This window comes from Nostoc sp. LEGE 06077 (assembly GCF_015207705.1).
Lineage (GTDB): Bacteria > Cyanobacteriota > Cyanobacteriia > Cyanobacteriales > Nostocaceae > Nostoc_B.
Genome location: NZ_JADEWI010000055.1, coordinates 1 through 42,892, shown reverse-complemented (window position 1 = coordinate 42,892; position 42,892 = coordinate 1). Strand labels below are relative to the sequence as shown.

The 42,892-nt window shown below is 39.4% G+C and carries 34 protein-coding genes, 1 pseudogene and 1 CRISPR repeat array; of the genes and pseudogenes, 19 read left to right on the top strand and 16 right to left on the bottom strand.

Annotated features, from left to right (window positions below):
* Window positions 1–125: 125 nt before the first annotated feature.
* Window positions 126–610: a CRISPR direct-repeat array (repeat unit 37 nt; unit sequence GTTTAAACTTCACCTAATCCCTATTAGGGATTGAAAC).
* A 407-nt stretch (window positions 611–1,017) separates the two neighbouring features.
* The 8 genes from IQ244_RS25525 (at window position 1,018) to IQ244_RS25490 (ending at window position 6,731) form a co-directional block, all read left to right on the top strand.
* A complete protein-coding gene (locus IQ244_RS25525; protein WP_193899181.1) occupies window positions 1,018–1,287 on the top strand; it encodes a hypothetical protein in 270 nt (89 codons plus the stop codon).
* Between the two features lie 775 nt (window positions 1,288–2,062).
* Window positions 2,063–2,308 (top strand): hypothetical protein, encoded by a 246-nt coding sequence (locus tag IQ244_RS25520; RefSeq protein ID WP_193899179.1) that lies wholly within the window; start codon window positions 2,063–2,065, stop codon window positions 2,306–2,308.
* 110 nt (window positions 2,309–2,418) lie between these two features.
* Window positions 2,419–2,676, top strand: coding sequence for a hypothetical protein (locus IQ244_RS25515; protein WP_193899177.1), 258 nt, complete (start codon window positions 2,419–2,421; stop codon window positions 2,674–2,676).
* A gap of 110 nt (window positions 2,677–2,786) precedes the next feature.
* Window positions 2,787–3,044 (top strand): hypothetical protein, encoded by a 258-nt coding sequence (locus IQ244_RS25510; RefSeq protein ID WP_193899175.1) that lies wholly within the window; start codon window positions 2,787–2,789, stop codon window positions 3,042–3,044.
* A 234-nt stretch (window positions 3,045–3,278) separates the two neighbouring features.
* Window positions 3,279–3,533 carry a hypothetical protein gene (locus IQ244_RS25505; protein ID WP_193899173.1) on the top strand — a complete coding sequence of 85 codons (255 nt, stop codon included), beginning with the start codon at window positions 3,279–3,281 and terminating at the stop codon, window positions 3,531–3,533.
* A gap of 297 nt (window positions 3,534–3,830) precedes the next feature.
* Complete coding sequence (locus tag IQ244_RS25500; RefSeq protein ID WP_193899171.1) at window positions 3,831–4,076, top strand: hypothetical protein; 246 nt, start codon at window positions 3,831–3,833, stop codon at window positions 4,074–4,076.
* A 76-nt stretch (window positions 4,077–4,152) separates the two neighbouring features.
* Window positions 4,153–5,331: an aminoglycoside phosphotransferase family protein gene (locus tag IQ244_RS25495; protein WP_193899169.1), complete on the top strand. Its 1,179-nt coding sequence runs from the start codon at window positions 4,153–4,155 to the stop codon at window positions 5,329–5,331.
* A 299-nt stretch (window positions 5,332–5,630) separates the two neighbouring features.
* On the top strand, window positions 5,631–6,731 hold the full coding sequence (locus IQ244_RS25490; RefSeq protein ID WP_193899167.1) for a T3SS effector HopA1 family protein: 1,101 nt from the start codon (window positions 5,631–5,633) through the stop codon (window positions 6,729–6,731).
* Window positions 6,732–6,818: 87 nt separating this feature from the next.
* Here IQ244_RS25490 and IQ244_RS25485 read toward each other — a convergent pair whose 3' ends face one another.
* From IQ244_RS25485 to IQ244_RS25455, 7 genes are all read right to left on the bottom strand, one after another.
* Window positions 6,819–7,595 carry a peptidylprolyl isomerase gene (locus tag IQ244_RS25485; protein WP_193899165.1) on the bottom strand — a complete coding sequence of 259 codons (777 nt, stop codon included), beginning with the start codon at window positions 7,593–7,595 and terminating at the stop codon, window positions 6,819–6,821.
* Window positions 7,596–8,031: 436 nt separating this feature from the next.
* Window positions 8,032–9,582: an HlyD family efflux transporter periplasmic adaptor subunit gene (locus IQ244_RS25480; protein WP_193899163.1), complete on the bottom strand. Its 1,551-nt coding sequence runs from the start codon at window positions 9,580–9,582 to the stop codon at window positions 8,032–8,034.
* A gap of 59 nt (window positions 9,583–9,641) precedes the next feature.
* Window positions 9,642–12,716, bottom strand: coding sequence for a peptidase domain-containing ABC transporter (locus IQ244_RS25475; RefSeq protein ID WP_193899161.1), 3,075 nt, complete (start codon window positions 12,714–12,716; stop codon window positions 9,642–9,644).
* A gap of 131 nt (window positions 12,717–12,847) precedes the next feature.
* Window positions 12,848–13,447, bottom strand: a complete 600-nt coding sequence (locus IQ244_RS25470) for a helix-turn-helix domain-containing protein (RefSeq protein WP_193899159.1) — start codon at window positions 13,445–13,447, stop codon at window positions 12,848–12,850.
* Between the two features lie 835 nt (window positions 13,448–14,282).
* Window positions 14,283–15,017 (bottom strand): peptidylprolyl isomerase, encoded by a 735-nt coding sequence (locus IQ244_RS25465; protein WP_193899157.1) that lies wholly within the window; start codon window positions 15,015–15,017, stop codon window positions 14,283–14,285.
* 1,010 nt (window positions 15,018–16,027) lie between these two features.
* Window positions 16,028–16,483: a HetP family heterocyst commitment protein gene (locus tag IQ244_RS25460; protein ID WP_193899155.1), complete on the bottom strand. Its 456-nt coding sequence runs from the start codon at window positions 16,481–16,483 to the stop codon at window positions 16,028–16,030.
* Between the two features lie 1,068 nt (window positions 16,484–17,551).
* Window positions 17,552–20,659, bottom strand: coding sequence for a cysteine peptidase family C39 domain-containing protein (locus IQ244_RS25455; RefSeq protein WP_193899153.1), 3,108 nt, complete (start codon window positions 20,657–20,659; stop codon window positions 17,552–17,554).
* A gap of 585 nt (window positions 20,660–21,244) precedes the next feature.
* On the opposite strand from IQ244_RS25455, the gene IQ244_RS25450 reads away from it, so the two are divergent.
* The 3 genes from IQ244_RS25450 to IQ244_RS25440 all read left to right on the top strand — a co-directional run bounded on the left by IQ244_RS25450 (window position 21,245) and on the right by IQ244_RS25440 (window position 25,510).
* Complete coding sequence (locus IQ244_RS25450; RefSeq protein WP_193899151.1) at window positions 21,245–21,901, top strand: class I SAM-dependent methyltransferase family protein; 657 nt, start codon at window positions 21,245–21,247, stop codon at window positions 21,899–21,901.
* A gap of 72 nt (window positions 21,902–21,973) precedes the next feature.
* Window positions 21,974–23,062, top strand: a complete 1,089-nt coding sequence (locus IQ244_RS25445; protein WP_193899149.1) for an aliphatic sulfonate ABC transporter substrate-binding protein — start codon at window positions 21,974–21,976, stop codon at window positions 23,060–23,062.
* Window positions 23,063–24,112: 1,050 nt separating this feature from the next.
* Window positions 24,113–25,510, top strand: coding sequence for an AAA-like domain-containing protein (locus IQ244_RS25440; protein WP_193899147.1), 1,398 nt, complete (start codon window positions 24,113–24,115; stop codon window positions 25,508–25,510).
* Between the two features lie 67 nt (window positions 25,511–25,577).
* Here the strand turns inward: IQ244_RS25440 and IQ244_RS25435 are convergent, their stop codons facing one another.
* Window positions 25,578–26,273 carry an SAM-dependent methyltransferase gene (locus IQ244_RS25435; RefSeq protein ID WP_193899145.1) on the bottom strand — a complete coding sequence of 232 codons (696 nt, stop codon included), beginning with the start codon at window positions 26,271–26,273 and terminating at the stop codon, window positions 25,578–25,580.
* A 183-nt stretch (window positions 26,274–26,456) separates the two neighbouring features.
* A complete protein-coding gene (locus IQ244_RS25430; RefSeq protein ID WP_193899143.1) occupies window positions 26,457–27,557 on the bottom strand; it encodes an iron-containing redox enzyme family protein in 1,101 nt (366 codons plus the stop codon).
* Between the two features lie 401 nt (window positions 27,558–27,958).
* On the opposite strand from IQ244_RS25430, the gene IQ244_RS25425 reads away from it, so the two are divergent.
* Window positions 27,959–28,624, top strand: coding sequence for a DUF4142 domain-containing protein (locus tag IQ244_RS25425; protein ID WP_193899141.1), 666 nt, complete (start codon window positions 27,959–27,961; stop codon window positions 28,622–28,624).
* 5 nt (window positions 28,625–28,629) lie between these two features.
* On the opposite strand, the gene IQ244_RS25420 is transcribed toward IQ244_RS25425, so the two are convergent.
* Both IQ244_RS25420 and IQ244_RS25415 read right to left on the bottom strand, forming a co-directional pair.
* A complete protein-coding gene (locus IQ244_RS25420) occupies window positions 28,630–30,468 on the bottom strand; it encodes a peptidoglycan D,D-transpeptidase FtsI family protein (protein ID WP_193899139.1) in 1,839 nt (612 codons plus the stop codon).
* A 30-nt stretch (window positions 30,469–30,498) separates the two neighbouring features.
* Window positions 30,499–31,116 (bottom strand): hypothetical protein, encoded by a 618-nt coding sequence (locus tag IQ244_RS25415; RefSeq protein ID WP_193899137.1) that lies wholly within the window; start codon window positions 31,114–31,116, stop codon window positions 30,499–30,501.
* A 574-nt stretch (window positions 31,117–31,690) separates the two neighbouring features.
* Between IQ244_RS25415 and IQ244_RS25410 the strand changes: the two genes are divergently transcribed.
* The 4 genes from IQ244_RS25410 (at window position 31,691) to IQ244_RS25395 (ending at window position 35,557) form a co-directional block, all read left to right on the top strand.
* Window positions 31,691–31,909: a hypothetical protein gene (locus IQ244_RS25410; protein ID WP_193899135.1), complete on the top strand. Its 219-nt coding sequence runs from the start codon at window positions 31,691–31,693 to the stop codon at window positions 31,907–31,909.
* A 432-nt stretch (window positions 31,910–32,341) separates the two neighbouring features.
* Window positions 32,342–32,674, top strand: coding sequence for a hypothetical protein (locus IQ244_RS25405; RefSeq protein WP_193899134.1), 333 nt, complete (start codon window positions 32,342–32,344; stop codon window positions 32,672–32,674).
* Window positions 32,675–32,888: 214 nt separating this feature from the next.
* A complete protein-coding gene (locus IQ244_RS25400) occupies window positions 32,889–33,338 on the top strand; it encodes a hypothetical protein (RefSeq protein ID WP_193899132.1) in 450 nt (149 codons plus the stop codon).
* Window positions 33,339–33,370: 32 nt separating this feature from the next.
* Complete coding sequence (locus tag IQ244_RS25395; protein ID WP_193899130.1) at window positions 33,371–35,557, top strand: pentapeptide repeat-containing protein; 2,187 nt, start codon at window positions 33,371–33,373, stop codon at window positions 35,555–35,557.
* 23 nt (window positions 35,558–35,580) lie between these two features.
* On the opposite strand, the gene IQ244_RS32720 is transcribed toward IQ244_RS25395, so the two are convergent.
* Window positions 35,581–35,991, bottom strand: a complete 411-nt coding sequence (locus IQ244_RS32720) for a hypothetical protein (protein WP_228059145.1) — start codon at window positions 35,989–35,991, stop codon at window positions 35,581–35,583.
* Between the two features lie 77 nt (window positions 35,992–36,068).
* Complete coding sequence (locus IQ244_RS25390; RefSeq protein WP_228059144.1) at window positions 36,069–37,700, bottom strand: S8 family serine peptidase; 1,632 nt, start codon at window positions 37,698–37,700, stop codon at window positions 36,069–36,071.
* 360 nt (window positions 37,701–38,060) lie between these two features.
* On the opposite strand from IQ244_RS25390, the gene glgB reads away from it, so the two are divergent.
* Together glgB and IQ244_RS25380 are read left to right on the top strand one after the other, a co-directional pair.
* Window positions 38,061–40,355, top strand: a complete 2,295-nt coding sequence (gene glgB, locus IQ244_RS25385; RefSeq protein ID WP_193899128.1) for a 1,4-alpha-glucan branching enzyme — start codon at window positions 38,061–38,063, stop codon at window positions 40,353–40,355.
* A 119-nt stretch (window positions 40,356–40,474) separates the two neighbouring features.
* On the top strand, window positions 40,475–41,221 hold the full coding sequence (locus IQ244_RS25380; protein ID WP_193899126.1) for a Uma2 family endonuclease: 747 nt from the start codon (window positions 40,475–40,477) through the stop codon (window positions 41,219–41,221).
* A gap of 97 nt (window positions 41,222–41,318) precedes the next feature.
* Here the strand turns inward: IQ244_RS25380 and IQ244_RS33275 are convergent, their stop codons facing one another.
* Window positions 41,319–41,519, bottom strand: a complete 201-nt coding sequence (locus tag IQ244_RS33275; protein WP_322746104.1) for a type II toxin-antitoxin system VapC family toxin — start codon at window positions 41,517–41,519, stop codon at window positions 41,319–41,321.
* 188 nt (window positions 41,520–41,707) lie between these two features.
* Window positions 41,708–41,935: a type II toxin-antitoxin system Phd/YefM family antitoxin gene (locus tag IQ244_RS25370; protein ID WP_193899124.1), complete on the bottom strand. Its 228-nt coding sequence runs from the start codon at window positions 41,933–41,935 to the stop codon at window positions 41,708–41,710.
* 333 nt (window positions 41,936–42,268) lie between these two features.
* Here IQ244_RS25370 and IQ244_RS25365 point away from each other — a divergent pair, with 333 nt between their 5' ends.
* Entirely contained in the window at window positions 42,269–42,712 is a 444-nt protein-coding gene (locus tag IQ244_RS25365) for an REP-associated tyrosine transposase (RefSeq protein WP_228059143.1), read from the top strand.
* Window positions 42,713–42,725: 13 nt separating this feature from the next.
* Here the strand turns inward: IQ244_RS25365 and IQ244_RS25360 are convergent.
* Window positions 42,726–42,892: pseudogene (locus IQ244_RS25360) on the bottom strand (IS701 family transposase); the annotation flags it as partial.

Below are 42,892 nucleotides of genomic sequence, written 5' to 3'. Positions count from 1 at the left end.
TGTTGGGTGAGCGTCTCGACGTAAATGTTTCAGGATTTGTAATTCCACATCCATTGCCCTGCTTACCTTCCAGAGTTTTTTCTTTTAATCCTTTTATTTAGAATACTCGGAAAGTGACAGAAGAGGGTTAAACTTCACCTAATCCCTATTAGGGATTGAAACAATCTGTCCTCTCCCCAGAGTGTACGCCTGTGGGAGTTTAAACTTCACCTAATCCCTATTAGGGATTGAAACAGCGTTGCGGCAGTGGTCGTTGTTACAAAGTAATGTTTAAACTTCACCTAATCCCTATTAGGGATTGAAACGTAATTTCAAAAGTTTCCGTACCATTGAGCAGTAGCTCGGAGTTTAAACTTCACCTAATCCCTATTAGGGATTGAAACATCATTAGAGATAAAGCACAAATATTCGTCCCTGCTGATTGGTTTAAACTTCACCTAATCCCTATTAGGGATTGAAACGACCGATGAAGGTGCAATCACCACACGTGAGGAGCGCAAAAGTTTAAACTTCACCTAATCCCTATTAGGGATTGAAACATTAATCCTGATGGTAGCCTTGGCTATGTTTCTCGTTTAAACTTCACCTAATCCCTATTAGGGATTGAAACTACACGCTAAGTACCAGAGAAAGACAATAGACCTGTTGTAAAAGTAATTTTGTATGCTTTTATTTATGCCTTTGCACTATCCTGTGGTAATGCCTAGCGGCGAATGCGTAAGTCCTGAGATATTTATGTAAGAAGTCTATTACTTCATCACCAGAATAACTGGATAATAATTCATACCTTATAAACACCATCTAAACGTTATTAGACTCTGGACTTAAAAACTTTAATTACGATAAAAATTTTGTTTTTATAGACGAAACTCCTTGAATTGTGTCTAAAAAATCAGGTGAAAAATCTTGATTTTAAAAAATGCACATACAAAATATAAGAGAGAGATAATATCTGTGCAGCTTTATTCTATTTAAAGCTGTATTAACTCACTTCACTATATTTGCAGAGGTAAATCAATGGCAAGAATCACAATCTCAGACCTTTATCTTAATAGTGACGATCAGTATATTACTGAACTAACTGCTTCGGAAGCTAGAACTATAGAAGCAGGTGCAAGTACAATAACAATCGACACTAGTGATTTGTTAAAGCTGCAACAAAATATCAATGACATTCTTCAGGGTGTGTCGACTCAACTAAAGCAACAACAACAACAACAACAACAACAACCTAATAATCGTTATGGGAGACGACAACCATACGACGATTATTACGCTTATTATTAATTCTGGGCAATATGCTGTTGCTCAGAAAGTTATTAGCCAGAATAAAAGAGTCAGGAGAAACTAATTATTCTATCTCTTGACTCATTCCATTTCTGTGTATTTTATGTTGCTGCTCAGAAATATCAATCCATTAGCAAGCCGTTTTTTTGGCTAGATTATTTTATTAATAGTCGTACGTTCTAAATGTAAGTATTATAAGAACGTACGATTTTTTATACCAATAATTAGTAAGTTAATCTAGAAAATGCTCATTTTTATGATGTGTGTAGGTAGCTAATAGCATTGCACAAAAATTCTAATATCCATACATTTATCCTAAGAGAATGTTTGAAAAGTCTAAATTAATACCAGCCCTAGCGAATAGCAATCGCGATAACACAGACAAAACTTGTCTCCGCAGGTTAAAAACCTGAATTTTCTGTTAGTCCGCGCAGGCTAACTTCGCCTGTATAGTAGCGAATTCTGTTCGCTTAAAACTTTTCAAACTGTTATTCAAGTAAATAGTATTACGCATATCAGAATCCCTCTAAACCTGCAAAATGTGGACTTTGTTAACCTTTATTCTTGATATTACTACCATTCTCAACATAACTAATCAGGTAAAATCTATAATTTCAAAAAGACGTAAGACATTTATTTGAGTCTTTCTAAAGGTGTTTATAGCGTTGACTTTTATAGTTTCGGTAAATAAAAATTGCATTAACGGTTAAGCGAAATACAGCTTAATCGCCCAAAAAAAACACTCAATGATAAACAATTCAATTAGGAGTAGATCATGGCAAATATCACTCTTTCAGAATTAAATGCTGCTGGTTCTCAATTTTTCCAAGGTTCTGAAAGCTTCTTAAATGACCTGAGCGATGTTGATGCGATCGCTGGTGGTTCTGGCTATGGCTATGGCTACGACGGCTTTGGATTAAATAAGTTGATTGAAGGATTTGTTGATGTTTATGCTATCCAACATGTTTATGGTATAGCTAAATCCTTCAGCCACGGCGGCTACGGTGTCTCAGGCTATTAATAGCTCTGTAATTTAGGACTAAGCTATCTTTCGCTTAATTATGATGCGAAAGATAGCTTAAAATCCCGGCACAAATTATCAATTGTCAGCAATTTTTTGAGGATAAAATCATGGCAAATATCACTCTTTCAGAATTAAATGCTGCTGGTTCTCAATTGTTCCACGATTCTGAAAGCTTCTTAAATGACCTAAGCGATGTTGATGCGATCGCTGCACATGGTGCTGATAGTAACTCGAATAGTTATATTAGCGACTTTTACGGATTCAATAAGTTGATTGAAGGATTTGTTGATGTTTATGCTATCCAACATGTCTATGGCATAGCTAAGTCCTTTAGCCACGGCGGCTACAGTAACTCCGCTTATTAATAGCGTTGTAATTTACTACTAAGCTATCTTTCGCTTAATTATGATGTGAAAGATAGCTTAAAATCCCGGCACAAATTATCAATTGTCAGCAATTTTTTGAGGATAAAATCATGGCAAATATCACTCTTTCAGAATTAAATGCTGCTGGTTCTCAATTGTTCCACGATTCTGAAAGCTTCTTAAATGACCTGAGTGATGTTGATGCGATCGCTGCACATGGTGCTGATAGTAACTCGAATAGTTATATTAGCGACTTTTACGGATTCAATAAGTTGATTGAAGGATTTGTTGATGTTTATGCTATTCAACATATTTATGGTATAGCTAAATCCTTCAGCAACGGCGGCTACGGTGTCTCCGCCGCCTAGTAATAGCTTTGTAATTTACTACTGATTCTCTGTAAATATGCAATGAATCAGCCTGTATTCAACACTATTAGGCATTCATGTAGAAGATACAGGCTGTATTTCTCTAGCTTTAAGCTGAGATAGATGCAATGTTTTAGAGAGTTTGTATGAGTCAGCACCTTAATAATGAAGCAATATCCAGCTTTATTAACTGCAAATTAACCTGATTACAACCAAGTCTTAGAGGACAAAATTATGGCTAATATCACTCTTTCTGAACTAAATGTTGCTGGCTCTCAACTATTCCAAGATTCTGAAAGCTTCCTCAATGATCTGAGTGATGTTGATCTGAATGCTGCACATGGTGGTAATAATGCTAATTATTATGACTACGACGGCTCTGATTCATACATCAGCGTATTTAATAAGCTGATTGAAGGATTCGTTGATGTCTATGCTATCCAGCATATTTTTAGCATAGCTAAGTCCTTCAGTAAGTCTAATTACTAATAAATTTGAAGTTTACTACTAAGCTAGATGGCTCTTTTGGATTCATCATCTTCAGTAATTATCAAATCCAAGAGAGCCAGCTATATCGGAATTTGATTTTTGAAAAACCTATTTACACATCTACCACATAGCATTTTGGATTGAGCGTCACCAACCACTTCTAGTTTATGTCAATCCATCTATCTATCTGACTCTACCTAAATATTTTGTAGTTAACCTTTGAGCATGATTGCAATAATAGATACTTTAATCAAGCTCATGATCACAACAGTTTCATGATTTTCTGGGAATGATGAAATGGCAAAAATTATCGTTGCTAATCTAAGTTATGGTAACTTAGAAAGCTACCTGACCGAAGTCGATGAGCGAGATTCTCTGTATATATATGGTGGTGAATCAGAATTACAGCAAATTTTTAGCTTTGCTTATCAACTCTTGAATTTTGTGTTATCAGCTTATGCAATTTACAGTATTTCATCAATAGCCAAATCCTTCAAAATTACTAAGCCTAAATATACCCATTCTGTATTTAGCTTATTTTAATTTCAGTGTCACATTTTTGATGCTGATTCTATAGGAATCATAGTTTATTTTTGAAAAACGCTCCACATCTAAAAATATGGCATTTTTATTAAGCTCTCAAAATGTTCTCGAATACTTGCTTACCATTGGACTTTCTACTCCAGTAGAACAGTCATTAAGTAAGATTGAACTAAAGCCAGCAAAAAACTTCAACTTGTTAGTTAGTTTACCTGATGGTCGGCAACTTCTAGTTAAACAAGAGCGCCTCAATCGAGAAGGAAAAACTGCTGGGGAGTTTTTTGAAGAATGGAGAGTGCATCAGTTTTTCCAAAAATTCCCCGATATCAGTCACATTCGCTGGTGTTGTTCAGAAGCAGTGCATTTTGATGCTGACAATTCGATCATTGTGTTCAATTATCTCAAGAATTACCGGGATTTAGCTGATTTCTATATCAAAGAAAATGTCTTTCCCACAAAGATTGCGATCGCAGTTGGAATGACCTTGGCTTCAATCCATCACGCAACTATGGAAAATCCAGACTATGCAGAATTCTTTCAAACATCCGCGCAGATATCTCACCTCAAAAATCCTAACCTGACACTAGGACTAGATAGAATCACTCCAGAAATTTTTGGTCTGGTTCCCAGTGAGGGATTGAAGTTTTTTACTCTTTATCAACGTTACGATAGTTTGGGACAGGCGATCGCAAACTTACACCGTTCTTACACCCGCTATTGTCTGACTCATCATGACTTAAAGCTGAACAATATTCTTTTATCTTTAAATTGGCAAGAGGCGGTTTTCAATAACTCTTTCTCAAGTGAAAGGATGATTCGCTTGATTGACTGGGAACGTGGTGCTTGGGGAGATCCGGCACATGATTTAGGAATGCTCATCGCCAGCTATTTGCAATTCTGGTTGTATAGCATGACTACCAGTAAATCGATGGCTATTGAAGAGTCATTGCGTCTTGCTACTACACCTTTAGAACTACTTCAACCTTCAATTGCGGCGTTGATGTCTACTTATTTAGCTCATTTTCCCCAGATTTTAGAGACTTGTCCAGATTTCTTAGAACGAGTTGTACAGTTTTGCGGTTTAGCTTTGATAACAGCTATTCAAGCCGGACTCCAGCATGAAAAAACTTTTGGGAATGTGGGAATTTGTATGCTGCAAGTCGCTAAAAGTTTGCTATGTAATCCCAAAGCATCAATGAAAACAATTTTTGGCGTAGAAGCTTTAGAACTTTTACCGCAAAGTTTCTCTCGTAATTAAAAGTTACTAGTTTTCTTTATACCCAGTTATTTCAGAGGTTGTATTGTTTCTTTATGTCATTTGACATACCAAAAAAATGCAAAATTTACAATTTTGCATTTTGCATTTTTTATTTTTCTACCCTTATACACATCACCTTCTCTGCATCTGTCTTCGCTTCATTCGACACTCTTAAGTAAGTGGGTGGGAAAAACCAAACTATGTTACAGAAGGCTAACTAAGCTAGAAACTTTTTTTCTCTTGCCTTATCCCCACTACAAATATTTAGGCCATTCTAATTAATTTACAGGTAAACTGTTATGCAAATGTTAGATTCTCTCGCAACTCAACTATCAGAGATTCCTGAGTCATTGCAGACATCACTACAAGATATTATTTCTAACATTGAAATTGAGTCAGCTTATTGTATTAAGCATCCAGACTACAAACCATTGCAATTGCCAGAATCAGTAATTACCCGCTTTCAGCAACTACCTGCGGCGCTGCAAAAGAAATTCTTAAGTCTGCAATTGCGAGGTTTTCTCTATGGGATTTATTACAATGGTTCTCTGAAAAGCTCTCTCGCAACCAATGGAGAGACTAACAATATAGCTTTAAATCAAAATCTCGAAAATAATACTTTGTTGGGTGTAGATGTGGCTTTTTACGATCGCCTACACGAAAGTAATCGAGGTGAAGGCTATTGGAATTACAATTGGCTAGTAGTCCAAGAAAATCTAGATGACACTTTAACAGTACAGAAGGATGGTTTGACGCTGTATATTCAGCGCAATCGTCATTTACTACCGCAAAACCAATTTCCCTCTGTGGGTAAGTATGTTGCAATTAAAATGCCGAAAAATTTGGTTCAGAATGGCTTTTATATGGCGGTGGCGAACGCTGGAACAGCGACAAATCGGGAAAGATTGGTACGTGTTTATTTTAATTTAACTCCCGAAGGTGCTGTTGCGGTTATGGATACCTTGACTAGTCAGCTTAACTTGCTCGAAATTCCTTTTTCATTTAAAGCACTATATAATCCTTCCGAATACGAACGTTATGATTCGGCAGTATTTTACTTTGATAAAAACGATTATACGACGGTTCACTCAGTCTTAGAAAAGGTTTATGCCGAATGTCAATCTTATTTTCAGCCAGAAATACCTTTATTTACTAAGTTTATCGCACCTGGGTTAGCGATCGCCGAAGAACCCAACCGCAGATTTGCTGAACAAGAAAGTTTTGGGACGCATCGTTGTCAAATTCTCGCCAATGGCTTGCTTGATGCTTGGGAGCAAGGAAATCATACACCAGCCAATCGAATAACAGCAATTCTTCAACAATTTTATCTAACGAAAGTGGATTTACAACGTCCTTACCTCAATGCTGATTCTCAAGATATCTATATGCCTTTATCTTGAGACTAATTTAAATAGCAATCATACATTCTTCGAGAGAAAAAATAGCCCCGACTTATTCAAAAAGTTGGGGCTATAAAAGCTTTATTATTAAGCAGGTTTAGGTAAATCTTGGGATGATAAAGAATTATGGGGCAACTTTGCTACTATTTCTAAAGTAGCAATTTGTTGTTGTAACCAATTCTGGAAAAATTCTCCCATGATTTGCAGACGTAATTGCTCATTTAATTGCGGTTTAATGATTTCCTCGACCGAAATTATATGTACTCCTTTGGGTGTGACAATTGGTTTCAGAATTTGTGGTGGAGTAGCAGCAAAAACAGCCGCAGCAATCTCTGGTCTAAAATCTGCTCGGCGGCGGATTCCTTGATAACCACTAGCGCGGCGAAGTTCGGGATTCTCGATGTATTGGCGGGCAACTTCTTGAAAACTAATTTCGCCTTCTTGTAGAGTGTAAAATATCTCTAAAGCCAAGTCTTCATCATCTAAGATTACTTCATAAGTTGCTGCGCCATAATATTCAAATTGCCGAGCATAAAAGTAAGGTTCGACTTTCTCCCCAAATAAATGATTGGCTAATTTTGTAGATAAGATGTTAGTTTTCGCAATTTCTTCAAAATCATCGAGAGAAAGATGATGTTTTTCTAGCCAAGCCCAAGTGTCTTCTGCTCTCAAGAGTTTGTTGGCAAACCTCATACTATCTGCGGCTTGCTGTAGTTCTTCGACTTCGATGGTAATACCGACTTTTTCGACTGTCTCGATAATAATTTTTTGAGTGGCGATCGCATCTAGTATACTAGGTACTTTGCAAGACAGTTTTATGTATTCAATAATGTCTTCTACAGCAACATTTAATAGCTTTGCCATAATTACTTCCTCCACTCATTATGATTTTTTTCTTGAAGGTTAAATTGAAGTTAAGCGCATATCTATATATGTTTACTTGAGAGAGTTTTTCTTATCTCTATCTAGTGGAAGTTTCGCTTACTAATTAATATTTTCTGTTAGACATAAAAATTCAGATTTCCGACTTTTTGAAGAAGTCGGGGATTTAAGCATCATACATAAAATGAAAAGTAAAATTAGGGCAGACTATCAAAGCCTACCCTATGAAAAATCAAGATACATGATTTTATTTTCAAACTAAGTAAAAATAATAAATAAGAATTCAGGAGTCAGAATCCAGGAGTCAGAATGTTAAAAGACTTAATCACATTCTTCTCAAGAACAATAGATTAATCATACTGAATTACTATTAAATTCTGAATTCTGACTTCTGTGTGCTGAATTCTTACAGTCATAATTACAGTTCTAGTCCGCCTTGTTGCAATTTCTTAAATGGATCTAAGATAAAGTCGATGACGCGACGCTGACGAATAATTACTTCTGCGTTTGCTGTTTGACCAGGTGTTAAGACAATGCGTTTATCGCCTGCTTGGATATAGGTTTTATCTAAAACAATATCCAATTCATAGGTTTCGATAGTGGCTTTACCTTCGCTATCAGTTTGGACTTTTGAGCTAGGTGAAATCCAATGAACACGCCCTTGTACAACTCCATAATCTTGGAAGGGATAAGCATCAAACTTGACTTTGACAGGCATACCGACTTTCAAGAAGCCACTTTGTTGACTGGGCATTTGAGCTTTGATAATCAACTCACTATTTTTAGGTGCTATTTGAGCGACGATTTGTCCAGCTTCAACTACGGGGCCTGGTTTTGTGACTGGTAATTCAAAGATTGTGCCATCAATTGGCGATCGCACTACACGCTGTTCTAGTTGCAGTTTGAATGAAGTAATCTGACTCTTGGTTTGGGCTATTTCCGATTGCAGGCTAGTAATCTGGTTCTGCATATCTTTGAGTTGTTCCTGACTTTTTAGCAGCGCCAGTCTCCCGGCTTGCACTACGCCTTGATAGCTACTTTGCTGTTCTTCTAAACGGAGTTTGGCTTGCTGAATATCTGCCCAAGCCTGACTCATGATGGATTGATAACGGCTCACTTCCTCCTTTAAACTTAATTTTGATTGTGTGAGTTCGGCGCTTGCTTGTTCTTGCAAGCGTTGACTTTCTTCCGCAGTCTTTTCTAATTCCACTACTTTAACTTGAGCGATCGCACCTTCGTTTAAAAGTTGACGATAGCGATCAACTTCCGCTAAGTCTCGATTGAAACGACTACGAGCTAATTTTTGGTCAATATGTGTGGAATTAATTTTCTGTCTAGCCTGCTCAACTAAAGCCAATTTTTCTAGTCTTTGCAGGTTATAACTGCTGATTTTGGCATCGAGATTTTGCTGTGCTTGATTAACTTGGGCAACTTTTTCTAATGCTTGGGCTTGGTTTTGCTGTTCTTGAATGTTAATCGCCAGCATTAATTGATTTTTCAACAGTTCTAACTGAGATTGCCGACTGATTAATCCTTCTAGTTTTGTCTGTGTTTGTTGCAAGTCTGTTTGCAATACATCAGAGTCTAGCTGCATCAAAACCTGTCCGGCTTTCACAGTCGCGCCTTCTTGGACATTGACGGCTTTGACTGCACCCGTAACCGGAACGCCCAGTTTTTGCGTTGCGCCTTTGGGTTCTAAACGCCCTCTAGCGGAGCCTGTCTCGTCCACTTTGGTCAGCATTGTCCAAGGAATAACAATGGCAGCAAAAGCAACTAGTAAGTACAGCATTGAACGTGTCCAGAGCTTGGGTAAGGCATCTAGAAGTTCTTCTGTACCGTAATACCAATCGTTGATTTGGGCTGCCTGTATTGGTTCATCGACAACTACATCAGAGTCATCAAACTGGCGAAGTTCATCCTGCTTTTGTTGAGTAAGTACGAATGCAGAATTGGGATAAGAATTTGGCATAGGTAATTCAACAGTTTACTGTTGAGCGTTAACTGTTCATGTGCAAATTTCCCAGATGCTCAATTTGTTTGCGCCAGTTGTTGCTGGTTGAGATAAAAATAATGACCTTTTCTGGCAATTAATTCGTCGTGGGTGCCGCTTTCGACGAGTAACCCCCGATCCAATACCAGAATTAAGTCTGCGTGACGCACGGTGGACAGGCGATGAGCAATGATTAAACTTGTGCGTCCTTTAAGGATGGTTGTCAGGTTATTTTGAATGATGCGTTCAGATTCAGCGTCGAGGTGACTGGTGGCTTCATCTAATAATAATAAACGCGGATTGCCCAATAATGCACGAGCGATCGCTAAACGTTGGCGCTGTCCGCCAGATAACATCCCTCCACCTTCACCAATTTGAGTTTCGTAACCCATTGGTAACTGTTTAATGAAGTCATCGGCTCCTGCTAAACGTGCCGCGTCGATAATTTCTTCTAAGGTGGCTTCAGGGTGAGCAATGCTGATATTTTCGCGGATTGTGCCGCCGAATAAGAAGGTGTCTTGATCAACAACCCCAATTTGCGAACGAAGCGATCGCAAGGAAATACTAGTTACATCGTGAGCGTCAATTAAAACTTTGCCATCTGTCGGCGGATATAGCCCCAAAATCAGCTTAGATAAGGTAGTTTTGCCCGAACCACTCCGCCCAACTACAGCCACGGTTTGCTGAGGCTTGATTTCAAAACTGAGATTTTCTAAGACATTAATATCACTGTCTGGATGATAGCGAAAGGTGACATTCTCAAACCGAATATGTCCACTTAGCCTTGGCAAAATCTGCCGGGGTTGATTTTGTAAGTCTTCTTCTGGTTCTGCTTCTAAAACATCATTAATCCGTTCAGTTGCAATCATCACTTCCTGCACTTGGTTCCACAGCACAACTAGCCTTTGGAAGGGGCGGATAATATTGCCCAACAGCATATTAAAAGCTACTAGTTGTCCGATTGTCAGTTGATTTTGAATTACCAACCATGCCCCAAACCACAGTAACCCTGTACTTACAACTGTTTCAATGGTCGCACTAAAAATTTGCAGTTGATTCCCTACTATCTGCCCGCTAAATGTCTTTTTAATCAAGTTATTCAGCAGTTCTTCCCAATGCCAACGGACTGTTTGCTCAATCGCCATCGAGCGAATAGAACGAATCCCCGTCAGGGATTGAATGAGATAACTGTTTTCGTTGGCTGTGGCATTAAACACCTCACGACTAATGCGGCGTAAAAAGGGTGTAGCCACCAGCGCCAACAGCATAAACGGTGGGACAATACATAGGCTGAGTAAGGCCATTGATGGGCTATACCAAAACATCAACCCGACATAAATAAACACCGTCAGCAAATCCAAGATGATGGATAGTGCTTCCCCAGTCAGGAAGCGCTGAATTTTTTGATTTTCTTGGACGCGAGAAACAATATCACCAACGTAACGCGATTCAAAAAATGCCAGAGGTAAACGGAAGGTATGTTTGATAAAACCTACCAATAGTGACAAGCTGATGCGATTGGCTGTGTGATCTAAAAGATATTGCCGCAGTCCGTTAATGGCAACGCGGAATAATCCAAAAATCAACAACCCTAAACCCATAGCATTTAATGTGAGGGTGCTGCCTTGAACAATTACTCTATCTAAAAGTAGCTGAGTAAATAAAGGTGTAACTAATCCAAATAGTTGAATAAACACCGAAGCCGTGAAAACCTCTAGCAGCACTTGCCAGTGAGGTTTGACTAAATCAAAAAACTGCCAAAATTGGATATTTTCTTCTTCAGTTTCTTTGAGTAAGGTTGTGGGTTGTAGTAACAAGGCGTAACCAGTCCAACCAGCTTTGAATTCACCTACGGTAAGACTGCGTTGTCCAACAGCCGGATCACCAATAATTACACGTTTTTTGGTAATTTCATAGACAACTACGTAATGTTTACCTTCCCAGTGGGCGATCGCCGGTAGAGTTTGCTGTGCCAATTTATCTAAACTAGCTTTCACTGGACGAGTCGCAAAACCAACACTCTCGGCAGCTGCTGTCAAACCCCGCAAAGAAGCCCCACCACGACTAACATTAGCTAACTCTCGCAGCCGATTGATACTCAAGCGCTTACCCCAATAGCGACTGATCATCACTAAGCAGGCTGCACCACAATCTGCGGCACTTTGTTGTTCAAAAAAGGGATATCGCTTTGTCAGCCGTCCCCACACATGAGTTGCCCTCACCGTCGGGTTAGGAAAATAAGCTTGACGTGGTTTCTTGCGCTTCGGCGGCACTAGGGATTGAGAAATTCCTTCCCCTCTGCCCTCTGCCCCCTGCCGCCTGCCTTCTTCTTCCCTCTTGCCTCCTGCCTCCTGCTGCCTGCCTTCTTCCCCACTCCCAACTCCCGCCAAATCTGCCAACTGCGGCCAATGCGCCACCGCCATTTGCCAATCAGCATTATGTAGACTGTAGACAATTGTTGGTTGTGTCGCTTGCCAACTGCCTTCCTGGGGATATATGTAGATGTTGCCTGATGTTAATATGCGTCCGTCGGCGTGAAGTAATTTACCGCGACGCAATAGCCAAAGCTTAGTATCTTGAAATAATTTAGCTGGGGGTGCGCCACTGTCTAAGCTGTGCCGTCGAAATAGCGATAAAGCTTTAAGCATCTGTTCTACAGAACCATTCAGCGTGATGGGCGCACTTTGACAACATAACAATAGTAAATTCCAAAGTTCTGCACGTTTTTGTAGGCGATCGCCCACGCTAGGATATAGCTGCACAATCTCCTGCAACAATGCTTGCGGCAAATAGCACAGTTTTAGACTGACAGAAGCCCTCGCTACGTAAGAACGAAACTCTTCTTGGGGAAACAAAGTTAATTCGCCAAATGATCCCCCAGTTGTCAGGGTGGTAATTAAGTTATTCGCACTATCCAGCAGTCTGACTTTACCTGTGAGAATAATATAAATTCCCGGAATTGCCGTTGTCGCTTGCCAAAATTGTTTAGCTACAGGCGGTTCGACAATTTCCACTCTTGCCAAGCATTTTTCTATATCTTGACTTGACAGCGCTTCACCCAAAGCTTGGGTAATTTGTTGTGTTAACTGTTCTTGAGAAAATTCTAATGGCATTTTTTACCTTCATCAATTGAGAATTCGGTATTGAGGGTTAAATGATCCCCCCACCTGCGGCGACCCCCTTAAACAGGGGGTAAGAAAGATTAAAAGCCCCCCTTTTTAAGGGGGGTTGGGGGGATCTTCCACTATTGATTTGTCTGCATTAAATTAAACGACCAAGGGAAAGTCGGTTCGCTGTGAGTTTTTAAGTCACCAATTGTAATATTGTTATCTTTTGTCTCTTCTGTTGCTTCTTGTTTGGAACTTTTGGGTTTAGTCGAAAGTCCCATTTGTTTGAGTAAGCGATTAACATGGCGATCGCTAATTGAAATCCCTAATTCATTTGCTAAATGTTTGCTTAACCATTGGGCTGTCCAGTAAGTAAAGGCATAGCCATAATCACGCGGACTATGACTTACCAATTCTTTCAATCTATCGATATATTGAGCATTCACAATTTTCGGTCTGCCGATTGGGCGTTCATTCCATTTATGTGCAAAACCAGCTTCTGCAATACCAATCCAGTAACGTGCCATTTCTTGAGAACAACCAACAATTTCACAAATTTGAGTTTGAGATTTACCCATATCTGCCAGTAACATAATTTCAATTCTTCTGAGATATTCTGGCTGTAAATTACTTTGCAAGTTTTTTAACAAAGCTTTTCTTTGAAAAGGAGTCAAAAACTTACTATCTTGCGGATCATAATTTTCCAAACCTTGGTATTGGCTAGAATAGTTTGACATAATTACTACCAGTTATTGTTGACAGTCAAGTATTCAATATGAAGTCAGACTATTTAAGTCATAGCGAGATAATTTGATTGGTGAACCTTTGTTTTTCTAACTTCTGACTTCTGATTTCTGGGTTCTGCTGAATTTGTCCGACGCTGAATGTTTACCCCCAGATAGTTGTAAATAATCGGGGGGAATTTGCATATTGCATCTGTCTTGGTAATCTGTATTCTGTGTTAATAGCTAATACTACAATCATCAAATTATGATGATTCTCTTACCAACTATTCTACGTAAAGAGAAAAATGATGTTAAAAACAGCGCTCACGTTTTGGGAGCGCAGATCATTGAGCAGTAGTAGTTGATAAACCTGACAAAATATTTAGCCAGCATAGCTGTTATTTTCCTTGATGAACAGCAGTTTCTGGTAAACACCTAAAAACAATAAACTATGAACTAGTAAAACTGAATAGTTTGGTGTAACGCTGGTATTCGTTTCACAAAATTGCTTGATGAGTATAGGAAAGTAACCTAGACAGAGAAGTTTTGCTGAAAAGCCGTATTTCCTCACTTTGTTAAGTTAGCCTAACTGTTATTCTTTTAAGAATTTTTCTAAATATAGTCAATAGGTTTTATGAAAAAAACGTGAACTTAACAAAAAAAATATATTTTCTTTATCAAAAATTTAATAATTAGATCTAGGTAAAATAAAATGATCAATATTTAGGACAGAAAGTACACTAAAAAAGATGGGAGTGTTTAATATATCCAAGTAATAAATATAGCAATCTTCAATCATATTAGTAGGAATTTTTACCTTAAATCTAACTATCTTAGGTTCACTGAATCATCTGGGATTGAGGATACATTGCAGTTCCGTATCCAACCAATGCTGAAACATTTTATGAATAATCTCTTGATATCTTTCTGGTGTTAATTCAGCCGAAATAAATTCTTCTATGAAAAAAAGATGATAACCTTGCTCTGTTTTGTAAGGAAATGTCACCTGTTGAGGTGATGCGTTAAATACGACGGAGGCTATATCTGGTTGAAGTGCAAAACGATAAACTATACCTTCATATCCACACTTACATCGACGATGAATATCAATATTGTGAATGTGTGCGGCATGATAAAAAGTAATTTCACCGTCTTCAATTTGATAGTATATTTCTTGTGCTAAAGTTTCTGAGTTAGTTATGATTTGGTACAAAATAACTTGATCAAATTCCGAGTGATTTTGCTGAAAAAACTGCTCTACTTCATCAGCAAATAATACTTGTGCTAGTTTGTGGGATAATAAGCGATCGCAGATTCCCATTTCCCAATCAGAGGGTGTAACTAATTGATCAGCTAACCACTCTAGTGTGTCTGCGGCTCTTTCTAAATGTCTTTCTCGCCGTTGATTTTCTGCTTCCGCTGCAATTTCTTCCGGGGTGATAGTAATACCTCTTGCCTCCGCAGCTTGCCAAATGACTTTGTTAACTAAAATTTTTTGATATACTTCCTGCAACTGCATTTCTTTTTTGAGGAATTTAACGATTTCCTCCGGTTCAATAAAAACTTTGGCAAACTCACTCATTTGGTATTAATAGGTTCTCGTTTTTACAGCTAAATTAGCTTTGTTGGGAGTAAAAATAAATATATTTTACCTTATCAGGATTTATTAATACATAAAAAACTGGAAGCTATTTGGGCTTTTAGCTTCCAGCAGTTGCTGTATCCATTAGATGTTTTATACAGCAGAGATAATCCTGTTTGGTAGAACTAGGATTTAGAGCATCAAAACAAAAGCGTAGTAGCTATATGCTCTATCAGCTACAACAACTGTCAACTGTTAGTTTGTCTATTTTCCTTACTACTAAAGTATGGAAGGCTCTACGAAATTTCTCCCACCATTGAGAAACTTAATAGAGGGCATGGAAAGTTAAAATTGGGGGAATCCACCTCTTCTAACTTTTCTTGGCTCAGGCTTCCTCGAAAACAGAACTACCAATAGCAACAGTGAGATTGTCTGTCTTGGTTTAAGAGTTATGTACTCTTTGGGATACTGACTGTTTCAGCAAAAACAATCAGTTAAATGTATTTCATAGTCAGATATTCAATGATTTTATCATTGTTGATGAATGTATTGGTTCATCGCCTCTATGTATAATTTAAATGATTTTGATAGTTAAAATTTGCCACTTTGGCACATTTTGTGATTAATTTTTTTCTCTACCTTGACTGTTTATACCAGTTCTCAAGTTTCAGCTATACAACCTAGAATTATCTATATATAGCGGTAGCCAGATAGGTTAAGGCATCTTAAAAAGCCAAAACTAATTCACTGTAGGCAGTTCACTTTTGACTTTTGCTATACCAGCACAAAAACCACCTTTAGAGATTTACTAAAAGACGGGTAATTTAATAAAAATCAGAATTTAATGTGATTATTTTACATAAATTTAAATAAAAAATAACATCAAGTTATTTGCTGTTTGTAGCAGTGCTAGTTTCGTTTTGTCTGCCAAGTTTAATAAGTGACAGGACAGATAACCTATCATGTCTGAGAGTTGCGATCGCATGATAGGCTATCTGACACTCAGCCCTTTAATTAGCTTCACCAATTTTTAAGGAAAAATCTTGAGTGTTGTCGCTATTTGATTCACATTTGAGGGGTTGATATTCGGAAATTTCTTGGGCTAACAATTGCTCCATATTGCCACCATGAATTCCCGCTTTTTGCTTACCAACTACCTCTAGATATGTTAAGTCTTTAATCTTACCTAAACAGTTAGTCGCTACAGACTTATCCGCAGATGATGAAGTAATTTTTATGGTTTCCCGCTCTTGGTGCTGCGCTCTACTTGTTGAAGAATTTTCTTTGAGCAATCTGTTATAAGTGCGATAAGGAATGTAATGCAATGGATTGTAACCAGCTACACGCAGCATTAACACACAAGCCCAAGAATACTTACCTGCCAGAATCGCCTCAACTATTTGGTCAAATTGTTGAGGGTTGATACCTTTATTAAAGTTACTGATGCTAGTCATGTTGTGATTCATAGTGTTAATTTTACTAGAAAATTAGGTGTTACAAGTAGTCAATGCTTAATCAATAGCTGTTGCAGTTGCCAACTTTAACAACTACCCTCTAAATTTATTTTTAGTTTTAGCTATAAACCTGTGGGGAATGACCAAGTATTGCTGTAAAAGCTGTATCATTCTTTGTTTGGAGGTTAGAACTGCATGTGTTCTGATGATGATTTCCATGAGCTTGACCTTTGAGTAGAAAGTTGACTGTATTTAATCCAGTAGTTGGTTACTTTTCAACCTTTCATCATGTCATTTCAATGACTATAAAAGTCTGGCTTGGCTCGTGGTAGATGCAGTTTTCCCCTCTGTTCACGTTTTAAATACTTAGTTTAATCAACTGCCCTGATAATTCTATCGTATAATCTTTTGCCTTAATTTTTCTGGCAAAAATTAGTAAAATAGCTATCACTTTCACTGAGAACATCAAAGTTGTTGAGCAAAAAAATAATAGCTACTTTAGTATTTATACTACGTTTTTTTCTAAATGTCATCTTCTAAATTAAAACTTTAACAGTTAAATTTACTTAGTTTTTTTGATGTCTCCATTTGGATTATAGAACTTTTAGTATTCTCACGGATTCGCTGTTTACTGAGGGGTTTAACCCCTCACTTATTGTTCGTTTGGAACTTTTATTTAGTTCAAATTCATATAGAAATTTACCATTAACTTGTCTAATAAACAATCACTAAATATAGTAATTGCAATAGCATTAATAACAACAAAGTAATTTTATGGACTTTGCGTAGTTAAAAATATTTTAAAAAAAATATAAATTTCATCCGGATAAATACAATATGAATATCGTGTCGAATTTTAATGTTAGATGCACGGAAGCATAACTAAATAATCCATACAGACTATAAATCAATACAGTTGAGATCATCTGATTTTTCTTATCCTGTTCCCTGTTTCTGTGCCTCCACAGAGGATGGGATATCAATTATGGGTAATACATAGATAGAACCCCAACTTCTTTGAGAAGCCAGGATTCTGAGTCTAGTAGCTTGGGTATAGGTAACAAAAGAAGACGAGCAAAATTACAGTTGTAATTGCCGTCTAGCTAGGGAGTAATAAAGACCCTTTGTTTCCATCAGTTTTTGATGAGTGCCTTGTTCAACTAAAATACCTTGGTCAAGAACGAGGATGTGGTCAGCGTGACGCACACTAGAGAAACGATGGGAGATGATAAAAGTGGTGTGATACTGACTCAAACGAGCTAATCTTTGGTACAAACAACGCTCAGATTCAGGGTCTAGAGCGCTAGTAGCTTCGTCTAAAATGAAAATTTTCGGGTTGGTAATCAATGCACGGGCGATCGCAATTTTTTGCCTCTGACCACCAGAAAGTCGTAAACCCCTTTCACCAACTGGGGTGTTGTATCCTAAAGGCAATTCGCGGATGAAACTGTGGGCTTCGGCTAATTTGGCAGCTGTGATCGCCTGCTCATGGTTAAAATCTTGATTATAAAGGGTGATATTTTCTAAAATCGTTCCTGAAAACAGAAAATTATCCTGGGCGACAAACCCGATTTGACTGCGTAACGATGACGGAGATACCGCCGCAATATCTAATCCATCAATGAAAATCCGCCCACTGTTAGGACGATATAAACCAGCCAACAAATTAACTAAAGTGCTTTTACCACAACCACTCTGACCAATAATCCCAATAGTTTGTTGTGGACGCACTCGAAAAGAGACATTTTGCAAAGTGTGGCGTTGGTCATCAGGATGATAGCGGAAAAACACATTCTCAAACCGCACTTCACCGCGAATTGCCGGCATTACCTGTAATGGTTGTGGAGAATTGTCTTCTAGCGGAGAGTCTAAGACATCATTAACTCGTTCCGCCGCTATGAGTACTGTTTGCAATTCATCCCCTAAACCCACCAACGCTAACAAGGGATTTGTCACGTTACTCACCAGCATATTAAACGCCACAAATTTACCCAGTGACATATCCCCAGTAATCACCAGTTGCAAACCACACCATAAAACCAATGTCGTCGCAACGTGACTAATTAAATTCCGCAACATTTGTAAGACATTGGCTAACTTCTGTCCCCGTAACCGCGCCTTGAGCATTTTTTGCAACCGTTCTTGCCAATATGTCTGCACTGAACCTTCCGCTGCGGTAGTTTTGACTGTGACAATTCCCGTGATCATTTCGACCGTGGCAGAATTTTGGCTGGCTGATGTTTGCAAAATTTCCCGCGATGCTGGCTTTAGCAAAGAACTTGCGCCTAAAGTCAAAACCACCACGGGGATAATTCCACTCAATACCAATAGGGTAAGCTTTAACTGAAAATAAGCCATTACCCCTAGATAAACAACTATCATCACAACATCAACAATGGCGGTGATAGCTTGGCGGGTAAGGAATTGTTGAATTTTGCGATTTTCTTGAAGGCGGCTGAGAATGTCTTCAACGCGGCGGGAAGTAAAAAACTGTAATGGTAGCTGTAAGGTGTGTTTAACGAAACCACCCATTAAATCACTATCAATACGACTTGCAAAATAGTCGAGGAGATATTGTCGCTGTGCGGTTAAAACAATGCGCCACACACCCAAGCACAAAAAGCCGAGTGCAAAAGCATTCAACGTCGAAAAATTTTTCAGCAGTAGTATTTGGTCAAGGACTGCTTGAGTCAGCAGGGGAGTCGCCAAGCCAAATATTTGGATGACTAGTGAGACGAGAATAATGTGCTGAATTAGTTGGCTGTAAGACTGTAATATCTGCCAATAACGACTTAAGGAAAGTTTCTCGCTTTTGAGAGTGTGAAAATTTGCCGTCGGGTTTAATAACAACGCGTATCCTGTCCAACTAGCGGCAAAATCTGAGCTTGACAGCCATTTTTGACCGATCGCCGGATCAGCAATTAAAATGCGATCGCCTTTGACTTGCCAAACCACAATATAATGATTCCCTTGCCAATGGGCAATCCACGGAATCCCGTGTGATTCTAACTTAGTCAAACTTGCCCGCACTTGTAACGCTGCGTATTCTAAGGTTTGGGCGGCGGTGGCTAATCCTGCTAAGGATGCACCTGTACAGTCTACTCCGGCTAAGTTCCGCAAAGTATTCAGGCTGAAGCGTTTACCCCAATACTGGCTAATCATAGCTAAACAAGCCGCACCACAATCTGATGAACTTTGTTGGGGAATAAAGGGATATTTCCGGCGTGGCGTGGCTTTTGGCTGTGGTGGAAAATCAATCTCTGATGCTGAAGAAATTTCTGGTTGAGAATATTCCGGTTGGGGAAGGGGGATTTGGGTTATCTTGTTTTCTGTGAAAGATTGATCCTGAAGGTCGCAGGGGGGAAGGTTTTGCGGCTTTACTTTCTGTTGTGTATCTTGATCTTGGGTGGTAAATATTTGCGGTGCAAATGCTTGGGCTGATTTCCATCGTTCAATCGGTAACTGGTAAACTAACAAGTCTGTTTCGGCAATTGCATCTGGGGATGTTACATCAGGATAACCCCAACTATCTCCGAGTAATAATGAGGTAGTTGTACCACCCGCCAGCCAAAAACGCCCCGCCGTTGCTGGTGTGGCTGTATTTAAAGATGTGCCAGCAGAAATTTTTGTAGTAATTATCTGAGGTAAAAATTGGCGTAGAGTTGTACTGTTGAGCGATCGCAATTCGCTATAACTTTTAAAGAAAATTAGTGCTTGACGTTCAAGGGCTAATTTTTGCCAGTGCTGGGCTAAATTTGGTAGGCGCTGTAACCAGATTTGTAAATCCTCAATGGTGATTTGCGCCACAAAACCCGGACTCGCACCAATCGCCCGGTATGATAAAGGGCGATCGCCAAATAAATTATCTGCGCCAAATGTCTGCTCTGCTAATAACAACTGTGTAGACACTTCTCGTCCAAGAGTTGCATCAAAACTCAGTAACCTGACTCTTCCTTGACAAACTAAGTAAAAATAATTGTTTTTATTTTCAGTAATAATATTGTCAGTATATTCGGTTAAATTATCACCTAGTTGAAACTTATTAATTGTCCAAAACTGACTAAATTCTGATACTAAATTTGTATCCCCTACAACTATGCTCAAAAGTTGAATCATGGTTGATTCTGGAGTTTGTTGGGCGCTAAATTTTGGTTCTCCCTGAACTCTGAACGAAGAAGAGGGGTTCATGGCTTGATGTATGTTCTCAGTGTAAGTTTTTTGATGTTATGCAATCTTTGTTTTTATTTAATTAGATATAAGCAGTCAATTTATCAGGACTTACACAACTGGCACACCTATTTTCTGGTACAAGAGTCAAAGGTCAAAAATCAAGGTTTTTTTGGACTATTGACAGCCTAAACGAAAAAAATCTGACACTTGCGTAAGTCCTGGCTAGTATTTAATTTTTCTTTTAAGTTACTTACATTTTCTGTTAATTGAGGCAATACCCGGAAAATAAAACCATATCTTACACAGGTCAGATTTGTGCTATAAACCAAGTGCTATCCAAGAGCAGAAGATTTTATTTGCGTAACTAAAGATACAAAAATTTTGGCGATCGCTTGACTATTAACTACATCGTCAATCAAACATCTGTAACTTTCAACACTTGTCTTTAGCACTTTGCTATCAGGCTTGATTTTGCTGGAATTTCTGTGATAGCCTGCTTTTACCTTAAAATACGGTTAATCGATAGATTTAACGTAGTTTGATGTCTAGTAGCTTAATTACTGGGCAGAAAGTCATAGTTTGAGGAAACGGAAATCATCCCTTATGCCAAAAGACTGGTTTGAATGGCACGACCTCTACCAAACTGAACCGAGGTTGCAGCAGCGCTTAGAAATCGTGCGGGAATATATTGCCCACAGCTTAAATGCGTCCCCACAGGGAGTAATTCGTGTAGTCAGTGTTTGTGCTGGCGATGGACGAGATTTACTCGGAACTTTAGCAAATCACCCACGCGCCCAAGATGTTTATGCACGACTAGTTGAGCTAAATCCCCAACTAGTAGAACGTGGACAAGCAACCATAGAATCATTAGGTTTGACAAAACAAATTGAGTTGATCAATGGTGATGCAACCATTGCCTCCAACTATTCAGGCGCAGTACCAGCAGACATTGTGATTGTCTGTGGCGTTTTTGGGAATCTTGCCGATGAAAATGAACTCACTCGCTTATTAGGAAACCTCAGTTTTCTCGCTAAACCAGGTGGGTTTGTGATTTGGACTCGTGGACATTCAAATGGTATTCCCCACTCGGAAACAGTCCGTAAATCTTTGCGTGAAGCTGGATTTGCCGAAGTCAACTTCAAACTCACAGCTACAGGAGATATGGGCGTAGGTATTCATCGCTATCTGGGCGAAAGCGTAGCTGAACCGAAAGAACCACAGTTTTTCGTGTTTTCTGGCATAGCCAATAGAGCCAGATAAAAAATTATCTCTGAGTCATCGATTGTCTCGCTTGTCTAAAAAAAAGTTTCAATCTAGCCGTACAAAAAAATTATGGTCGCTACAGCTAAACCTCACTATATAAACATTTTTCATCGCGTTACGCGGTTTTTGGTTCCAGGGTTGATCAGCGTCGCCACTTCATTGACATTAGTTAGTTGCACACAACCAACTCAAAAAGCAGAAACCACTTCTACAGCAAGTAACGTATCTGATACCCAGCCATCGGGAATTAAGACCAAAGTACTTCGTATGGGGTATCAACAAGCGGGTGATTTGGTTAGAGTCACAAAAGTATTAGAAAAGCGTCTGGAACCCTTGGGTGTCAAGGTGGAATGGGCGCAATTTGCCCAAGGGCCACAACTGATGGAAGCTATGAACGTGGGCAAAATAGATTTGGGTTCTGTGGGCGAAACTCCACCCATTTTTGCCCAAGCGGCGGGAGCGCAGATTGTGTATGTAGTTGGTTCCCGACGCACTGAAAATAGTGGTAAAGGCAGTGCGATCGCAGTACCACCAAATTCTCCTATTAAGACTTTAAAAGATATCAAAGGACAAAAGGTAGTCTTTCAAAAAGCATCTGCATCTCACTACTTTATTCTCAGAGCTTTAGAAGATGTAGGTTTGAAATATAGCGATATTAAAGTTCTGAGTATCCCTAACGTAGAAGCGAGTAGTGCCTTTTTAGAGGGGAAAATCTCGGTTTGGGTGACAGGCGATCCCCATCTAGCTAGAGCCGAAAAACTAGGCAAAGTCAGGATTCTCAGAGACTCTCAAGGACTCGACTCTCCTGGGGGATACTATATCGGTGGTAGACAGTTTGCCATTGATAATCCAGAATTGCTGCGGATAGTGATTGAGGAGATTGATAAAATTCAACGCTGGGCTGAGGCGCATCCCAAAGAAACCACAGAGCTAATTGCACCATTTCAAAAACTCCCTGCTGATGTGATGGACTTGGTAATTAGTCGCCGCAGTTATGGTTTGAGAGCTATATCTCCCGATTTAATCCAAGAACAACAGCGAGTCGCCGATTACTTCTATAAAAATGGATTACTTCCCAAACCGGTGAATATTCGGGAAACATTGTTAACACCTGAACAATATGCAGCGATTACTCCACCCACAATCAGTCAAAAATAGAGCGTTGCATAAATGCGGCATGAATTGAGATGATTTGCTGAAGACTTTCAACTCTGTCACCTGTAACCTGTTCCCTGCAATAAATCTCGATTCTTGGCGCGGAACAAAATTCATCCCCAACTTCTTTCAGGAAGTTGGGGATATTGTTTTATTCACTGAAATCATTTGGGTTTGAAGCCTCGTATTGAAAGACAAGTGTTTTGAGGAAGGTCTAAATCCTCCTCCAAAACTAGCTATTCCCTGTTTCCTGTTCCCTTTTAAAAGTAAAACTTGTGGTAGCAAGATTGTATCCTGCAATACTCAAGCACATAAAGAGCGATCGCATCATTAATCATTCGTATTGGTAAAATCTAGTGTATTTACTTAATACGTTTATTATGATGTTAATATGTTGTACGTTAATCGATAAATCATTCACTCAAAAAAATCAATAGTTGACATAAACTAATTTATGAAAATCTCAAAAGATTACACAAATGCCTGAAGTACAGTAGAATATCAGTGAACCAACCTAAAATAGCAAATTTGGGGCTGAATATAGCCTGAAATAGCTTAAAAATCAGCATTTACTGTGTTTTAGGCATTTGAATTTGACTAAAATACTAGTTTGTTCTGAACTTAAGATTTCTAGCTTATTCTGCAACAAATTTAATTTGCAGACATAGCAATCAGTTAAGGAATGGTAAAAAAGCTCATTAATTCGTAATAATTTTTACTGCAAAAGTAAATAAAAACACGGAGCAAAAATTCTTTTTTTATACAATGCTTGTGTTGGTGGTTTCGACTTCCGTTCAAACTAGAAATTCGGAATTTTTAACGCTGTTCAAATTCTTTGAGTCGTTGGATCATCAGACTCTACAAACAACCTCTTGCAGAAGTTATAATTTGCGTGCTTTTCTTTGTACGGTAGTTGCTTCAAGTCAACTCCTTGTCTTGTCTTTGCAACTACTCTGCGGTAGCATCCACAGACAAATACATAAGATAAAAAATATTGATGCAAGAAATTTGAAGTAGAGTTTGTTTCCACAAAAAGTTGTTGGAACACAGCCTATGCAAGTGAAACAAACTAAAAGCAAAAGAAGACGCGGCGTTGTGCTAACGCCTGTCGGGTTACAACGTTTACAGGAAGCGATTGTATCTTGGGAGATAGCCAGAAACAAAGGCGATCGCTTAACTCTACAGGAACTCAGCACACAGATCAGTATTTCGACTAAAACCCTAAGTCGATTGTGGTCTTTGAGCAAAGGCGTAGATCAAAAAACTCTCAAATTGTGTTTTAGTGCTTTTAACCTCAAATTACATGAAGACGATTACGCAGTTTCGAGTAGCGAGGATGAACACGAAATCTTAGAATTCCTATCCAGCAGGTCATATCCACAGGAAGATCATAATACCCGGTTATCCAACTACGAAATAGAAAATCGTTGGTTATATCCAGATGGGCCTGTAGCACTAGATTCGCCCTTATATATCGAGCGTCCCCCAATAGAAGAGTTAGCTTATCGAGAAATTACTCGCCCAGGTTGTGTAATTCGGATTCGCTCTCCCAGACAGATGGGAAAAACTTCATTAGTGCTGCGTATTTTAGCCTTTGCCAATCAGCAAGGATATCGCACTGTTAATATTAATTCCTATCAAATTGATGACTCTTGTTTGACTGATTTAAATAAGCTTTTGCGTTGTCTTTGTTGGCAAATTGCCCAACAGTTAGACATTGAGCCTAACCTTGATAATATGTGGGATGAAGAAGTCGGCCATAAGTTAGTCTGTAGCTTCTACTTGCAAAAATATATTTTCAAACAGAGTAATAGTCCCATAGTGCTAGTTTTGAGCGATGTAGATCGCTTTTTTGAATATCCGCACATTGCTCAAGAATTTTTTGCTTTGTTACGTTCTTGGTGTGAAGAAGCACGACAAAATTACAGTTGGCAAAAACTGAGATTAGTAGTGGTTTACTCCACAGAACAATATATCTCTCTAGATATTAATCGTTCACCATTTAATCTCGGCTTACCTATACGTCTGAGTGAATTTACACAGCATCAGGTCGAAGATTTAGCCAGAAAATATGAGTTAAACTGGAGTTCTGGTCAAGAATCCGCTCAATTGATGTCTCTGGTTGGCGGCCATCCAGCGTTAATTCAACTAGCTTTATTTCATCTCGTCTCTCGTAAAATAACTTTACAAGATTTGATTGCCGAAGCGATCGCTAATGGTGGTATTTATCGCCATCACTTATGGCGACACTGGTTAAAACTGCAAAGCTATCCTCATCTCATCAAAATATATGCGGAAATTGTCAAAACAGCACAAGGTCTAATGATTGATCCGGTGGATGCTTATAAGCTCGAAAGTTTAGGATTGATTTGCTTTGATGGCGATCGCCTCTTACCCCGTTGTAAACTCTATCGCGCTTATTTCATTAAACAACTAGCTGCTATTGTTTAATCTTCTCTATTAGATGTAAACCCATCACCAACTTCCTCCGAAGCAAAAGTTATCAATCATCTAATCTCTATAAACTGGTCATCACTTGAGCTAATTCATTAGCTAAATTAATGGTTGATACCTGAGCTTTTTTAAATAAAACTCCAGCTAATAAATAATAATCTCCAGAGTAAAATGCCATTTTATTTTTTTTTAATGCTTCTATATGTTTTTTGACTTTTGGCTCAGAGCTATAATAACCAAACTGTAAGGGTAAGATGACAAATTTATTCACGCTGTAACCGTTTTCTGCTGCTGTTTTCAAAGTACTAATTGGGTTAGAATAGCTAGAAACTAACACCAAAACATTTTCATAATCTAAAGATAAAAGCTCATTGGTAATGGATGCACCATCTACACCACCAAAGAGTAACGGCATATAAATATCCTCATCTGGCGCTGGAAGATAGGGTGGATTAGCAACGAGATAATTGGCTTGAGGTTTATCAGAGTCAAACAAAGAGGAATTATGAATAATATATTTACTAGCAAGATTGTATTCATCTATAGTTAAATTGGCAGCTTTCCAGGCAGAAGTATTTAGCTCATAGCCTTGAATTAATCCCTCAAACTTATTTCTAAGTAGTGAGTTAATTACTGGACTACCATCCCCAGAACCAAATTCAACAATAGATGCCGGATCTTGACAATCTCGCATGATAAAATTTTCTAAACAATTGGAATAAAAATTAGATTCTTCCGGGCAAAAAAAGATGTCTTTCATGTGACTTTACTAGTTAATCAAAAAATTAGTTGATACTTGGATAGTAAGTATTCAGGAGTCAGAAAGTTTAAAGAATCCTTACCTTGGATAAAGTCCAGCAAAATTCTGCTGGAGTGAAAAATCTTTCACTCAAGTAGAATCAGGTCGCAAAGAAATTAAAGATTTACCGCCAGATTGCTATTGCTAATTGGTGGATTTATCAGTTGCTTGTTCGGCTGTACGAATAGAAAATACAACAGATTGAGCAGCGCGATCGCTCATGAATTTCTCTTGGTCGTATCCAAGAATTAATTCCCACCCATCATCGGCATATTGCGTTGCTAAAGGTAAAGCCACACTGTCTAACATCCATTGACCGTGGCGTTCATCTTCTTTAATGTGCAGTTCCCAATAACCCATTGCTGCATCTGAAAGTTGCAGTCTTTGCGCTGCTGTCAGATAATTTCTGTAAGCTGCCGGGCCAGCTACTTCAAAATAAGTTAATGCACCGCTGTAACGTAGAAAATAACGCTTGCGTTCCGTTGTTAAAAAGTTTTGATTAGCACAAGCCAAGACTTCCCAAGGGACTAAATCGAAGTAACCTTCTGGTTCAGTGTTCATATCAAACTCGGCTAACATTTGGGCAAAAAATGTCGAGTGCTTGCGAGACAAGCGACCATTGCCATATTCTTCCAAAAGTACCCGTACTAAAGTACATTGCACCTCATTCGCCGCACCTCCTAAAATCCGTGAAAGACGACTACCTTCAACTAACCCATCAAATGAGGCGATCGCCAATAAGTGACGGTAGCCATCCTCACTCATTTGTTCTCGAATATAGCGACTCTCTGGCGATAATGGCGGATCTAAATCGGCGGTGGCGCGTTCAATCAGTGCTTGTTTGACATTTAATTTTTGTAATTTAGCTACATCAATTTGAGCTAGTTCCCAAGGTTGCCAAGCCGCTTCAATTTGATTACGACAACAACTCAAATATAGCGATCGCTCATTTGTATAATGGTGCAAATCGTCATACCAAAATAACTTTAAGCGATTAATCCAATATAAAATCCTTTGCAGAAATAAATGAGCGCGATTATCTCCACTACCATTTTGATAAGCTGCCACAATTGCTGCAAACAGTGTTTGTTCAAATTCTCTGACTTTCGCTGATATTTGATGTAATTGATTGTCTAAATCATCTATTGCTAGTAATTCTAAAAATAGTTGTTCAGCTTGGTGATAATCATTATGTGTCTTAGCTTCAACATCGAAATTAAGTATTGTCAATAAATTGCTTTGCATGGAATATTAGATAACTTTACTCAAAAGTGAAAATATTTCTATCTCTAATATCTAAAGTTCCACAGTTCAGCCTTATTAACCTCTTTCGTGAGTTATAAACAAATATTAACTCTAGAGACACAGAATTACAGCAACAGACAGGTAACAGATGATAGATGTGGCAAATGAACACACTAGCAGGAATGAGCTATATCTGCGGGTAGGTATTTTTTGAGAACATTTTTTCTATATTCAAGCTAAACCGACAAATTTAAAAATATATAGGAATCATATTTGATTTGGAGAAAAAAACGTAAGTATTCAGGAGTCAGAATTCAGGAGTCAGAAGGTTTAAGGTTAATTATTACTTTGATGATTCTAAATCGCTGTAATTGTGAGCTTTTGGGAAAAAAGGAGGAATTATGTCTAATTTAAAATTAGTTTCTACTAGTTTAGTGGCGATCGCCTTATCTCTAGCCACTGGTTGTACAACAACCCCCCAGCAAAATCAGAATACATCTGAAGCTCCATCTGGTACAACACAACTAGTACAACTAACTGAGAGTCCATCACCAACAGCAACACCAACTACACCAGGACAAAATAATCTGAGTGCTTCAGACAGACAGTTTATCAATGAAGCCGCGCAAGGTGGTTTAGCAGAAGTCAAACTAGGACAACTAGCATCACAACGTGCAGCTAACAATGAGGTCAAACAATTTGGGCTGCGGATGGTGCAAGATCATACGCAGGTGAATACTCAACTCAAACAGTTAGCAGCGCGAAAAGGTGTAAAATTACCAACTGCTCTCAACAGAGAAAATCAGCAACTCCAGGAACGCTTATCTAAGCTTTCTGGCGCTAATTTTGACCGCGAATATATGACTCACATGGTTCAAGATCATCAAAAGGATGTTTCTGCATTTCAAACTGAAGCTCAACAGGGTCAAGATCCAGATGTGAAGGCATTTGCCGCCCAAACACTACCAACCCTTCAAGAACACTTGCAACAGGCTCGTTCCATTGTTAATGCTGGCGGTAATACGGGAACTTCAACTACTAGCCCAAGTCCGACTGATACACGTTAAAGCTCTCATCTTGGTGTTTCTGCTGGGGAATTTAGCTGTTCTGGTGGTAGGTGTTCTAGGGGAATTAATGTTTCCATAACCGATTTGACAATTGGTGCAGCCACCGTTGAACCATAGGCGTTCTCGCCCTTCGGCTCATCAACAATTGCCAAAATTACATAGCGGGGAGCTTCTACTGGCAAAACTGCCACAAAACTGGTGATTCTCGCACCGGGAATATAGCCACCGTTGGGACTAGCTTTTTGGGCTGTACCTGTTTTACCGCCAATGCGATATCCGGCAATTTTAGAAGGTTTACCCGTACCTTCAGAAACAACTGTTTCCATCATTTCCACAACTTGTTGGGCGGTTTTAGCCGAAAAAATTTGCCGTGGCGCAGGGAGTGTAGGTGAATAGTGCATTTTGCCATTACTATCAACCAATCCTCGAACTACATGAGGTGTCACCAATTTTCCCCCATTAGCTAAAGCACCGTGCAGTTGTACTAGCTGTAAAGGAGTGAGAGAAAAACCTTGTCCAAAAGATGCGGTTGCTGGTTCAATGGGTGAAGAAATAAATCTTGGTTGAGTTTTCAGTGAACCGCTAACTCCAAAAGGCAAATCAGTTTCTAAAGGTTGCCCTAAACCCAGACGTTCTAACCAAGTGTAGTAGATTGAAGGGCGCATTCTTTGAATGATTTGCACCATCCCGATATTGCTGGAATTTTGGAGAATTTGAGCAATATTAATCCGCCCATAAGCATTGTTTTGAGCATTTTTAATGATGCGGTCAGCGACTTTAATAGAACCTGGATCATTAAAAGTATCATTGGGTTGAATAACACCATTTTCTAATGCGATCGCCACATTTAATGGTTTAAAAGTTGATCCAGGTTCGTAAAGATCAGCTACTGTCCAGTTTTTGAATAAATCTATTTTCGCTTTGCCGTATTCATTCGGGTTATATGTAGGTTGAGAGACCAGCGCTAGTAGGGAACCATCTAAGGCATCCATCACAATCACAGCGCCACGTTTGGCGCGAAACTTTTCTACCTGTGCTTTCAGCGCCAAACGAGCAGCCCGTTGTAACCTTGTATCAATAGTTAGTTGCAGTTTCAAGTCATCGGCATGGAGAAAGCCTTCTGGCGCATTATCTGGCTTTAATTCGCCATTACCAGACTGCATTAACCGCACCTTCTGCACAGAACGTTCTAGCAGTTTTTCTTGGCTATATTCTACACCCGCCTGACCACGACGTTCCAGGTCTACGTAGCCAACGACATCAGATGTCACATCGGCTTGCGGATATAGACGCGAGTATTTAGGAATTAATTCTAAGCCATTTAAACGTAGTGCAATCACGCGATCGGCAATTTCTTCAGGTAACGCCGGGATGAGGATAATGCCACTTTTACGACTTTGAAAAGTTTTGACTAACTCAGCCGCATCCTTATCAATGATTGGGGCTAACTTTTGGGCGATTTCTTCATTAGACTTATCAAACAGCTTCGGATGGGCATAAACAGTATATACAGGACGGTCAACAGCTAAAACATTAGTATTGCGATCGATGACTAAACGACGAGGCATAAAAGGCCGCAAACTCACCATTTGTTGATTGCGTGCCTTCTGCGTTAGTTTTTTTCCTTGGAGAATTTGTAAATTATATAAGTTAAAAGCTAAACCTAACCCTGCTGCTACTAAAATAGCCCAGACTACCAAAAGCCGGACTTTGCTGATTTGGATGGGTTCTTGGCTGTTGGGAGCGAATTTTCCCATCAACCTTTGTCGAGAAACTTTTTGCCGCGTTGAAACTGCTTGATTACGAGAATTTCTAAATTTTAATCTACTTGATGACTTCTGCATCGGCTTCGTCCTTTGTTATGACTATTGCCTTTAATATCCCAAGGGTGAGGAAGTTGGCTGTTGCGTAGGGTAATTAGATGTTTTATTAGTCAGCACAGAATTGGCAGTATCAGCAGATGAAGGTAAGAAAATTGTTTTATCTGGTGTAGGTGAAACTAATCCTGCACTTGGTTTTTCTGCATCTTCCGCCATTTTGTTTTTTAACATCGCGTTGGTTGTGGTTAATTGTCGCTCATTGCGTTGCAGATTTTGCAACCGACGAAACTCTTGATTCCACAGTTCTTGAGAATAGACTGTCCAACCATAAACAACCAGAGCCACTGCAACTAATAAAAATGTCACCACAGATGAGTAACGATGAACAGTGTACAACCGCAGCAACCAATTAGGTAAAACTTCAGCGGTGGGAACACGAGAAACTTTTGATGGAGTTAGTTCTTGTAACCCTTTGGTAGCAGGAGCCGATAAACCTTTTGCAGCACGCCGTCGACGTTTAGGCGGTACTACCGGAGATTGATCGGGAAGTGGGGATAAATTGCTCATGGCTAACCCATGACCAGAAGAGCGCCGTCTTGGTACAGTTGGTTGAGAATTGCGCCAAAACCAGGTATTAGGAGCAGACACAGCTGATTTACGAACAGCAGCCATAAATTTTCTTGGATAGGAAATACTGTATTCTAGTCTGTTTATTTAATTTTGTTCAGGTTAAGATAGCCTTTTTTGGGATCTGCATGAGTATAGCGCTAACTGTAGACCATGTTTAGTTAGATGGTTTTTAGCTATGCTAATCCGTTGAGTAACTGCACATAAATTGGTTCTCTATTGTCTTTTCCTTGCCTCCATCAGTAGTTGAGCAATCAAATATGATTCTCTAGCTCGACCCAATATTGGCATTATTTGAGTATTGCCATATGTACAATCACGGATTCGCCATTGGATAACTTGATATTTTAAGTATTGCCTCTGAGTATGGCAATACAAGATAAAAAGAAATTACTCTTGTTACTCTTGGCGATCGCCTGATCATCTTTGGGATAATCACTTAATCTCCAAATTAGAGAACCTCATCAGTCTGCGGCATAATAATTCAACAACCCATAATCAGCCTTAAGTAGTGTTTTTAAATATCTCCTAGACCGGGATTTAAACAATTAGCAATAAATAAGTTATCGTAGTCAAAAGGCACAAACATTTGATTGCCACAATTGGTGAAAGAGGAGTTATGAAAACAAAAATCTTTGGTTTAGCTGTAATGTTAAGTTTGGCGGCAGTTCTCGGAGCATGTGAAGGTGGTGGTACACCTAGTTCTACAACTACACCAGCCGCTACAGGTGAACCCTCCGATACTGGGTCTACACCAACTACTACTGCTATTCCTACTACTACTGCTTCTCCGGCTGTTACTACTTCTCCCACTGCAAGCCCTACTAAAACACCTTAGTTCTTTGTCTGAAATTTAGTTATAAGACAAGTATTTGGTCTTGTTGTTGATCATGGCTGGAGTTTTAGTATTTCTCAGACAGCAGATACCCAACTCCAGCAAACTTCATAAGTCTGTTAAGCTAAGACGGCAGTTATTGGACACTGGTAATGTTGGTAAACACCACAACCAAGTGTCCATTTAAATTTTTAACTTGAGGTTGTTACTCTAAATAGAGATAGGTCAACATCGGGTTGATCTCTGCACTGTTGTGTCAATATTGAAAGTTGGATTTTCCATTTATCTAGGAAAAAATTCTAATGAATCATCACGACTAGTAGTCAAAAACATCGGTGAGTCAACCCGAAAAAGAAAAGAAATCAAAATTCAATGGCAAGATTTAATTAGTATTTCTTTTATTAAGCGGCTTGTTTTTGACTTGAGGGTGATGAGATGGGAAAAGTAAAATCTACCAAGCGTGTAATATTGGGGGTTTTGAGTATTACGTCTAGTCTGAGTGTGTGGTTAATTAGCCATTGGGGAGCAGCCGTCATGGCCTTACCACCGCCGGATGATATTCCAGAAGAGATATTACGCACAGAGATTATTATAGATGCGCGATCGCCCATTGATGGCAAACCCATCAGTGCTGCCGAGTATGCCGAACTACAAGCACAACTCCAAAAAGTTCCGCCACCAGAATTAAACACCAAACTGCGGCAAACCGTCTTTCTGCTACGTATCCGTAAAACTTTGCTTCAGCTATTCCCATTTTTAGATTTGTAATTATTATCTATCTAGTTAGTATAAAAAGTTATATAATAATCATGCTTATTATACTGATGCCATGATGTTGTACTGGCGATCGCCCATAGTTGGGAGAACGCAATAATACTGCATAAAACTTTGCCGAGTAACTGAATTTTTATATAGATAACAAACTAATTTGACTGCAAAACTTAAAAACAGTGCAAATTCGGCTATTAGATGAGGTGCATAGATGGATATTGTATTTCTGACTAAATTATTAGCTCCCTGCTTACCTTATTTGCTGAAATTAGGTGGGATAGCAGCCGAAAAAACCGCAGAAAAAGCCGCAGAGAATATTGCTCCCGATATCTGGGAAAAGGCGAAGAAAGTTTGGTCGAAACTAGGCACAAAAGTTGAATCCAAAGAGGAATTAAAGGTAGCAGCAGAGCAAGTAGCCGCCAAACCCGAAAGTTCAGCCCGTCAAGCCGTCTTTCAGGAGGAACTAGAAATTGTGCTGAAAGAAAACCCCGATTTAGCTGAGGAGATTGCCAAAATTTTACAAGAAGAACAGTCCACAGCAGCAGAAGTCCAAATTAATCAAACTTTCACCAGTAATCAAGGACAGGTGATTGGACAAATGACTAATAGCAAGGCAATTGGCAGAATTGACGGCAATATTCAAGGCGGAGTGAATTTTTAACAATCCAACCATAAATTAAGTGCGATCGCACTATGCAAAATCATTCAGATCGTGATGTAGTTTCCCCTTCTCACTCAACTAATCAGATTCAGCAGGATATTGGCAAGAATTCTGGACAAGCTATTAGTCAGATGATAGGAGGAATGGCCATCGGTCAACTCACAGTCTATCTTTCTCAAGTCCAGACTCAGTTAGAAACTCCTCCAACACCTGCAAATAAGTTAGGGGCAAATCCCTATCAAGGTTTATTGGCATTTCGAGAAACAGATGGCGATCGCTTTTTTGGACGAGACAAGCAAATTGAACAACTATGGCAGAGATTTCGTGATCTCCATGAACAAAAATCTGCGGTGCGGATGCTACCTATATATGGGCCATCGGGTTCAGGAAAATCGTCCCTGGTACTGGCAGGATTAATCCCCAAATTAGGCGCTCAACCCTTACCTGGTCGTAATCAAGCGCGATTGGTGGTACTCGTACCCGGAACCCACCCAGTGGAAGCTCTCGCTGCTATGTTGGCGCGGATTGCGACTAACGATCCCACACCAGTTAGCAAGACACGGGAGTTGACCCAAGAAATCATCCAGCAAAACAATCATCAAGAATATGATGGACTGCGGCGCATTGCTGATGTCTTTCCTGACATTGCTTTGTCTCCCTTAATTGTTTTGGTCGATCAGTTTGAAGAAGTTTACACACTTTGTAAAGATAAAGCCGAACGGGATGCTTTTGTGGGAAACTTGCTGTGTGCAGCAGCAGAACAGTCAAAACGAGTATCTGTGATTTTGACATTGCGGAGTGACTTTTTAGGCGAAACCCAACAACACCCATGCTTAAACAAACTCTTCTCCGAGCAAGGGTTTCTCGTGCCAATTATGCAGCCAGAGGATTTAGAAGCCGCTATTGTCAGACCATCTGCACAAGCTGGATATCAGTTAAACAGTGCAGTTGTCCAACTCTTAGTAGAACAAACCCAAGGGCGAGAAGCTTTACCTCTATTACAGTTTGCCCTGACAAGAATTTGGGAAGGCTTGCAAAACAATATTGAACCAGCCGAAACCCTAGAAAATCTTGGTGGTGTAGGTGGCGCACTGGCTGGAGAAGCACAACGCCTGTATAAATCTTTGAATGTTGAAGATCAAGCGATCGCTCGACGGATTTTTCTTGCATTGGTACAAATAGAGGAAGGTACAAAAAATATCCGTCGCCGTGCTGCTTTATCAGAACTGATCGCAGATGACAAAGAAGCCACAACTGTTCGGGCTATTATTAATCTTTTTGCTGCACCTGGAGTCCGTTTCTTAGCCACCTTCTCAGATGAACAGTCTGGTGAAATGATTGAAGTTGCCCACGAAGCGATGATTCGTAATTGGGGACAACTGCAAGAATGGTTAACTGAATGCCAAGAAAATCTTCGCAAGAAACGCAAAATCGAGCAAGCTGCGGAAGACTGGGTAGATCAGGACAAATCTCAAGAATACGTTCTTCAAGGTCGTTCGCTGCGTGATGCGAGAGAGTTTATGCAAGGCCAAAAAGTTTATCGAGAAACCGCACTCTCCAGCTTGGCTAAGGAATTTGTAATAGCTAGTTGGAGGAGACAGAGGCGAGGCATTTTTAAGTTAATCGCACTTTTTGCAATCTTTCCAATAATTGGCACTCTGACAATTGTTCACTTCTCTATATTAGGTTGGACAGAATCGATTCTTGCCAGAAGAGACTGTCACCCAACTCCAATACTCAAAGGTTTATTAGAGTATATGAACAATAGTGGATATAAAAATAACTTCTCAAACATTTATCTCTGTCATAAGAACCTTAACGACATCAAACTAACAAATACCATTTTTGAAAAAGCAACTTTTAAAGATGCTGAACTTAATCGTGCAAGATTTGACAATTCTAATTTGGTAGGAGCTAATTTTACAAACGCATCTCTAGTAGGTGCTAATTTACAGAAAGCTATACTTTGGAATGCTGATCTACAGGATGCAAATCTGGAGTCAGCTAATCTTGAAGGCTCTGATCTCGAATCTGCAAACTTCAAAAATACAAAACTAAAAAATGCAATCCTCAAAAATGTAAATCTAAACAACGTTATCGGACTCGATGAACAACAAATTAGAGAAGCTTTAATTTGTGGAATTAAACTTCCACAAAATTTGGCTGAAATTAGCAAAAAAATTGAGAATAGAGATTGTAAAATACTTAGAAACTACTAATTTTTAATACCTTTAATTATACCTTAGTCGCAATGTTGAATGTCGCCAAGTCGCTTTAGACAATCTTGGTAAGATTCAGGAAACGAACCCATAGAACCGTTTCCATTTGTTGGGACGAAACGGTATTTTCCATTAATATCTTGAATACACCTTCCATTTTCCCCACAAACCTGATCCAAAACTAGCATTTGTTGTCTATCACTAGATTCATCGCAGTTATAAGATTTTTGCAATTCATTGACACCAAACTCTCCTAAAGCTTTGGTGGCTAATTCTGGGATTTCTCTCTTTTTACTTCCTATTGCTGCTATTAATATTTGTGTGGCTAATTCCTGACACCTCTGCATTCTGATCAGACTTTCTGCTGCAAGAACGTGTTTTTTTTCTATCAATTCAGGAGTTAAGTCTTTAGGTAAATCTATAAGCAATTTCATAAGAGCTAATATCGCTCTTGATTGGGATGAACGAGGTACAAAATTAGCTTCAGTAATTTTCAGTTCAACATCCTCTATTAAGTCTTTAAACTCTGTTGCCAGAATTTCATCAAGTCTAATCTGAATTTCGTCAAGCTTTGCTTTGCTTTAAGTTTAGGATACATTTCCTGTCTGCTCCTTTGCGTAGTGATTAATTGAGACGTTGGGAATAGATTTGATAGATTTTGTATTTTGCTAAAAGTTGAATTTCTAATAGCCTGAATTGCTTGATAAGCATCAGCTAATCCATAACCTGTAGCTAAGTCTGGGCCTGCACGCGCCCGATACCCTCCTGTTCTTGGATGACCAGCACCTTCCACAACATCGCGGGCTGTTTGCTGTAAAATCTCCTTCACTTTTGTTGGAGATAGACCCGAATCTAGCTGTTTCATCAAGGCGCAAACACCAGCTAACTGGGGTGCTGCTGCTGAAGTACCACTAAATGCAGCCCAGCCATCACTAGATTTGGTACCATCACCAACTAAAGAACGTAGCTGATCTTTCTCACTACCAGGAGGAACAGGCAACATAATATAAGCTCCATACGGCAGCTTACCAACCAACCCACATACATCTGGAACCCTGCGCCCTGGATAAATCGGACTGATAAAACTGCTGGCGTAATTGCTTGCTTCCAACTTGCCTTGCAACAGTCCATCTAGATGCAGATAAACACCTCCGGCTGCAATCACATCTGGGTGCTGAGATGGAAAGCTCCATTGACCATTCCCCGCCGCAAAAATGACGATAATTCCGCGATGCACAGCATCGGCAATGGCTACAGCTAAAGCCTGATTAAAGGGAGAAAATTGGCGATTTTTTAGATCACAGCCCCAACTGCAAGTAATAATATCTGGTCGTAGGGAAACAGCTTTTTTAAAGGCTGCAACAGCGTTGACGTTCTTTACTTTACCTGGGGCTGTGAAAACATCAGCTTTAACCATTGTTAACTCGACATCAGGAGCTACGGCCAGCAGATTGGCAGATTCCCCAGTGCCATGACCATTTTCGTCTGCCAAAGGATCTGATGCACCAGGCGCAAGAACGACATTGACGCTGTAGTTATACCTGCTAAAAAATGGATGACTATACCACCCGGTATCAAGCATGACTACCTTGACACCTCTACCTGTGATGCCTTGTTGATGAGCTAAAGTGGCATTTAGTCCTTGAGCGATGTCTTCTGGTACACGCAGATATTTTGTAGTTGTTTCTGGTGGAGACTCCGTAAGAATTGGGGGTCGAAAGTAAAAAGCTGGTTCATTGATGGCAATTCCGTCTAACAGATGATCCCAACTGGTTTGTGATGTATCAATTTCACCAAAGGGCCTGTCATCGATCGCATTGATAAATGTAGCTGTTGTTTCCCCAACTATCTCCTTGATGACGGGAATTTCCACTGTTTCTAGAGTTGTCTGGAGCGATCGCTCATAAACCTCGGCATCAGCAGCTATACTGATTGATGTCTTTCCCACATCTAAAATCTCAAATCCTGCTGCTTGTAAGCGTTGCACGGCTGAATTGAGTCGGTCTGGTTCCGCATAAAATTGAGCCACATTCTCACTAGTGACACGGCTCGCCGAGTGTAACAACGATTCCCCACTTACTGAACGAACAATCGCTTCAGCGTAGATTTTTGACGGTAATTTTGCCTGTTTTCCCTTACTCATTACATACACCTACTCGTAAGTAGCGATGCAATAAATATTTTACAGACATTTTCCAAAAATTTGGGTGTAAACACAGCATAATGACTATTAATTTACGTAAATAATCATTCTTTCTTCTACTTTTAAAATCTTGCGCCTGAAAATCCTAGTTTTAGGCACAAAATGTCAAAATCTCTACCTTTCTTCTTCCTCTAGCTCAACAAATAATTTTATGGGACTGAAGCTTATCACCTCTTATCCGCCTTGCACCCATCTGATGTACTATAACGGTGGCGATAAATTGCAAATAAATGTAAAGAATATATATAGATATTAAAAAAGTCGGTTTAGTTAATCACTTTATTTAACACAGGTAGCTTCATGTCCATAGCCACGATCGCTCAGGAACAGGTTAACCGTATAGTTTGGAATCAGCATCACGACCCATTTGAAATACTTGGTTCTCATGCCATAGAACAAGATGGTAAAAAAGTCTGGGCTGTACGCGCCTATCTCCCAAACGCAAGTGCAGCCTGGGTAGTTGTTCCTCAAGAACGACAAGAATACCCAATGCAAGCCGTACATCATCCTCATTTTTTTGAATGTACAATTGAAACTCTAGAACTCGCCAACTACCAGTTACGCATTCAAGAAGGAGAACATGAGCGAGTCACTTATGATCCCTACGCCTTCCGTTCTCCCCACCTAACCGACTTTGACTTGCATTTGTTTGCAGAAGGCAACCATCATCGAATTTATGAAAAATTAGGAGCGCACGCCACCGAAATCGACGGTGTGAAAGGTGTTTATTTTGCTGTTTGGGCTCCTAATGCTCGTAACGTTTCTTTACTGGGAGATTTCAACCTGTGGGATGGACGCAAACATCAAATGCGTAAAGGCTCTACAGGGGTTTGGGAATTATTCATTCCCGAAATCGGAGTAGGGGAACATTACAAATATGAAATTAAAAATTTTGAAGGACACATTTACGAAAAATCTGATCCTTTTGCTTTTCAGCAAGAACCCCGGCCAAAAACAGCATCTATCGTTACTGATTTAAGTTCATATCAATGGAATGACGAAGACTGGATAGAAAAGCGTCGTCACGCCGACCCCTTAACCCAACCTGTATCTGTTTACGAAGTCCATTTAGGTTCTTGGTTACATGCTTCTAGTGCTGAACCACCTACGCTTCCTAATGGTGAGACTGAGCCTGTAGTTATTGTTTCCGAACTTAAGCCAGGTGCGCGATTTTTAACTTATCGGGAATTAGCAGACCGACTTATCCCCTACGTCAAAGATTTGGGATATACCCATGTAGAACTGTTACCCATTGCCGAACATCCTTTTGATGGGTCTTGGGGTTATCAAGTCACTGGCTATTATGCACCCACTTCCCGGTTTGGTAGTGCGGAAGATTTTATGTATTTTGTTGACCAATGTCATCAAAATGGGATTGGCGTAATTGTTGATTGGGTTCCCGGACACTTCCCCAAAGATGGACATGGTTTAGCTTTCTTTGATGGTACTCACTTATACGAACACGCAGACCCCCGCAAAGGTGAACATAAAGAATGGGGTACTCTGGTTTTCAACTACAATCGCAACGAAATCAGGAATTTCTTAGCTGCAAATGCCTTGTTTTGGTTCGACAAATATCACATAGATGGCATTCGTGTAGATGCTGTGGCTTCTATGCTATATCTCGACTATTGCCGGAAAGAAGGCGAATGGGTCACTAACCAATACGGTGGTCGAGAAAACTTAGAAGCTGCGGATTTCTTACGTCAAGTAAATCACCTAATTTTTAGTTATTTCCCAGGTGTGCTTTCCATTGCGGAAGAATCAACGTCTTGGCCGATGGTTTCTTGGCCTACCTACACAGGAGGTTTGGGCTTTAACTTGAAATGGAACATGGGTTGGATGCACGATATGCTAGATTACTTCAGCATGGACCCTTGGTTCCGCCAATTCCACCAAAATAATATTACCTTTAGTATGTGGTACAACCACAGCGAAAACTTCATGTTGGCCTTGTCCCACGACGAAGTTGTGCATGGTAAGAGCAACATCATTGGTAAAATGCCCGGTGATACATGGCAGAAGATGGCCAATGTGCGTTGTTTGTTTACTTATATGTTTGCTCACCCAGGCAAGAAAACCATGTTTATGAGCATGGAATTTGGACAATGGAGCGAGTGGAATGTCTGGGCTGATTTGGAATGGCAATTGCTACAGTTTGAGCCACATCAACAATTAAAGCAATTCTTTAAGGAACTCAACCACATTTACCGTTCTGAACCATCTTTATACACTCAAGATTTTGCTAGAGAAGGTTTTGACTGGATTGATTGTAGCGACAACCGTCACAGTGTTGTTTCCTTTATCCGCCGCGACAAAGATTCTGAAGATTTTATCGTGGTGATTTGTAACTTTACACCCCAACCTCATTCCCATTACCGCATCGGTGTCCCCGAAAAAGGATTTTATACTGAGTTGTTTAATAGTGATGCGCGTCAGTATGGCGGTAGCAATATGGGTAACTTAGGCGGTAAGTGGACAGATGATTGGTCAATGCACAATCGTTCTTATTCTTTGGATTTGTGCTTACCACCTTTAGGTGTGCTGATGTTCAAATTGGATAAAGAGAAAACGGCTGAGGCTTTAGGTTATTAATCGTGAGGGTGGGGATAGTCCCACCCTTTTTGATTGGGGAAAGTGCGATCGCTATCAAAAAATTTTGACCATCAATTAATATAAAAATACCCGCAACAATTACTAATCGGTGAAAAGCTATGTCAGACATCACCCTAGCTGCACCAGATATTCAACTCCCACCCACTCAAGCAGAACTTCCCTATGATGACGGTGTAGCAATGGAAAGTGGGCGGCATAACACCCAAATGGATTTGCTGATAGATGCGTTAATTCCTTGGTTGGAACAACGAGAGGATGGGTTTGTTGGCGGAAATATGTTTGTTTATTACAGTCTGGCACAGGTGCGAAACAAAGATTTTAAAGGGCCAGACTTTTTTGCTGTGTTGGGAGTTCCGAAAGGTGAACGTCGCAGTTGGGTAGTTTGGGAAGAAGGTAAAGCACCAGATGTCGTAATTGAGTTACTTTCTGACAGCACAGCGCCAGCAGACAAAAATGAGAAAAAACTGATTTATCAAAATCAAATGCGTGTCCCAGAATATTTCTGGTATGACCCTTTTAATCCCAGTGATTTGGCTGGATTCTCTAACGAAAAAGGTATTTATCAACCCATCGCTACTAATGCTCAAAACCAGTTGGTGAGTCAATCTTTAGGTTTAGCATTGCAATTGTGGCAAGGAAATTATAAAGGTATTGATGCTACTTGGTTGCGCTGGGCAAACTTGGCAGGAGAATTATTACCCACTCCTGAAGAAAAGGAACGCCAACGCGCAGAGAAAGCAGAATCCCAGTTACTCCAAACTGCGCGTAACTTCCTGGAAACTGGAATGACAGTAGAACAAGTAGCTAGGTTAACAGGTTTGAGTGTATCTGAACTAGAAACATAGAACTTTGCCACGTTACCACAAAATCAAGCGATCGCACTTATGATAAATTGGTTAATTCTTAAATTTAATTGGGAAAAGATTCCCGAAGCGATCGCACTTAATCCCAAATCCGTTGAATTCCATAGGAATCAAAGGCTAAATCTCGACTTAAAATCGGAATTCTTTCAACTATAGCCTGTGCAATTATTAACCGATCAAAAGGGTCATTATGATGGAAGGGTAGAGAGGAAATAATAGCTAGATGATTCAAATTAATTGAGAGTAATTCAAAATCTTCTAGCTTGAGTTTTTGTTGAATATAATCTTCTCATGGTAAGGCTAAAGTTAATTTGTTTTTGCTTTGTTTAATTGCCATTTCCCAGACGGATGCTATACTAATTAATTTTTGATTGTTAACATCCTCTATGTGTATGCGGGCAGTATTACTTAATTTAGAATTGCCTGAAAAAAACCAAATCAAACTATGGGTATCTAACAATAATTTCACTACATATAATCCTTAAAATCTTCTAAAGGTTCATCAAAATCATCAGTGATGGAAATTAAATCTTGATCGCTGCCAAAAAGCGGAGGGCGTGTTGGGAGGGGTTGTAAGGAAACTAATTTAACTATTGGTTGGTTGTTTTTGGTGATAATAATCTCTTCGCCATCGACTGCTTTTTCAATTAGTTTTGATATTTCCGTTAAAGCTTGGTTAATATCGATTGTTTCCATTGGTTAATCTCCAGCCGCAGTCTTTTAACTATTTGAGGCTATCTCTATTTTACTAGATGGTAGATTGGGCAAAATTCCTATTTTTGGCAATATATTCCAATATCATCTGCATTTGTCTAGCTTACAAGCTCCGCGATCGCACCACGCATTCGAGTAGGGTGGGCAAAATTTGAATTTTCGTCAGTTAAAGAAGAAATCATCCCAAATTTGCCCATTCTACAAAAGCACTACGCATTAAAGTAGGGTGGGCAAAATTTGAATTTTTGTCGGTTTTGAAGGAAATCATCCCAAATTTGCCCACCCTACAAAATAGAACTACACCAAAATCTTAATATGTCTCAATATCGTCGTTCTTATGTGCCAGGAGGAGTATATTTTTTCACTTTAGTTACTTATCGGCGAATTCATCTATTTTCAAATGTTGAGAATATATCGCTTTTACGTCAGGCGATCGCTAAAATGCGGAAAGAATTACCCTTTGAAATCACCGCCGCCGTTGTTTTACCAGATCATCTTCATTTTATCTGGTCTTTACCACCAGATGATTCTAATTATTCTCAAAGAGTATCTCGATTCAAAGTGTTATTTACACGCTCTTTACGGGGAAAACGCTCATTATCACAAGATGTTTCGGCTTCTCGTCGTAAGCACCGAGAAAGTGATGTTTGGCAACGTCGCTTTTGGGAGCATACAATTTTCGATGAGCATGATTTACATAGGCATTTAGATTATATTCACTATAACCCTCTTCTGTCACTTTCCGAAATAAGCAAGTAGTAAATAAATGAAATTATCCAGAAGAGAAAAAAGGTTTAAATTGGTTCATTGTAAAAATTAGGTGATTAAATCCAAGCAATAAATCGGAATTGGGAAAAACATTTAGCCAGGGATAAATCAACCAAAATAATAAAAGAGGTTGAACAATTAAACGAAGATTATTTAAAGTATTCTTCCATC

What these genes read in the sequence shown, in the direction of transcription:
- IQ244_RS25525 (WP_193899181.1), top strand. Translation starts at nt 1,018, where the DNA reads ATGGCAAGAATCACAATCTCAGACCTTTATCTTAATAGTGACGATCAG.
- IQ244_RS25520 (WP_193899179.1), top strand. Translation starts at nt 2,063, where the DNA reads ATGGCAAATATCACTCTTTCAGAATTAAATGCTGCTGGTTCTCAATTT.
- IQ244_RS25515 (WP_193899177.1), top strand. Translation starts at nt 2,419, where the DNA reads ATGGCAAATATCACTCTTTCAGAATTAAATGCTGCTGGTTCTCAATTG.
- IQ244_RS25510 (WP_193899175.1), top strand. Translation starts at nt 2,787, where the DNA reads ATGGCAAATATCACTCTTTCAGAATTAAATGCTGCTGGTTCTCAATTG.
- IQ244_RS25505 (WP_193899173.1), top strand. Translation starts at nt 3,279, where the DNA reads ATGGCTAATATCACTCTTTCTGAACTAAATGTTGCTGGCTCTCAACTA.
- IQ244_RS25500 (WP_193899171.1), top strand. Translation starts at nt 3,831, where the DNA reads ATGGCAAAAATTATCGTTGCTAATCTAAGTTATGGTAACTTAGAAAGC.
- IQ244_RS25495 (WP_193899169.1), top strand. Translation starts at nt 4,153, where the DNA reads ATGGCATTTTTATTAAGCTCTCAAAATGTTCTCGAATACTTGCTTACC.
- IQ244_RS25490 (WP_193899167.1), top strand. Translation starts at nt 5,631, where the DNA reads ATGCAAATGTTAGATTCTCTCGCAACTCAACTATCAGAGATTCCTGAG.
- IQ244_RS25485 (WP_193899165.1), bottom strand. Translation starts at nt 7,595, where the DNA reads ATGGCAAAGCTATTAAATGTTGCTGTAGAAGACATTATTGAATACATA.
- IQ244_RS25480 (WP_193899163.1), bottom strand. Translation starts at nt 9,582, where the DNA reads ATGCCAAATTCTTATCCCAATTCTGCATTCGTACTTACTCAACAAAAG.
- IQ244_RS25475 (WP_193899161.1), bottom strand. Translation starts at nt 12,716, where the DNA reads ATGCCATTAGAATTTTCTCAAGAACAGTTAACACAACAAATTACCCAA.
- IQ244_RS25470 (WP_193899159.1), bottom strand. Translation starts at nt 13,447, where the DNA reads ATGTCAAACTATTCTAGCCAATACCAAGGTTTGGAAAATTATGATCCG.
- IQ244_RS25465 (WP_193899157.1), bottom strand. Translation starts at nt 15,017, where the DNA reads ATGAGTGAGTTTGCCAAAGTTTTTATTGAACCGGAGGAAATCGTTAAA.
- IQ244_RS25460 (WP_193899155.1), bottom strand. Translation starts at nt 16,483, where the DNA reads ATGAATCACAACATGACTAGCATCAGTAACTTTAATAAAGGTATCAAC.
- IQ244_RS25455 (WP_193899153.1), bottom strand. Translation starts at nt 20,659, where the DNA reads ATGAACCCCTCTTCTTCGTTCAGAGTTCAGGGAGAACCAAAATTTAGC.
- IQ244_RS25450 (WP_193899151.1), top strand. Translation starts at nt 21,245, where the DNA reads ATGCCAAAAGACTGGTTTGAATGGCACGACCTCTACCAAACTGAACCG.
- IQ244_RS25445 (WP_193899149.1), top strand. Translation starts at nt 21,974, where the DNA reads ATGGTCGCTACAGCTAAACCTCACTATATAAACATTTTTCATCGCGTT.
- IQ244_RS25440 (WP_193899147.1), top strand. Translation starts at nt 24,113, where the DNA reads ATGCAAGTGAAACAAACTAAAAGCAAAAGAAGACGCGGCGTTGTGCTA.
- IQ244_RS25435 (WP_193899145.1), bottom strand. Translation starts at nt 26,273, where the DNA reads ATGAAAGACATCTTTTTTTGCCCGGAAGAATCTAATTTTTATTCCAAT.
- IQ244_RS25430 (WP_193899143.1), bottom strand. Translation starts at nt 27,557, where the DNA reads ATGCAAAGCAATTTATTGACAATACTTAATTTCGATGTTGAAGCTAAG.
- IQ244_RS25425 (WP_193899141.1), top strand. Translation starts at nt 27,959, where the DNA reads ATGTCTAATTTAAAATTAGTTTCTACTAGTTTAGTGGCGATCGCCTTA.
- IQ244_RS25420 (WP_193899139.1), bottom strand. Translation starts at nt 30,468, where the DNA reads ATGCAGAAGTCATCAAGTAGATTAAAATTTAGAAATTCTCGTAATCAA.
- IQ244_RS25415 (WP_193899137.1), bottom strand. Translation starts at nt 31,116, where the DNA reads ATGGCTGCTGTTCGTAAATCAGCTGTGTCTGCTCCTAATACCTGGTTT.
- IQ244_RS25410 (WP_193899135.1), top strand. Translation starts at nt 31,691, where the DNA reads ATGAAAACAAAAATCTTTGGTTTAGCTGTAATGTTAAGTTTGGCGGCA.
- IQ244_RS25405 (WP_193899134.1), top strand. Translation starts at nt 32,342, where the DNA reads ATGGGAAAAGTAAAATCTACCAAGCGTGTAATATTGGGGGTTTTGAGT.
- IQ244_RS25400 (WP_193899132.1), top strand. Translation starts at nt 32,889, where the DNA reads ATGGATATTGTATTTCTGACTAAATTATTAGCTCCCTGCTTACCTTAT.
- IQ244_RS25395 (WP_193899130.1), top strand. Translation starts at nt 33,371, where the DNA reads ATGCAAAATCATTCAGATCGTGATGTAGTTTCCCCTTCTCACTCAACT.
- IQ244_RS32720 (WP_228059145.1), bottom strand. Translation starts at nt 35,991, where the DNA reads ATGAAATTGCTTATAGATTTACCTAAAGACTTAACTCCTGAATTGATA.
- IQ244_RS25390 (WP_228059144.1), bottom strand. Translation starts at nt 37,700, where the DNA reads ATGAGTAAGGGAAAACAGGCAAAATTACCGTCAAAAATCTACGCTGAA.
- glgB (WP_193899128.1), top strand. Translation starts at nt 38,061, where the DNA reads ATGTCCATAGCCACGATCGCTCAGGAACAGGTTAACCGTATAGTTTGG.
- IQ244_RS25380 (WP_193899126.1), top strand. Translation starts at nt 40,475, where the DNA reads ATGTCAGACATCACCCTAGCTGCACCAGATATTCAACTCCCACCCACT.
- IQ244_RS25370 (WP_193899124.1), bottom strand. Translation starts at nt 41,935, where the DNA reads ATGGAAACAATCGATATTAACCAAGCTTTAACGGAAATATCAAAACTA.
- IQ244_RS25365 (WP_228059143.1), top strand. Translation starts at nt 42,269, where the DNA reads ATGTCTCAATATCGTCGTTCTTATGTGCCAGGAGGAGTATATTTTTTC.